This window comes from Bacillus sp. EB106-02-03-XG38, from assembly GCF_058792175.1.
Window position 1 is genome coordinate 1 of sequence record NZ_JBYTED010000002.1, and the last position, 57,671, is coordinate 57,671.

Annotated in this window: 63 protein-coding genes (1 of these 63 running past the window's edge); 21 read left to right on the top strand and 42 right to left on the bottom strand. The window is 34.2% G+C overall.

Annotated elements, in window-relative coordinates; all coding sequences use genetic code 11:
* A partial coding sequence (locus AC3WTI_RS09210) for a lyase family protein (RefSeq protein ID WP_255448404.1) occupies positions 1–383 on the bottom strand: 383 nt, incomplete at its 3' end.
* Positions 384–407: 24 nt separating this feature from the next.
* Positions 408–1,679, bottom strand: coding sequence for a cation:dicarboxylate symporter family transporter (locus AC3WTI_RS09215; protein ID WP_097841983.1), 1,272 nt, complete (start codon positions 1,677–1,679; stop codon positions 408–410).
* A gap of 374 nt (positions 1,680–2,053) precedes the next feature.
* Here AC3WTI_RS09215 and pyrH point away from each other — a divergent pair, with 374 nt between their 5' ends.
* Positions 2,054–2,797: a UMP kinase gene (gene pyrH / locus AC3WTI_RS09220; protein ID WP_048527234.1), complete on the top strand. Its 744-nt coding sequence runs from the start codon at positions 2,054–2,056 to the stop codon at positions 2,795–2,797.
* A 50-nt stretch (positions 2,798–2,847) separates the two neighbouring features.
* On the opposite strand, the gene cls is transcribed toward pyrH, so the two are convergent.
* From cls to AC3WTI_RS09250, 6 genes are all read right to left on the bottom strand, one after another.
* Complete coding sequence (cls, locus tag AC3WTI_RS09225) at positions 2,848–4,059, bottom strand: cardiolipin synthase (RefSeq protein ID WP_142286644.1); 1,212 nt, start codon at positions 4,057–4,059, stop codon at positions 2,848–2,850.
* A 111-nt stretch (positions 4,060–4,170) separates the two neighbouring features.
* Entirely contained in the window at positions 4,171–5,316 is a 1,146-nt protein-coding gene (locus AC3WTI_RS09230) for an ABC transporter permease (protein ID WP_097841982.1), read from the bottom strand.
* Position 5,317: 1 nt separating this feature from the next.
* Positions 5,318–6,427, bottom strand: a complete 1,110-nt coding sequence (locus AC3WTI_RS09235; protein ID WP_087958284.1) for an ABC transporter permease — start codon at positions 6,425–6,427, stop codon at positions 5,318–5,320.
* A gap of 37 nt (positions 6,428–6,464) precedes the next feature.
* Positions 6,465–7,403: an ABC transporter ATP-binding protein gene (locus AC3WTI_RS09240; protein ID WP_087958283.1), complete on the bottom strand. Its 939-nt coding sequence runs from the start codon at positions 7,401–7,403 to the stop codon at positions 6,465–6,467.
* 136 nt (positions 7,404–7,539) lie between these two features.
* Positions 7,540–8,640: a sensor histidine kinase gene (locus tag AC3WTI_RS09245; RefSeq protein WP_087958282.1), complete on the bottom strand. Its 1,101-nt coding sequence runs from the start codon at positions 8,638–8,640 to the stop codon at positions 7,540–7,542.
* Positions 8,641–8,644: 4 nt separating this feature from the next.
* The gene (locus AC3WTI_RS09250) at positions 8,645–9,283 is read right to left on the bottom strand and encodes a response regulator transcription factor (protein WP_087958281.1); all 639 of its coding nucleotides are present in this window, start codon (positions 9,281–9,283) and stop codon (positions 8,645–8,647) included.
* A 283-nt stretch (positions 9,284–9,566) separates the two neighbouring features.
* Between AC3WTI_RS09250 and AC3WTI_RS09255 the strand changes: the two genes are divergently transcribed.
* Genes AC3WTI_RS09255 through exsE form a run of 4 tightly spaced genes read left to right on the top strand, consistent with a single transcriptional unit; the run spans position 9,567 to position 12,505 of the window.
* Positions 9,567–10,049: an RNA polymerase sigma factor gene (locus AC3WTI_RS09255; protein ID WP_235608063.1), complete on the top strand. Its 483-nt coding sequence runs from the start codon at positions 9,567–9,569 to the stop codon at positions 10,047–10,049.
* Positions 10,046–10,489 carry a hypothetical protein gene (locus AC3WTI_RS09260; protein ID WP_087958280.1) on the top strand — a complete coding sequence of 148 codons (444 nt, stop codon included), beginning with the start codon at positions 10,046–10,048 and terminating at the stop codon, positions 10,487–10,489. The genes AC3WTI_RS09255 and AC3WTI_RS09260 overlap by 4 nt, the downstream gene beginning before the upstream one ends.
* On the top strand, positions 10,482–11,552 hold the full coding sequence (locus AC3WTI_RS09265) for a hypothetical protein (protein ID WP_087958279.1): 1,071 nt from the start codon (positions 10,482–10,484) through the stop codon (positions 11,550–11,552). The genes AC3WTI_RS09260 and AC3WTI_RS09265 overlap by 8 nt, the downstream gene beginning before the upstream one ends.
* Positions 11,549–12,505: an exosporium protein ExsE gene (exsE, locus tag AC3WTI_RS09270; protein ID WP_087958278.1), complete on the top strand. Its 957-nt coding sequence runs from the start codon at positions 11,549–11,551 to the stop codon at positions 12,503–12,505. The genes AC3WTI_RS09265 and exsE overlap by 4 nt, the downstream gene beginning before the upstream one ends.
* A gap of 30 nt (positions 12,506–12,535) precedes the next feature.
* Here the strand turns inward: exsE and AC3WTI_RS09275 are convergent, their stop codons facing one another.
* On the bottom strand, positions 12,536–13,783 hold the full coding sequence (locus AC3WTI_RS09275) for a DUF445 domain-containing protein (RefSeq protein WP_087958277.1): 1,248 nt from the start codon (positions 13,781–13,783) through the stop codon (positions 12,536–12,538).
* A 150-nt stretch (positions 13,784–13,933) separates the two neighbouring features.
* The gene (dsdA, locus tag AC3WTI_RS09280) at positions 13,934–15,268 is read right to left on the bottom strand and encodes a D-serine ammonia-lyase (protein WP_087958276.1); all 1,335 of its coding nucleotides are present in this window, start codon (positions 15,266–15,268) and stop codon (positions 13,934–13,936) included.
* Between the two features lie 150 nt (positions 15,269–15,418).
* Here dsdA and AC3WTI_RS09285 point away from each other — a divergent pair, with 150 nt between their 5' ends.
* Positions 15,419–15,964 carry a helix-turn-helix domain-containing protein gene (locus tag AC3WTI_RS09285; RefSeq protein ID WP_087958275.1) on the top strand — a complete coding sequence of 182 codons (546 nt, stop codon included), beginning with the start codon at positions 15,419–15,421 and terminating at the stop codon, positions 15,962–15,964.
* Positions 15,965–16,018: 54 nt separating this feature from the next.
* Here AC3WTI_RS09285 and AC3WTI_RS09290 read toward each other — a convergent pair whose 3' ends face one another.
* From AC3WTI_RS09290 to AC3WTI_RS09315, 6 genes are all read right to left on the bottom strand, one after another.
* Positions 16,019–16,699: a prolipoprotein diacylglyceryl transferase family protein gene (locus AC3WTI_RS09290; RefSeq protein WP_097841981.1), complete on the bottom strand. Its 681-nt coding sequence runs from the start codon at positions 16,697–16,699 to the stop codon at positions 16,019–16,021.
* 18 nt (positions 16,700–16,717) lie between these two features.
* Positions 16,718–17,272 carry a TlpA family protein disulfide reductase gene (locus AC3WTI_RS09295; protein ID WP_087958273.1) on the bottom strand — a complete coding sequence of 185 codons (555 nt, stop codon included), beginning with the start codon at positions 17,270–17,272 and terminating at the stop codon, positions 16,718–16,720.
* Positions 17,273–17,290: 18 nt separating this feature from the next.
* Entirely contained in the window at positions 17,291–18,004 is a 714-nt protein-coding gene (gene ccdA, locus AC3WTI_RS09300) for a cytochrome c-type biogenesis protein CcdA (RefSeq protein ID WP_087958272.1), read from the bottom strand.
* A gap of 53 nt (positions 18,005–18,057) precedes the next feature.
* Positions 18,058–18,870, bottom strand: a complete 813-nt coding sequence (locus tag AC3WTI_RS09305; RefSeq protein WP_097841980.1) for a M56 family metallopeptidase — start codon at positions 18,868–18,870, stop codon at positions 18,058–18,060.
* 1 nt (position 18,871) lies between these two features.
* Positions 18,872–19,288 (bottom strand): BlaI/MecI/CopY family transcriptional regulator, encoded by a 417-nt coding sequence (locus AC3WTI_RS09310; protein ID WP_087958270.1) that lies wholly within the window; start codon positions 19,286–19,288, stop codon positions 18,872–18,874.
* Between the two features lie 93 nt (positions 19,289–19,381).
* Positions 19,382–19,780, bottom strand: coding sequence for a DUF3942 family protein (locus AC3WTI_RS09315; RefSeq protein WP_087958269.1), 399 nt, complete (start codon positions 19,778–19,780; stop codon positions 19,382–19,384).
* 377 nt (positions 19,781–20,157) lie between these two features.
* Between AC3WTI_RS09315 and AC3WTI_RS09320 the strand changes: the two genes are divergently transcribed.
* The gene (locus AC3WTI_RS09320; protein ID WP_097841979.1) at positions 20,158–20,856 is read left to right on the top strand and encodes a peptidase E; all 699 of its coding nucleotides are present in this window, start codon (positions 20,158–20,160) and stop codon (positions 20,854–20,856) included.
* Positions 20,857–20,913: 57 nt separating this feature from the next.
* On the opposite strand, the gene AC3WTI_RS09325 is transcribed toward AC3WTI_RS09320, so the two are convergent.
* On the bottom strand, positions 20,914–22,323 hold the full coding sequence (locus AC3WTI_RS09325; RefSeq protein ID WP_000804154.1) for an MATE family efflux transporter: 1,410 nt from the start codon (positions 22,321–22,323) through the stop codon (positions 20,914–20,916).
* A 98-nt stretch (positions 22,324–22,421) separates the two neighbouring features.
* Positions 22,422–23,186 carry a DUF2087 domain-containing protein gene (locus AC3WTI_RS09330; RefSeq protein ID WP_087958266.1) on the bottom strand — a complete coding sequence of 255 codons (765 nt, stop codon included), beginning with the start codon at positions 23,184–23,186 and terminating at the stop codon, positions 22,422–22,424.
* A 227-nt stretch (positions 23,187–23,413) separates the two neighbouring features.
* Here AC3WTI_RS09330 and AC3WTI_RS09335 point away from each other — a divergent pair, with 227 nt between their 5' ends.
* Positions 23,414–24,199, top strand: coding sequence for an MBL fold metallo-hydrolase (locus tag AC3WTI_RS09335; RefSeq protein WP_087958309.1), 786 nt, complete (start codon positions 23,414–23,416; stop codon positions 24,197–24,199).
* A gap of 361 nt (positions 24,200–24,560) precedes the next feature.
* A complete protein-coding gene (locus AC3WTI_RS09340; RefSeq protein WP_087958264.1) occupies positions 24,561–24,983 on the top strand; it encodes a PH domain-containing protein in 423 nt (140 codons plus the stop codon).
* An 86-nt stretch (positions 24,984–25,069) separates the two neighbouring features.
* On the opposite strand, the gene fumC is transcribed toward AC3WTI_RS09340, so the two are convergent.
* Positions 25,070–26,458, bottom strand: coding sequence for a class II fumarate hydratase (gene fumC, locus AC3WTI_RS09345; protein WP_087958263.1), 1,389 nt, complete (start codon positions 26,456–26,458; stop codon positions 25,070–25,072).
* Between the two features lie 192 nt (positions 26,459–26,650).
* On the opposite strand from fumC, the gene AC3WTI_RS09350 reads away from it, so the two are divergent.
* Together AC3WTI_RS09350 and AC3WTI_RS09355 are read left to right on the top strand one after the other, a co-directional pair.
* Positions 26,651–27,361 carry an SDR family NAD(P)-dependent oxidoreductase gene (locus AC3WTI_RS09350; RefSeq protein ID WP_087958262.1) on the top strand — a complete coding sequence of 237 codons (711 nt, stop codon included), beginning with the start codon at positions 26,651–26,653 and terminating at the stop codon, positions 27,359–27,361.
* Positions 27,362–27,377: 16 nt separating this feature from the next.
* Entirely contained in the window at positions 27,378–27,758 is a 381-nt protein-coding gene (locus tag AC3WTI_RS09355; RefSeq protein ID WP_087958261.1) for a MerR family transcriptional regulator, read from the top strand.
* A 40-nt stretch (positions 27,759–27,798) separates the two neighbouring features.
* Here the strand turns inward: AC3WTI_RS09355 and nhaC are convergent, their stop codons facing one another.
* The 4 genes from nhaC to AC3WTI_RS09375 form a co-directional block, all read right to left on the bottom strand.
* Positions 27,799–29,202 carry a Na+/H+ antiporter NhaC gene (nhaC, locus tag AC3WTI_RS09360; RefSeq protein WP_048527208.1) on the bottom strand — a complete coding sequence of 468 codons (1,404 nt, stop codon included), beginning with the start codon at positions 29,200–29,202 and terminating at the stop codon, positions 27,799–27,801.
* Between the two features lie 323 nt (positions 29,203–29,525).
* Entirely contained in the window at positions 29,526–30,185 is a 660-nt protein-coding gene (locus tag AC3WTI_RS09365; protein ID WP_087958259.1) for a class I SAM-dependent methyltransferase, read from the bottom strand.
* A gap of 112 nt (positions 30,186–30,297) precedes the next feature.
* The gene (locus AC3WTI_RS09370; RefSeq protein ID WP_097841977.1) at positions 30,298–31,170 is read right to left on the bottom strand and encodes a TIGR03943 family putative permease subunit; all 873 of its coding nucleotides are present in this window, start codon (positions 31,168–31,170) and stop codon (positions 30,298–30,300) included.
* A 13-nt stretch (positions 31,171–31,183) separates the two neighbouring features.
* Positions 31,184–32,161, bottom strand: coding sequence for a permease (locus AC3WTI_RS09375; protein ID WP_087958257.1), 978 nt, complete (start codon positions 32,159–32,161; stop codon positions 31,184–31,186).
* A 184-nt stretch (positions 32,162–32,345) separates the two neighbouring features.
* Here AC3WTI_RS09375 and AC3WTI_RS09380 point away from each other — a divergent pair, with 184 nt between their 5' ends.
* From AC3WTI_RS09380 to AC3WTI_RS09390, 3 genes are all read left to right on the top strand, one after another.
* Positions 32,346–33,533, top strand: coding sequence for a GTP-binding protein (locus AC3WTI_RS09380; protein ID WP_087958256.1), 1,188 nt, complete (start codon positions 32,346–32,348; stop codon positions 33,531–33,533).
* Positions 33,534–33,719: 186 nt separating this feature from the next.
* A complete protein-coding gene (locus tag AC3WTI_RS09385) occupies positions 33,720–34,685 on the top strand; it encodes a DMT family transporter (RefSeq protein WP_142286642.1) in 966 nt (321 codons plus the stop codon).
* Positions 34,686–34,701: 16 nt separating this feature from the next.
* Positions 34,702–35,373, top strand: a complete 672-nt coding sequence (locus AC3WTI_RS09390; protein ID WP_087958308.1) for a GntR family transcriptional regulator — start codon at positions 34,702–34,704, stop codon at positions 35,371–35,373.
* 56 nt (positions 35,374–35,429) lie between these two features.
* On the opposite strand, the gene fbpA is transcribed toward AC3WTI_RS09390, so the two are convergent.
* Both fbpA and AC3WTI_RS09400 read right to left on the bottom strand, forming a co-directional pair.
* Positions 35,430–35,600: a Fur-regulated basic protein FbpA gene (gene fbpA, locus AC3WTI_RS09395; protein WP_000098301.1), complete on the bottom strand. Its 171-nt coding sequence runs from the start codon at positions 35,598–35,600 to the stop codon at positions 35,430–35,432.
* 193 nt (positions 35,601–35,793) lie between these two features.
* Positions 35,794–36,693, bottom strand: coding sequence for a cation diffusion facilitator family transporter (locus tag AC3WTI_RS09400; protein WP_087958255.1), 900 nt, complete (start codon positions 36,691–36,693; stop codon positions 35,794–35,796).
* 211 nt (positions 36,694–36,904) lie between these two features.
* Between AC3WTI_RS09400 and AC3WTI_RS09405 the strand changes: the two genes are divergently transcribed.
* Positions 36,905–37,978 (top strand): WD40/YVTN/BNR-like repeat-containing protein, encoded by a 1,074-nt coding sequence (locus tag AC3WTI_RS09405; protein ID WP_097841976.1) that lies wholly within the window; start codon positions 36,905–36,907, stop codon positions 37,976–37,978.
* Between the two features lie 39 nt (positions 37,979–38,017).
* Here the strand turns inward: AC3WTI_RS09405 and AC3WTI_RS09410 are convergent, their stop codons facing one another.
* Together AC3WTI_RS09410 and AC3WTI_RS09415 are read right to left on the bottom strand one after the other, a co-directional pair.
* On the bottom strand, positions 38,018–39,118 hold the full coding sequence (locus AC3WTI_RS09410; RefSeq protein WP_097841975.1) for a DUF4179 domain-containing protein: 1,101 nt from the start codon (positions 39,116–39,118) through the stop codon (positions 38,018–38,020).
* Positions 39,115–39,681: a sigma-70 family RNA polymerase sigma factor gene (locus AC3WTI_RS09415; protein ID WP_253621536.1), complete on the bottom strand. Its 567-nt coding sequence runs from the start codon at positions 39,679–39,681 to the stop codon at positions 39,115–39,117. Before AC3WTI_RS09415 ends, AC3WTI_RS09410 begins: the two co-directional genes overlap by 4 nt.
* Before the next feature lie 262 nt (positions 39,682–39,943).
* Here AC3WTI_RS09415 and asnB point away from each other — a divergent pair, with 262 nt between their 5' ends.
* Positions 39,944–41,767, top strand: a complete 1,824-nt coding sequence (asnB, locus tag AC3WTI_RS09420) for an asparagine synthase (glutamine-hydrolyzing) (protein ID WP_087958252.1) — start codon at positions 39,944–39,946, stop codon at positions 41,765–41,767.
* A gap of 42 nt (positions 41,768–41,809) precedes the next feature.
* Here the strand turns inward: asnB and AC3WTI_RS09425 are convergent, their stop codons facing one another.
* On the bottom strand, positions 41,810–42,637 hold the full coding sequence (locus AC3WTI_RS09425) for a PP2C family serine/threonine-protein phosphatase (RefSeq protein WP_087958251.1): 828 nt from the start codon (positions 42,635–42,637) through the stop codon (positions 41,810–41,812).
* Positions 42,638–42,761: 124 nt separating this feature from the next.
* Between AC3WTI_RS09425 and AC3WTI_RS09430 the strand changes: the two genes are divergently transcribed.
* The 3 genes from AC3WTI_RS09430 to AC3WTI_RS09440 are packed head-to-tail and all read left to right on the top strand — an operon-like array spanning position 42,762 to position 44,378.
* A complete protein-coding gene (locus AC3WTI_RS09430; protein WP_097841973.1) occupies positions 42,762–43,172 on the top strand; it encodes a MarR family winged helix-turn-helix transcriptional regulator in 411 nt (136 codons plus the stop codon).
* A complete protein-coding gene (locus AC3WTI_RS09435) occupies positions 43,156–43,485 on the top strand; it encodes a DUF3147 family protein (protein ID WP_087958249.1) in 330 nt (109 codons plus the stop codon). The genes AC3WTI_RS09430 and AC3WTI_RS09435 overlap by 17 nt, the downstream gene beginning before the upstream one ends.
* A complete protein-coding gene (locus tag AC3WTI_RS09440; RefSeq protein ID WP_142305928.1) occupies positions 43,446–44,378 on the top strand; it encodes an alpha/beta fold hydrolase in 933 nt (310 codons plus the stop codon). Before AC3WTI_RS09435 ends, AC3WTI_RS09440 begins: the two co-directional genes overlap by 40 nt.
* An 18-nt stretch (positions 44,379–44,396) precedes the next feature.
* Here AC3WTI_RS09440 and AC3WTI_RS09445 read toward each other — a convergent pair whose 3' ends face one another.
* The 7 genes from AC3WTI_RS09445 to AC3WTI_RS09475 form a co-directional block, all read right to left on the bottom strand.
* Positions 44,397–44,768, bottom strand: a complete 372-nt coding sequence (locus AC3WTI_RS09445; RefSeq protein WP_253621535.1) for a hypothetical protein — start codon at positions 44,766–44,768, stop codon at positions 44,397–44,399.
* Positions 44,769–44,857: 89 nt separating this feature from the next.
* Positions 44,858–45,433: a histidine phosphatase family protein gene (locus AC3WTI_RS09450; RefSeq protein ID WP_097841971.1), complete on the bottom strand. Its 576-nt coding sequence runs from the start codon at positions 45,431–45,433 to the stop codon at positions 44,858–44,860.
* 158 nt (positions 45,434–45,591) lie between these two features.
* Positions 45,592–46,233 carry a DUF3885 domain-containing protein gene (locus tag AC3WTI_RS09455; RefSeq protein ID WP_087958246.1) on the bottom strand — a complete coding sequence of 214 codons (642 nt, stop codon included), beginning with the start codon at positions 46,231–46,233 and terminating at the stop codon, positions 45,592–45,594.
* 50 nt (positions 46,234–46,283) lie between these two features.
* Positions 46,284–47,375: a serine hydrolase gene (locus AC3WTI_RS09460; RefSeq protein WP_097841970.1), complete on the bottom strand. Its 1,092-nt coding sequence runs from the start codon at positions 47,373–47,375 to the stop codon at positions 46,284–46,286.
* A 100-nt stretch (positions 47,376–47,475) separates the two neighbouring features.
* Positions 47,476–48,111, bottom strand: coding sequence for a cupin domain-containing protein (locus tag AC3WTI_RS09465; RefSeq protein ID WP_087958244.1), 636 nt, complete (start codon positions 48,109–48,111; stop codon positions 47,476–47,478).
* Between the two features lie 161 nt (positions 48,112–48,272).
* Entirely contained in the window at positions 48,273–48,434 is a 162-nt protein-coding gene (locus AC3WTI_RS09470; RefSeq protein ID WP_087958243.1) for a peptidase, read from the bottom strand.
* Between the two features lie 65 nt (positions 48,435–48,499).
* Positions 48,500–48,616 carry a multidrug transporter MatE gene (locus AC3WTI_RS09475; RefSeq protein WP_087958242.1) on the bottom strand — a complete coding sequence of 39 codons (117 nt, stop codon included), beginning with the start codon at positions 48,614–48,616 and terminating at the stop codon, positions 48,500–48,502.
* A 41-nt stretch (positions 48,617–48,657) separates the two neighbouring features.
* Here AC3WTI_RS09475 and AC3WTI_RS09480 point away from each other — a divergent pair, with 41 nt between their 5' ends.
* Positions 48,658–49,080 (top strand): YfmQ family protein, encoded by a 423-nt coding sequence (locus AC3WTI_RS09480; RefSeq protein ID WP_087958241.1) that lies wholly within the window; start codon positions 48,658–48,660, stop codon positions 49,078–49,080.
* 54 nt (positions 49,081–49,134) lie between these two features.
* On the opposite strand, the gene AC3WTI_RS09485 is transcribed toward AC3WTI_RS09480, so the two are convergent.
* The 5 genes from AC3WTI_RS09485 to AC3WTI_RS09505 are packed head-to-tail and all read right to left on the bottom strand — an operon-like array spanning position 49,135 to position 54,926.
* The gene (locus AC3WTI_RS09485; RefSeq protein WP_087958240.1) at positions 49,135–49,968 is read right to left on the bottom strand and encodes a hypothetical protein; all 834 of its coding nucleotides are present in this window, start codon (positions 49,966–49,968) and stop codon (positions 49,135–49,137) included.
* A 20-nt stretch (positions 49,969–49,988) separates the two neighbouring features.
* Entirely contained in the window at positions 49,989–51,251 is a 1,263-nt protein-coding gene (locus tag AC3WTI_RS09490) for an MBL fold metallo-hydrolase (RefSeq protein ID WP_142286641.1), read from the bottom strand.
* The gene (locus AC3WTI_RS09495) at positions 51,248–52,918 is read right to left on the bottom strand and encodes an ABC transporter permease (protein ID WP_492304358.1); all 1,671 of its coding nucleotides are present in this window, start codon (positions 52,916–52,918) and stop codon (positions 51,248–51,250) included. Before AC3WTI_RS09495 ends, AC3WTI_RS09490 begins: the two co-directional genes overlap by 4 nt.
* A gap of 12 nt (positions 52,919–52,930) precedes the next feature.
* Positions 52,931–53,956 carry an ABC transporter substrate-binding protein gene (locus AC3WTI_RS09500; protein ID WP_087958238.1) on the bottom strand — a complete coding sequence of 342 codons (1,026 nt, stop codon included), beginning with the start codon at positions 53,954–53,956 and terminating at the stop codon, positions 52,931–52,933.
* A complete protein-coding gene (locus AC3WTI_RS09505; RefSeq protein ID WP_087958237.1) occupies positions 53,934–54,926 on the bottom strand; it encodes an ABC transporter ATP-binding protein in 993 nt (330 codons plus the stop codon). Before AC3WTI_RS09505 ends, AC3WTI_RS09500 begins: the two co-directional genes overlap by 23 nt.
* Positions 54,927–55,088: 162 nt before the next feature.
* Between AC3WTI_RS09505 and AC3WTI_RS09510 the strand changes: the two genes are divergently transcribed.
* Positions 55,089–55,982 carry a LysR family transcriptional regulator gene (locus tag AC3WTI_RS09510; protein ID WP_097841968.1) on the top strand — a complete coding sequence of 298 codons (894 nt, stop codon included), beginning with the start codon at positions 55,089–55,091 and terminating at the stop codon, positions 55,980–55,982.
* 40 nt (positions 55,983–56,022) lie between these two features.
* Here the strand turns inward: AC3WTI_RS09510 and AC3WTI_RS09515 are convergent, their stop codons facing one another.
* Both AC3WTI_RS09515 and AC3WTI_RS09520 read right to left on the bottom strand, forming a co-directional pair.
* Positions 56,023–56,547, bottom strand: coding sequence for a DUF4398 domain-containing protein (locus AC3WTI_RS09515; RefSeq protein WP_087958235.1), 525 nt, complete (start codon positions 56,545–56,547; stop codon positions 56,023–56,025).
* Positions 56,548–56,644: 97 nt separating this feature from the next.
* A protein-coding gene (locus AC3WTI_RS09520) for an MFS transporter (protein ID WP_087958234.1) crosses the window boundary here: on the bottom strand, positions 56,645–57,671 show its 3' portion. 242 nt of this gene lie beyond the right edge of the window; only the last 1,027 of its 1,269 coding nucleotides appear in the window; the start codon falls outside the window, past its right edge — the gene reads right to left on this strand; it ends in the stop codon at positions 56,645–56,647.

Genomic DNA, 57,671 nt, shown 5'->3' on the forward strand with positions numbered 1-57,671 from the left:
TCCATTCCTAATAATTCAAGAGCACGGTTGGCAATGACTTCATTTGCATTCATGTTCATTGAAGTACCTGCTCCGCCCTGAATTGGATCTACGATGAAATGATCATGCCATTTTCCATCAAGAATTTCTTGAGCGGCTTCTGCGATCGCGCCGCCCTTATTCAATTCCAATCTTCCTACATCTGTATTAGCAAGTGCTGCAGCTTTCTTTACAATTGCGAACGCTTTAATTAAGCCTTCATGAATTTTGTATCCTGTAATTGGGAAGTTTTCAACTGCACGCATTGTTTGTACGCCGTAGTATGCATAGTTTGGTACTTCTTTTTCACCTAAAAAATCTTTTTCAATTCGAACACCATTTTTAACTTCAGTTAATGTTGCCATGATTATTCACTCCTTAACGATTTCTTATGCTGCTTTTGTTTCTTTGACTGTTTCTACATATTGTTTTGCTTTCTCATTATCGAATTCGCCTTCCCACTTCGACATAACAATGGCCGCTAATGCATTTCCTAATACATTGACAGATGAGCGAATCATATCTAAAATGCGGTCAATTCCCGCAATTAAAGCGATACCTTCTAGTGGTAACCCCATTGAACCTAACGTTGCTAATACAACAACGAACGATGCACCTGGAACTCCCGCCATACCCTTGGATGTTAACATGAGAACGAATAATAACGTTATTTGCTCTGTCAGTGACATGTGCACACCGTACATTTGTGCAACAAACAATGCCGCTAACGCTTGATAAATAGCTGATCCAGTCAAGTTAAATGTATAACCTGTCGGAATAACGAAAGAGGCAACTGCCTTTGGACAACCAAACTCTTCCATTTTTCTCATTATATTAGGTAAAACAGCTTCTGAACTTGCTGTCGTAAATGAAAGAATAAGTTCTTCTTTTAATATTTTCATTAATGTAAAAATGTTTACGCCAACCATTCGAGCATTAATACCTAATACAATCACAACGAATAGTATAACAGTTACGTATACAGCTAGCACTAGTTTTCCTAAAGGAAGTAGTGTTGCTACACCAAATTTTGCAACCGTAACCGCAATTAATGCGAATACACCAAATGGTGCAAATTTCATAACTTGATTTGTAACCCAAAACATCGCTTCGAGTACACCTTCAAAGAAGTTAAAGACAGGCTTTCCTTTGTCTCCAATTGCCGCAACTCCTAAACCGAATAATACTGAGAAGAAAATAATCGGTAATAAGTCACCTTGTGCAATCGATTCAAATACGTTTTTCGGTACAATATGAACAATTGTCTCAGCAAAACCTTGCTTCTCTGTCGCATCTGCTGTTTGTTTATAAGAAGAAATATCACTTTGCTGTAAGTTATTCATATCAACACCAGTACCTGGTTGGAATATATTTGCCGCAAGTAATCCCATTAAAATAGCAATCGTCGTAATGATTTCGAAATAAAGAATTGTCTTCCCGCCCAGTTTCCCAAGCTTCTTCATATCTCCTACACCAGCTACCGCAACAATTAATGCTGAAATAACAATCGGTACTACAATCATTTTAATTAAGTGAATAAATATATCCCCAATTGGTGTGATATAAGAAATCGCCGTTTTATTACCATAGAAGATTGCCCCTACTACAATCCCTAAAACAAGTGCAACAAAAATTTGTGTTGCCAATCCGAATTTTTTCATTTATGTTCATCCCCTTTATGCGAACGCTTTCATTTCGTATTTATAAAAGCTTACTCACACATCATATAGGCGAACCTACAAAATCATACAAAAAACTACAAGTTCGTCACAAAAAATTCGAAAATTTTTCTTTTCTTTTTCATTGACACCTTTTCATTAAAAAGAAATAAAATATACTTGATAAGTAATCAGATTGTTTCGTATAATCAAAAAGATATATACTTACAACAAATCGAAATGAAAAGGAGTGGATAGTATGAAAAATTATGTACAAAAATTCGTTCTATCTTCTTTTCTTTTTCATTTTCTTAAAAAGGAACAAAGGCATTTGCCTTTGTTCCTTTTTAATTGCGATCTATATAGGGGGAATTGTTATGAGGCCATATAAACGTGTCTTAATTAAATTAAGCGGCGGTGCACTTGCCGATCAAACAGGAAATAGCTTTAACTCCAAACGATTAGAACATATCGCAAATGAGATTTTATCCATCGTTGATTTAGGTATTGAAGTATCTATCGTCATCGGAGGCGGGAACATTTTCAGAGGTCATTTAGCTGAAGAATGGGGCATTGATCGTGTAGAAGCTGATAATATCGGTACACTAGGTACAATTATCAATAGCTTAATGCTACGCGGCGTTTTAACGAGTAAAACAAATAAAGAAGTGCGCGTTATGACTTCCATCCCGTTTAATGCTGTAGCTGAACCATACATTCGCTTACGTGCAGTACACCATTTAGATAGCGGTTATATCGTTATTTTTGGAGGCGGCAACGGGCAACCGTTCGTTACGACAGATTATCCAAGTGTTCAAAGAGCCATTGAAATGAATAGTGACGCAATATTAGTCGCAAAACAAGGAGTAGATGGCGTCTTTACTAGCGATCCAAAGCATAATAAAGCAGCAAAAATGTATAAAAAACTAAACTATAACGATATTGTTAGGCAAAACATACAAGTAATGGATCAAGCCGCTTTACTACTTGCCCGTGATTATAATTTACCTGCACACGTCTTTAACTTCGATGAGCCGGGGGTTATGAAAAGAATTTGCTTAGGGGAGCACGTAGGGACTTTGATTAATGATGATGCTTCATTGCTTGTGCATGAGAAATAATTATTCCCCATAAAAAAAGGGGCCTCTAAAAGACCCCTTTTCTTTAAACTTTATAAATAAAAATCAGCCAATCCCCCCAACTTTTCCTTACAACGCTCCCAAAACGATAACTTCTCAAAAAACTCTTTCGTCATTTCCTTTGAATCACCAAAATCTTTTGTTAATGCCTCATTCACTTCTGATACGATAGTTCCACCATGAATATACAAATTCATCTCATCATTTATATAGAAGCTACGTGCCGTTATGTTCGTTGTACCGATAACAGTTAGTTCATTATCAATCAGCGTTAACTTCCCATGAAACATCCCTTTTTTATAACCGTATACTTTAATTCCGTTATTAACAGCTTGACGAATATAAGGATACGCTGCCTCTTTAATGAGAGGAATATCTGGTTTATATGACCAAAGTATTTTCACTGTAACACCACGTTTTTGCGCTTCTATTAAAGCATTCATAAATTCTTTATTTTTCGCTATAAAATAAGGTGTTGTAATTACGATTGAATGCTTCGCTTGTTGTATTAATTCGATATATGTTTCAGCGACGTGATGTCCATTATAACTAGCCATCGTATGTAATGTATTCCCTTTACTCGCTTTATTCGTACTTCTCTTTATATGTTCTTTCGTATCTCGTTTCCAATCTAAAGCAAATTGTTCCTCTAAATCTTTGGCTCCTTCCCCTTTAAGCCTCACATGATAGTCACGCCAATATCCAAATTTCTTATCTTTCCCCAAATATTCATCCCCTATATTAAAACCACCTGTATATCCAATCTCCCCATCAATCGTCGTAATACGGCGATGATTACGATGGTGAAGTGAATAAAATCCGAATGGCAATTTAGGTTTTCTACTATATGTAAAATGTACACCACTTTCCCGCAATTCGTTTATCATCTTTCTTTCAAATGATAAATCATTAATACGATCAACGGATAAATAGACGTTTACTCCTTCTTTTGCCTTTTCTTTTAATAAGTTTAAAAAAGTATGGCTACTTTTATCATCCGACAAAATGAAGAAATACGTGTAAATGGAGCTTTTGGCTTCTCTTATATCAGTAAATAATTGTTTATAAAAAGACTTCCCTTCTATATATAATTGAAAATCACTATAATGAGGTGCATACTCTGTCGGCATATTTTTCCCGGCTTCCATTTTCCTACCTAAAGTAACATCGATATGCATCCAAATTACAATAAAAACAACAATAGCAATAATAATAGAAGTAACTCGCAATATTTTTTTAATCATTTTGATTTCCTTCCGCTCCTTTTCTTTCCACCCTTCTATTTTGTCATTCCAATTTACATTTCATGCTTCATACAAAAAAAGGGTGCAACTTAACGTCGCACCCTTTTCATATTAAACAAAGTTTCTCGCATCATTATTTCTTCCAAACTTATAAATAGCAATTAAGAAGAATGCTACCGCAAAGGCAATTAAGATTAAAATATTTAAATACAAATCTGAAATTGGAATTCCTTGTTGTAGTTTTGATACTGTGTCTAATAGCCATCTCTGCGGAAGAAAATCAGCTACTTTTTGCACTGCTTTTGGCATAATGTCGTACGGGAAATAACATCCAGCAAGTAAACATGTCGGTACAATAACCATATTTTGCATTGCGTTTGCTGATGCTGAGTTTTTCGAAAAAGCAACAAGAACTAACGATATTCCAATCGCTATTAATGCAAATAGCATGAGTACACCAATCATCACTATGAAAGGCATATTGATATTCGTATGAAATACATTCGTTAGGAATAGGGTTGTAATCAGAATTTGTACTGTTAATATCATCAGATTTACCCCGACATTAGATAATATAAACTTCTTCCCATCTATCGGCGTTGATAAGAGTCTGAAATACGTTCTATTTTCTTTTTCTTTTAAAATATAACCTGATAAGTTCGCTGCTGAAAACAGCATAAACATAATAAGATAACCCATCGTTTGATTTGTCATATCTTTATTTTTGGAAGTATCTTCTAGCGTCTCCGTCTTCATTTTAAATGCACTTTTTTGATACCCTGCGTACATAGTATTAAATGTACTTTGATCTGTTCCTGCAACTTTACTAATAGCTGCTACATTATCAATATAGCTATATAAATATGATTTTATAAATCCTGTTACTTGATCACCTTTAATGGATGCAATCTCGATATGATCTGGTTTCCCTTCTCGAACACTTTTTGAAAAACCTGAATGTAATGTTATAACTCCATCAATTTTTTTGGAAGTGAGTTTATCTTCTACTTCCGACTCCTTTACCTTACTCACTTTCACATGATTTAATCCTTCTAAAAACTTTATCGTATCATTTGCTATCGGCTCGTTTTCTTTATTTATAATCCCTATATTTAACGATCCTTGCCCTGCATTTCCGTATATCGAAAAAGAGATAAGCGTTCCGATTATTGGCAAACTAATAATAATGAATAAGCCTTTTTTATTTTTCAAAAGTACAGATAACGTTTTTTGTATGAGCCATAAAATATCTTTCATACTATAGCCCCTCCCGTCTACGTAATGCAATAATTGCAAGTAATAAAAAGAGTGTTGAAATCCCAAGATTTAAACATATTACTGGCAGTGCTGCTCCTACATCATTTGCATAAATAATTTTCATAACAGCTGTGTTTGCCCACGTTAATGGTGATAAATTCGTAACGAAATTTTCTTCTATTACGAAATATGCACCACCAAAAATAGAGGCTACTTGCACAACTACAAGAATAATCGCTCTCGATGATTCAGCTGTTTTCGTAATATATCCAATCCCTAAACCGAAGCTAATTGCTAGAAAGACCTGTGTTAATAAAATAAGAAATATGATTCCAAGGTGGTCGCCCCAATTTGCTTGAAATACAAATTTGCTAAATAACATGACAAGTAATACGCAAAGGGCATTTGCTACTAGACTACCAAGTACTTTTCCAATGAATATTTCAGCCTTACTTACAGGTGCAGCAATGAGACGATCTCCTGTTTTACGTATTCGTTCTCCTCGAATCAAAGAACTCGCTCCCATCGCAGCATATAGTGCAATCATCGTTGTCATTACAACCGCATAGTAATCCATAGAACCTGGTTTTTTCGCAGCTTGTAAAGATGTTTCTTTTATATAATCATTATGATTTCCGTTTGAAATAACTGCGCTCACCTTACTAGGATCTACTGTAGCAACCTCGGTCGCTACATTGTACTTATCAACAAATGTTGTAAGCATACCTTCCACAATACTTCCCTCAATACTACTTTTGTCACTTCCGTACAATTTTGCACCATCTTTATTTAACTCTACATAAGCAGCATATTTATTTTGCTTCACTTCTTCTTTCCCATCTATACTGCCAGAAGCTTTTTTAAAATGAATACTCGATTTATCGACTTCTTTCGTAAATGCTTCAAATGCTTGAGAAAATGTGCTACTTGCTTCATCCTTATATAGCACCTGTATATCTTTAATCGATTGACTATCACTATTAAATGCATTCGTTAACGCCGTTCCTAACACAAGCATTAGCACAATCGGAAATGCTAACATAAAAACTAAAGTTCTTACGTCCCTGAAATCTCTTTTAATATGCATAACTGCAATATTGAAGATGTTCAATTGATGAACCTCCCTTTACCTTTTCTTCATTTACCTTTTATTTATCTCGTAAGTTTCTTCCAGTTAACGTAAGGAATACTGTTTCTAAGTTTGGAGCTTGCTCCTCTAACGAGCGGATTTCAATGTCATGATTAATGAAGTGCTGAATAATTTTATTTAAATTATTTACTCCTGCATCCGAGTTTACTTTAATTACGTTCTCTTCAATTTGAACAGCTTTCACACCGTTTATCTCTTTTAACTGTTCTCCGTCTAAATTTTCTACTGATTTCACTTCAACCCAAATATCTTTCGTATCAGTAATAATCGCTTTTAACTGTTCTTTCGTGCCTTCCGCAATTACTTTACCGTGATCTACAATTGCTATTTTCGTACAAATCTCTTCTACTTCTTCCATGTAGTGGCTCGTGTAAATAATGGTACTTCCCATTTCATTTAATTTTCGAACAGACTGAAGAATATAGTTTCTTGACTGTGGATCAATTCCAACTGTCGGCTCATCCATAATAATTAACTTCGGTCTATGAGCGATTGCACAAGCGATATTCAGTCTTCGTTTCATTCCGCCAGAAAAGTTTTTCGGGTAACTTTTATGTTTATCGCTAAGCCCTACAAACTGAAGTGCTTCCTCTACTCTCGCTTTTAGTTCAGCTCCTCTTAACCCGTACAATCCAGCAAAGAATTTCACATTTTCATAGGCTGTTAACTCTTCATAAATCGCAATATCTTGTGGAACGATACCGATATTCATCTTCGCAAACCGATTATGCTTCTTTATATTTTTTCCTAATATGCTAATTTCACCTTCATTACTTCTTAGCAAGCCAGCAATCATATTTATCGTTGTACTCTTACCAGCACCATTTGATCCTAAAAAGCCAAATATCTCTCCTTCTTTAATAGATAAAGACATATTATCTACCGCGATGAAATCACCAAATTTTTTCGTTAAATTTTTAATTTCTAATGTATTCATCATTTCACCCCTATTTCGGTTTCTCTGCTTTTAGTATAAACAAAAAGAATGAACCTGCTCAGTGCAGAAGTTCATTCTTTTCACATGAGATTATTCACTTTTTTCATATGAGATGATTCATTTTCATAACCATTTCCTATATGGGCAACAACATTGTTACTGAAAAACCACTTGTTCCATCTACAATAATTTTCCCGTTTACTGATGCTGTTCGCTCCTCCATCCCCATAATCCCGAGACCTTTCTTAACGCGAGTTGCACCTTTTCCGTTATCCTTCACTTGTACCTTTACCATCTTATTAAGTACATGAATATCGATTGAAATGACTGTCGCATCAGCATATTTCATCGCATTTGTTAATGCCTCCGTAACATTTTCACCGATAATCTTCCACTGAATCGGTGAAATCATATCTAAATTCCCTTTATATACGAAAGGAATATTTATATCATGCTTACCGGCAAATTCCTCTATGAATAATTTCATACGATGAATACCAATTTGCTCAGTTGGTGGTTTCATATTTTTTAATGTAACCCGAATACTTTCAATTCCATCTTTCGAAATATGAATTGCATTTTGTAATAACTCGGCAGATTTTTCTTTATCTATCCCCATTAATCTCTTTGCTGCCTCCATTTGAATTAGCGCCCCTGTCATCGAGTGGCCAATTTTATCATGAATTTCTTGAGAGAGCCGGTTTCTCTCTTCTAACTTAAATGTGTACTCTGATTGCTTTATATACTCTTTATTTTCATGTAAGCTTTTCGTCAGCCGCTGCATATCTTTTCGCATCTTATCATTTTGTGATTCAAGCTTTAATATACGCGATGTATACCGTTCTGCCATAGTTAATACGATGAAGGCAAATGCAACAATTAATCCATATGTCATTCGGATACTTTCATTTGTAAAAATAATAGGAATCATCATTATGATAAAGATCAGCCATTTCTTCTCTATATAACGAAATATAATTTCATATAAGTTTAAAGGTAAAAACAAAATAAAAAACGGATGAACCTTCCATGTAAATAATATAACTAGACCAATTGACAGAGTAGTTAATATGCTTTTTTGCGTATCTTTTTTAAATATAGAAATGAGCACGTTTACAGAAAGATATAAAAGCAAAGTAAGTATAATCCATGGTAAATTCGCAACATTTAAATAAATGTAACTAAACACAATATATATAAAGACAATTAATTTACTTACAATTAACCAAAATTCCATATCACTAATCTACTTTCCCTGTTAAATAATAAATCGCAATTTGTGTGCGATGTTCAAGTCCAGTTTTCCCTAAAACGGATGTAATATAATTTGCAATCGTTCCTTCTGATATGAAAAGTTGCTTTGAAATTTCTTTATTGGAGAAACCTTTCGCTATTAACGCGATAATACTAAGTTCTCTTTCTGTAAAAAGGCTCTTATCTATTTTACATTCGTCCTCTTTGCTTTCCATTAAATTGCACTTAATTTTATCAAGCACTACATCTTGCATAACAGTTTGACCGTTATATACTCCTTTTATTGCATCACGAATACGCTCTGGATCATTATTTTTTAATAAATAACCTTTCGCTCCGTTTTTTACTGCATCTAAAATATATTCATCATCATCGAACGTCGTTAAAATTAGCGGTTTCGTTCTCGTCTCGTCACAAATAAATTTCGTCGCCTCTACCCCGTTCATATTTGGCATACGAACATCTAAGAGAGCGATATCAACGTCGTTCTTTTTGCAATAGTCCACTGCTTCTTTCCCATCATTTACTGTATCTACCACTTCGAACTCTTCATATGTATTTAAAATAATTTTCATGCCTTCTCTAATAAAAGAATTATCGTCTGCGATTAATATTTTAATTTTCATGTTTGTTAGTATGGACCTTCCCCTACTAACATTCACATCCTTTCTTCCCGTAACATTTCCCACTTGCTCATTATATACTCCTTTTTACCATTTTTTCACACCTTTTTTCATATAGCCTCCTTTCTAAAAATATATTATTCTTTTTTTACAACATGTGTAGGGTGACCAGTCATTTCTTACGTCTATATAATAGAATGCGTCAAAAAGGAGGGAGAGACCCATTGAGGAAAAACAATTAATTGAAAAAGCACAGCAAGGGAGCGAACATGCTTTTCGTATCCTTGTGCAAACATATCGTCACTATATTTTCCAAGTTATCTTTTCCATTTTAAGACATGAAGAAGATGCGAAAGATGTTACACAAGAAGTATTCGTAAAAATTCACGCCTCTCTCCCAAATTATCAATTTCGCGGATTAAAAACGTGGATGGCGCGTATTGCCACCAATCACGCTATTGATTATAAGAGAAAAAAAGCTAGAGAAAACGAAGAGCTCTCCTTATGTAAAGAAACTGAGGAAAATATAAAATCCTCTCAAAATATTGAGGCTTTATTATTGACGAAAGAGCAAAAATTACTCATTGCTCAAAAGCTGAGAGAACTTCCCGAAAATTACCGTGACGTCGTTCTCTCACATTACTTAGAAGAAAAAAGCTATCAAGAAATTGCTTTGCAGGAAAACATCGAAGTGAAAACAGTCGAAATGAAACTGTATCGGGCAAGAAAATGGATTAAAAAACATTGGAAGGAGGAAGAGTTTCTATGACGCATTATTCAAAAGAAGATTGGCGTAATTATACTTTAGATTTTTTAGAAAGCAATGAACGTGAATCTATGGAAGAACACCTTTATGAATGTGATCATTGTTTAGCGCTTTATATGGAAAGTATCGATGAACAACAGGAAAACCTTCCAATGATAAATGATGATTCATTTACGAATGAAGTTATGACGCAAATTGATTTTGAAACGCTGCAACCTAATGAAAATATAAAAACAAACTCACTAAAGCGAACGATTATTCACTACATAATTGCGACCGCAGCTACCATTATTTTTATGGTAAGTGGTTTATTCCAATATATTTTCACAGCGACATCAAATTTCGAGAAATCTTCAAAACATAACGAGGCTTCTATCTCACAACAAATTGTAAACAAATCGGTAGACACATCAAAAAAGGACGGAGGTTCAAAGCATGAATAAAAATCCCTTTTTAGCACTTGTATTAGGGCTAATTCCTGGGCTTGGACATTTATATTTAAAAAAGATAGGACGGTTTATTTTATATAGCGGAGGGGCTGTATTTCTATTTATCTTTGCAGCATTTTGTACAATAGCATTAGGAGCGCGTGATATTGCTTTTCTTTCTCTATTTTTACTAGTCGTGTTATGGGCGATCAATTTATTAGATTTAGTTATCACTATTATTAATCAATCGAAAAAACAAGAAGCTGGCGAATTGATAAATTCCTCTAAAGAAAGCGAACGATTTTATATCATTCTCCTATCCATCATCCCTGGACTTGGTCATTTTCAATTAGGACTTATGCAACGTGGACTTACATTTTTAGTAGCTTGCACAGGAATCGGAAGTATGATTATATTCGTTGCACTTTTAACATCGCAAGAAAGTTTTCTTATCTTCCTTATTACATTACCTGTTTTATGGATTTACAATTTCTTCGATGTTGTTCAGCAACTCCAGAAAAAAGAACGTGGCGAGCAACTAGATGATCGTACTATTTTCGAAGAGTTTGAAGAGCACCGTGAACTAGGAAAGAAAAATAAAACATTCGCTTCTATTTTAGCGATGTTCCCTGGAGCAGGACATATGTATTTAGGCTTACAACGCCGTGGCCTTCAGCTTATGGCAGCCTTTTTACTTTCAATATATTTACTCGACTTATTAAGACTTTCGGCGTTTTTATTTTTAGTACCAATCATTTGGTTCTATAGCTTCTTTGACGCTTTACAGCAAACTGCAAAGTATGGAAAAGAACGTGTAAATGACGAACCTATCATTGATTATTTTATCAATCATCAAAGATGGATCGGTATTGGGTTAATTACACTTGGTGGTTATTATTTATTAGATCAAACAGTCCTTCCTATTTTGAATAATTACTTTGCAACTATATTTAACATTCATCTTAGCGAGCTCTATTATCGCTATTTCCAAACATCTATCGTTGCACTCCTCTTAATTGGTGGCGGCTTTAAATTGTTAGTTGGAAATAAAGAAAACAAAGGTGGTACACAAGAATGAGAACATGGCGCGTTGGAACATTTTCAATGGGGCTTTCTATTATTTCATTAGGTTGCTTCTTACTATTTTCAGTTATAAAAGGTACTGAGGTATTAGATTCCTTAACAGCATGGTGGCCTGTTTTACTTATTATACTTGGCGTGGAAATTTTACTATACCTTCTATTTTCTAAGAAGGAACAATCTTTTATTAAATATGATATTTTTAGTATTTTCTTTATCGGCGTTTTAGGAAGCGTCGGAATTGCTTTTTACTGTTTATTATCAACTGGATTACTAGATGAAGTTCGTCATTCTATTCATACCACTCGCCAAACGAGTAATATTCCAAGTGGACAACTTGATATACCTGAATCTATCAAAAAAATTGTAGTGGATGCAGGACAGCACCCTCTAACAATAGAGGGAAATGATACAAATCAAATTCACCTACTTGGAACATATGAAATGACGACGAAAACTAATGAAAAACTTAATTTAAAACAAGAGGATTTCCTTTCAGTTCAAACAGCTGGGGAAACGATGTATATTACTTTAAAATCATTACCAGTTCAACATACGTTATGGAATTCAGCACCACAGGTCAAGCCGACACTCGTTCTTCCGCAAAATAAAAATGTAGAAGTTCGTGCTTCAAATAACGAACTATCCCTTTATCCAGGTCAATTGCAAAATAATTGGTTTGTACAAGAAAGTTCAAATGTATCTGTTCATTTAACGAAAGAAAGCGATGTATCTTTAATCGCCGTAACAAACAAAAAACAAGCACACGGAAACACACCTTGGGAACAAGTTGAAGATTTAACGAAAAAAGAAAATAATTCTTCAGAAGAAAATCCAGAATTCAACGAGCAAGAACATTGGTATAAAAATTCGATTAAAACAGGAAATGGGACGTACAAATTAAATATTGAGAAAGCCTATAATATAAATATGAGTGTTATCGAAAAATAAAAAACCTTCCACAATTGTGGAAGGTTTTTCTCATATAATCGCTTTAATTCCTTCTAACACTAATCCAATCATAAATCCGCAAACAGCCCCGTTTACCCGAATCCACTGCAAATCTTTACCGACGTTATTTTCAATCATTTCAATTAACGTTTTATCATCTAACTTATCAAGATTTTCTTGTACAAGTTTTCCGATTTTCGAATGATTCTTTTCCACAAGTGTGACAACTTGTTTTTGTAACCACTCTTCTATTTTTTGAACAGTCTGTTCATCTTCTTTTATTTTATTCATTTGCGTTTGTAAAAATGGAATAACATACTTATCCGCAAATTCTTCGTTTTTCACAAAAGTAATTGCCCTTTGTTGTACTTGCTCCAGCATCTCTTTAATTTTGTCAGTAGCATCCCAATTGGCAATCCATTTTTCTTTCCAATTTTCTAATTCTTGTAGTAACGCTTCATTTTCTTTTACATTTATAATTTCTTGGCGAATTTTCGATAATATAAGTTGTCTCGTGCTATTATCCGCATCTTGTAAGCTGTTAATATTGCTAATAATAAATTTCTGCAAAATGCCGCCAATTTTATCTTCATCTACAATATTCATAAACGATTTCAAAGTGAACTGTAAAAACCCATCTACTTTTATGTTTTCCATCGCCTTCATACCTAAGCTTCCGAGCTGATAACGCGCTTCATCTTGCGCTGTCCAATCTTTCACTTTTACTAAAATGTAATCAAGTGTCTTTTCATCATATTCTTGCACAACTAATTGATCAACAAGCACTTGTAAAATGTTACTTGTATTAATTGTATGCAAATACGTTTTTAATTCTTTTTCAATAATAACAGCTAACTTTTCTGTATCTATTGTAACAATCGCTTTCTCCGCGATCGTTACAATCCCCTTTTTCACAGCGTCAGACTGCATTTCTCTCTCAGCTATTTGCAGCACCATTTGTGCCAGCTGCATTTCTTTTACTTTATTCGTAATGCTTTCTTTCGTCAGCCACTCATTTTCTAATGTATGAATGAGCCCTTTCGTTACTCGTTTACGATTTTTAGGTAATAACGCTGTATGAGGAATTGGAATTCCCATCGGATGACGGAATAATGCTGTAACTGCGAACCAATCCGCGAGTCCGCCAACTAATCCAGCTTCAAATCCCCCTTGTATAATCTCTCCAGCTACCGTTCCTTGAAATGGGATAGAAGCCGCAAAACCTACTCCCATAACCCCAAGCGAAATACCCGCTATATATTTAGTCTGTAATGACATCGTATACACATCCTCTTATTATGTAAAATAAAGCTTTTTGTTATATTTATTTGATATTCGTTCTTTATATCTATACTATAATGAACTAATGCGAAAATAACAAAGAATTTTATGCACATGAAAAAAATGAGGCTGTAAAAAGCCCCATTTTTATTTTAACGTTAATTCCACACCTGTTTTATAATACCCATTCATCACGTCTTCGGGAACCATACTACCGCCTGTTCCCCACACAATATGAGTACCTTTCTTCATCTTCTCTATTAACTGTTGCTTTTGTAAATACTCATCTTCTTTACATACTTTCACCGGCCCTATCATACCGGCTAACGCAGAAGGCTCTAAATAAATATGTTCCGTATCTGCTAGTTCTTTTAATAATCTATATAACTCTTCATCACTTACTGTGTAATTTCCACTCAAAAATGGTTCCATCGTTTTACCGACAAATCCAGAAGGTCTTCCTACCGCTAGTCCATCCGCGTCTGTTACATTATCAATCCCGATATCTTGAACGGCAATTTTATCATGAAGTCCTGTCATTAAACCGAGTAACATACATGGTGAATGTGTTGGCTCTGCAAAGAAACAATGGACGTTGTCTTTATATAATAACTTTAAACCAAATGCGACTCCGCCAGGTCCGCCCCCTACTCCGCATGGTAGATAAACGAATAAAGGATGTTCTTCGTCTACTACAATCTCTAACTTGTCTAATTGTTTTTGTAAACGCGAGGCTGCGACTGCGTATCCTAAAAATAAATCATGCGAGTTTTCATCATCTACAAAATAACAGCTAGGATCAGCATCTGCTTGCCTTCTTCCTTCTTCTACAGCTTTACTATAATCAGCTTCATATTCAATAACATTTACACCTTTGCTTCTTAATAAATCTTTTTTCCATTGTTTCGCATCTGCTGACATATGAACCGTTACGTTAAAACCTAACTTCGCACTCATGATCCCAATGCTTAATCCTAAGTTTCCTGTAGAACCTACCGCGATAGAATAAGTGGCAAAAAACTCTCTACATGTATCACTATCTAAAATGGAATAATCAGCTTCTTCTGTTAACATACCATGCTGCAAAGCTAATTGTTCAGCATGCTTCAACACTTCATAAATGCCGCCTCTAGCTTTAATTGACCCTGATATTGGAAGATGACTATCACATTTTAATAATAATTCCCCTAAAATAGGTTGCTCGTAATGTTTCTCTAAAGCTTGTTTCATTGAAGGGATTTTTAGTAAGGGTGATTCAATTATGCCGTTAGTCTCTTTCGTTTCAGGAAAAACTTTCGCAATATATGGTGCAAAACGCTTTAACCTCTCTTCCGCATCTTTTACATTCTCTTCATTCAGTGGCGAATCTTTTATTGCCGTTTCATACTTTTCCATGTTCGGATTCACCCAAAACACTTCTTCTGTTGCGATTAATTTATTTAAGAGTGGATATCCCTCTTTTAAATTCTCTATTCCCTTCATTTCTCTTCCTCCTCATAACCTTGTAGCTTACGATTCAATAAATTATAATTAAATTAATTTTAATATAGTTTAACACAAATCATTCACTTTAGTTAATTTTAATTTAATTTATTTAAATATAATTTAATAATAAACAAGGAGCTTTTCATTATGGAAAATATAGATATTGGTAAAAAGATTGAAAAACAAAGAAAAGAAAAAGGGTTAACGAGTAAAGACTTAGCAAAGATGGCTGATATTACACCATCTATGTTAAGTCAAATTGAGCGCGGGTCTGCTAATCCTTCTATTCAAACATTAAAAGTACTCGCTAAAGCTTTAGAAGTTCCAACATTTAGCTTTTTACTTGAAGATACAAATACAGACGATTTAATTGTACGTTCTCATAAACGAAAAAAAATGATTATCGATAATTTATCATATGAATTGTTATCACCTGATTTCACAGGAAATTTAGCAACAGCAATTATGACCCTTCCGCCGAATACTGCTTCATCTGAAAATGTACTAGAACATAAAGGGGAAGAATTAGCATTTGTATTAGACGGAACAATTACATTGTATTTAAACGAAGAAGAGTACACTTTAGAAAAGGGTGATAGCGTAAAAATACCCGCTTATTTAAAACATAAATGGGTAAATCAGTTCGAGAAAAATGCGATTGTTTTATTTTCTGTTACTCCGCCGATTTTTTAATATAAAATAAAAAAGATAGCCACGCATGGATATACTCCATATGTAGCTATCTTTTTATTTTTTCGGCACCATCAAAATTCCTAAACTAATAATCGAGAAGCTCATTATTTGCTGTATTGATAAACCAAATAAAACCGATTGTTGTTCACTAATAAGCGAAATAATGATATGAGCCACACCCTCAACTATTAGAAAAATACTTATGTTCTTTCCATTTCCGAGTCTTTCTTTTTTCATCCATAACAAGCCCAGTATACAAAGGGAAAGGATGATCTCGTATACAAAAATGGGGTGATATAAAAATTTAGATTCGTATATTTTCACACCCCAAGGCAATGTCGTTTGTACACCTACTTTTTGGTGGAATAGAAAATAAAAAACAATACTCATACATAATCCAATAGGCAAGGCATCAAGTAAAATACGAAGTGAAAATTGCTCCTTTTTATTTTTCCAAACAATGTATACACTCGCAATTATGCATCCTGCTATCATATGCTTCATACTTCCTATAGCTAATAGTGCTTGCAATGGCGACCTAAAAGCCCATGCTGGATTTAAAAATGCCGGTGCAAATTTCCACACAAATACGATGATTAGAAAAGCATTTGTTACTGCATCCATCATTTTTTCATATGGTACGCTTTCGTTCTTCATCTTTCGTTTCATCAACATAAATCCAAATAGACTTCCAATTATAAGAGATACGGGTTGTAACCTCACGATCCACTCCATTAATACAAAATCCCCTCTTTAACTCTCAATTAATTTCTTAAATTTCTCTTCTAATTGATCTGGAGGTAATACGCCTCGTACTTGCTCTACGATAATTCCATCTTTATTAACAAAAAATGTCGTTGGTAAAGAAAATACTTTATAATCTAACCCAGCTACTCCATCCATATCTAGTAAAACCGGAAACTCAAATCCATAGCGATCCGCAAATGCACCTGCTTCTTGTACTGGGTCACTTACAGTTGCATTCACCGCAAAAATTTCAACGTCCTTTTTATATTTATCATACATACGAACTAAATCAGGTGCCTCCATTTCACATGGACCACACCATGATGCCCAAAAATTAATAAGATACGGTTTTCCTTTTGCATCATTTAAAGAATGTAACTTCCCGTCTAATCCTTTTAACGTTATGTTTGGCGCTTTAAATCCTACTTGTGGTAATACTTCTGTTTCTTGTAACTCCACTTGTTTTGCTTTTCTTTCTTTTTCTTCTTTTTTTGTATTATAAAAGTTCACTCCGGCCCAAATTAGTGCCCCGGCCAGTATAATCGCAATTAGTTTCTTCACTTTTCTTCCTCCTCATTTTTAAAAACCCGTAAATCCACCAAACAGTCGAATAAAGAATGCTGTAATTTTCGTCATTTGATTTGTATACAATAAAATACCTGTTATAATCATCATTCCGCCGCCAATTTTCATCATGACATTGGCATATGTAACAATCCATTTTACCTTCCCAATAAAGAATGCCATCACGAAAAACGGAACCGCGAACCCAAGAGTATATGCGGTAATATAAAGAAGTGCTCCTTCAGGATTCGTCGCACCAAGCATGAGTACAGCTGAGAATATCGGCCCAACACATGGCGTCCACCCCGCTGCATATGTCATACCGACTATAATAGAGCGAATATACCCAGTCGATTTACTTCTATACTGCACTTTTTTCTCTGCCATAAGCCACTTAGGTTGAAATAAGCCTGTCATAAACAATCCCATCAAAATAATAAAAATCCCACCAATTTGTTGAATCAATTTTTGGTTAGATGAAAATGTTATTCCAATCCAGCTTACAGATAACCCTAACGCATAAAATATAACCGAAAATCCAATCACAAAAAATACGGTATGCATAATCGCTGATTTTTGCATCATCCCACGATTTTCTTTTAAATCTTGAATAGACACACCTGTAATATATGATAAATAAGATGGATATAGCGGTAAAGAACATGGTGATATAAATGACAGTACCCCTGCTCCAGCTACAAGCCAAATTGTTAAATCTGCTGCATTCATATTATTCCCCCTAAAACACTACATAGAGTAGTGTTGATTCGTAAAAAAAGAGGCTATATGCACTCTCCGACAATAAGTACAACCGACATACAGAATAGACCTAATGTGACATACACCGAATTCGTATGTAACGGAATCGTAAGCTTAACAACTTTTTCATTTAACACTTGCTCGATTCGTAAATTTATTGCTGTTTTTGCAAATGAAGCTGTAACACATCGATTTTCCATCGTCTTTATTTTAATTAATTTTAATAATGCACTGCCTAACTCGAATTTAGATTTCATTTTTCGCATTGCATACTTATCTGCAGCTAACTCCTGATACACATGATAACGCTGCAATAGCCCTTTTAATATCGGGATGTATATCATTCCTTCTGCTAATAACGTAAAACAAAATAATTTTAATGGATCTCGATTCGTTTGATGATATTCTTCATGAAAAATAATCGCATCCATTTCTTCATCTGAAAATGTTTGCAGCATCCCTTCTGACATGACAACTTTCGGACGAAATAACCCAATTGTAAATGCCGCAACTTCCTCGGTCGGCAATATATATATTTGCTTTCCTTTTCGAGTGAAAGGGATAAGTACTTCTTGTAACTTTTTACTATAGAAAAATTGTCGCCAAATTCTTTTGCACACGATGAACACAGTAAGTAGTAAAAATCCAGCAATTACAATACGAATGAGCGATAATTCCTTCATATGTTGTTCAAACTGGAACAAGCAAAAATTTGAAAGAAAGAACGCCTTATTTTGAAACAGAAATGGATATGTAACATAATACACTAACATACTGAAAAAGAGGGTACTAACAATGACTGCTAACAATACGATTTTACGAATTTGCCATTTCATTTTATTGATCCTCTTTTTTCAACTGACTCAATTTGTCTTCTAATTTTTTTATTAAAATCGGATCGGCCTGTTCTAACTCATCTAGCATATGATTTACAACTAAATCTCCAAACTCCCCCATCAATTCCTGTGTCATTTTCTTCGTTTGATTGGATAAGAATTCTTCTTTTGTTTGTACAGCACGATATATGCCACTTCTTTTCACAGTCTGTTTTTCTAAGTGTAATTTCTCCACTAATCTGTTCATAACTGTCATAACAGTATTAAAATTCACAGGTGATTCTTCACTTAATTTCTGCTGCACTTCTTTAATCGTAATACCCTCGGTAGACCAAACAATCTCCATAATTTTCGCTTCAAGTGGTCCAAAAAAGTGATTTAACCCTTGCTCATTTAACTTATAGTTTTGAGTAAACATAGTATGTCTCCTTTCACACTACGAATTGTAGTATAAATTAAATGAAAGGTCAAACGCGAATGATATACACTAAAATTCACTACCCTATTCTATTCATTGTAAACCTAACTTCTCTCCAAATGTCTCAAAGAGATACTGCTCTAATATTTGTACACTAAACGTTTCATTACGCCCAAGTGCAAATAATTCCCGATCTTTTGCTACGATAGTATCTAACGGAATAACGACGTTATCCACTATTTTTATAATTTCAATGATGTTACTTTTGACATTTACCTCTGTTTTAAATTCAATATTTTCTAATACGATATGTGAACGTCTTCCTGATGTGAAAAATGTAAAGTTAGGATTTTTTACAACACCAATTTCAGCCTCTAACGCATATAAATAGTGAAAAATTATATCTCTATGTCCATCTTTTATTATTTTTTCATCCTTCTCATCATCTAAGTATTCTTTCACTTTTGCTGCAAACTCAAATCGAAAATCCACTCTTTCACGCTCCCTCTATTCATTCTATATTAAATAGATATATTGAAATAATTTTACCATATTGCGGTACAAGTTCCTATTAAAAGTAAAAAGTACTTTTCAAACCCCTATTTTTTCTAATTCTTTTTTTAGTTCCATATTAATTACTGCGTCGTTATATTAATTTAAACATATTTTTCCTATATTTTGAAACAATAGTATGAAATATTATATATCAATAAACTGTTTCTAATTCATTTTTCTATTTAGCTATCACCACCTTTACTATTCCGATATACTGAAGCTCCATTTTCTACTTATTCATTACATGAGAGAAGGAATGTAACTCTCTTCTATCGAATTTTTATATAACGAAAATGATTAGGTGGTGCTTTACTATGAAATTAGCTGTCATTGGTGGCGGTGATTTACAAGATTTAAATCACTCGCCTATTAATGAGCGACTTATAGAATTAACAAATAAACTGTATCCAAAAGTATTATTCATTCCTACAGCTAGTCATGATGATGAAGGCTATATAAAATTATTTTTAGACACGTTCGAAAAACAATTACACTGTGAAGTACAAATTTTACGTACTATAGCCGATACACTTTCTAAATATGAAATAGACGAAATGATTCAATCAGCTGATTTGATTTACCTCGGTGGCGGGAACTATATTCACATGCTTACACAATGGAAAGAACATAAACTAGATGAAAAATTATTATGTGCTTTGCAGCAAGGAACTCTCATTGCAGGCTATAGCGCTGGTGCTATGTGCTGGTTCACATCTAGCATTCGATCAAATTATGAAGACTCTGGTTATATAGAGTGCAACGGCTGGGGAATTGTGAACAAAAGATTTTGTCCGCATTATAATCAATTAAATAGAATGAACGCCTTCCATTCCTTTTTACAAAACCATCAAGGTAATATAGAAGGCATTGCACTAGAGGATAATTGTGCTCTATATATTACAGAAGAATCTTTTGAAATTATCGGTGAACCTGAAAAAGCGTGGGAGTTTTATATGAGTGATAACAAACTCATTAGACAACATTTTGATATCACTTTAAAAAGCTATTTATAAACATACATTTACAAAAAAATGTCCCTAAGTATAATAACTTAGGGACATTTGCATGATTTAGCTCACTAATCTTGTAATTCGTTTCTTCTGCCATGAAAGCTTATAATATGCATACTGTAAAATTAAGCTAACAATAAATGCTGCTGGGTATCCAATCCATATCCCTTCTATACCAAGACTTGTATGGTAAGAAAGATAATATGCTACAGGTACTTCAACAAGCCAAATTGATACGACGCCGATAACAGTTGGCCATAATACTGTACCACTTGCTCGCATTGTCGCACTAATAATTTGTGCATGACCGAAAATTAAATAACTCCATAACGTAATCATAACGAGGCTATGAGCAATTTCAATTGTAGTTTGACTCGTTAAAAATAGTGATAGAATGTCTCTTGAGAACAAGTAAATAAGAGATATTAGCACACCACCGATGACGTAGTTCATAATAATTCCGGCCTTCACAACTTTCTGCAGTCGATCGAATTGATTTGCACCAATTGATTGCGCTGCAAAAATAGAAACTGTAATACCAAGGCTAACGGCTGGCATTTGTACATAACTTGCAACTTGGTTCACGACGCCATATGCTGCTGTTGCATCCGAACCGTAACGATTTACAAACGCGATTACTGCAATTTCAGATAATGAAACTAATATCATATTAATACTCGCTGGAATTCCGAGTCGCAGCAATAGCTTTAACAACTCCCCATCCATGCGAAGATATTTTCTTACCGTACTATCTAATTGTAGTGGATGATTTTTCTTCTTTAAATACACTAACATGACAATAAACGTAATAACTGTAGATATAACAGAAGCATAGGCTGCTCCATACACATCTAATTTCGGAGCTCCTAACCATCCAAAAATAAGAATCGGTAATAAAATCATATTTAGTGCGGTACTTACAATTAAAAAGTAAAATGGCGTTTTAGAATCTCCTGTACCTCTCATAAACGTTGTGTATGCAAAATATAAAAATAAGACTGGCATCGATATAAATAAAATACGCGCGTAATGAACACTTATATCTATAATATTTTCTGGCGTTCCCATAAGGCGCATAATATCCATCGCAAAAATGCTACCTACTATCGCCAACACAACTCCAATAATAAAAGTAAATGTCAGTGTCGTACCAACGATTGCTTTTAAACGATCTTCGTTTTTAGCACCAAACGCCTGACCAATTAAAATCGAACTACCTGAACCAATACCAATTACAAATGAAACGAGTAAGAAAAATAGTGGGAAGAATGCTGAGATGGCCGCTAAATCATTCACTCCAAGCCATCTTCCTACAACTACCATACCAAATAATTGTCCAATTGATTGTAGTACATTACTTAATAGCAACGGTACTAAAAACATGGACATCGATTTCCAAATTGGTTTACTCTCACTTTCTAGCTTATGTGACTCCGCACCTTCTTTATTATTATCTGTAGGTGGTTTCAAATTTCATTTCTCCTTTTATTAAAAATCTGTTTTCAACTTCTATCTCTTTGTATAGTTGTTATAATGATGTGCTTCTATTCATTTCCTTTTCGGTATAATTATAACTTCACCCAATATTCGCTTCCATCTGCTGTTCTATCTAAAAATCCATATTCTATTAAATATCTTCTTAAAGTTACAAAATCCGGGTAAATGCTTTCTATGACAGTATTTACTTCTTTTTCAGTGTACTTTTTATTACTATCAAACTTCGTCACTAAATGGCGTAATATAATTAATTTACGCTTTTGCTTTTTCGGAAATTTAGAAAGCGGTCCATCTAATCCTTCTGTAAAATGTGCTTTTAATACTTCATCATTTTCTTCTTCCGTAATATTGTAACGATCATCTACCATCGTTGCGGTTCTATGAATCGGTACAAATTTCGTTTGTACTTTTGATTTTTCTTCCGACAGTTCCATTAACGCTAAAAACACTTTCGCTTGCTTCATTTTCTCTCGAAGTGTAAATCGATGATTACGAATAGTTGATGTACTTCCGCCATCCATCTCTTTTACAATCTCTTTATCATTCAGCCCCATATGGAAAAACTGAACCATCTTCTTTTGCAAATCAGTTAAACCAGTGTACTTCTTATCAAGATTTAATAAATAATCAAACATAGACGTATGTTCATTTTGCACATGCAATTGTACAAACTTCTCTGCTTCATACAGAACTTGATTATCTTGATAAATTACGCCCTTAATAAACGCTTCTCCACAAGCTAAACAAATATACTCCTCTGCTTCCGCTTCAAACACATACCCTTTCTTCAATTCCTCAACCGACGCATCCCAAAACTTCTCTGAAATATCACTCATACTAAACACTCCTTTAAAATGTTTATTTCAAAACAAACAAATCTCAATATCGTTTATTATCACTTCATCATCTTAACACAATTAAAATAAACATTTCAATGTTTCGTTTACCTATTTTACAAACTTTTATTGAAACGTCTATTAAATAATCCTATACCAGGACTTCAAGTAACGAAAAGCGAATGTATATAATACATAAATTACGATAGGATGTGAAACAAAACATGATGATAACTCTGCCAGATACTTGGTTTACTGTTAAACAAATCGCTCGAAATACTTATGCGATTAGTGAATATGGACATTGGGAGAAAGTACATTCCTTCTTGCTGGTAGGCGATACTGCTGCTATTCTTATCGATACAGGACTTGGTATCGATAATTTAAAACGTATAACTGATCAACTAACAAACTTACCAATTACCGTTGTTACAACCCACGTCCATTGGGATCATATCGGTAGTCACGCACAATATGAAGAAATCTATGTACATGCTTTAGAAGCAGATTGGCTCATTAACGGCATAAAAGGACTTTCTATTACTCAAATTAGGCACGACATCGCTCGTGATATTACTTTACCTACACCTAAAACATTTCAACCTGAAACATTCATTCCATTTCAAGGAACACCAACAAAATTACTACAAGATGGAGACATTATTGATATCGGAAATAGGAAAATTCAAATTATACATACCCCAGGTCACTCGCCAGGACATATTTGTATATACGATTATGAAACTGCGTTTTTATTTACGGGAGATTTACTTTATGAGGGCACAATTTTTGCATTTTATCCATCTACAAATCCTGTAGATCTAGTTCAGTCTCTAAATAAAATTACAAACGTCTTTCCTATTAAACAAATTTTTGGTTCACATCATACCCTCGGCCTTTCACCTGTTATATTGAAAGAGGTGAAATATGCTATTCAATATTTAAATGATAAAGAACTGATTAAACACGGGACTGGTATTCACTCATTCCAAAACTTCATCATTCAATTTTAAATACAAAAAGGTGTTTCCGTATAAGAAAACACCTTTTATCTTCTATAATATTCTATGTATAACCTCTACCAACACTTTACTTGCCTGTACGAATATATACTTTCGATTTCGATCTTCAACAAATGTATTAGCACAACTACCCATAATCATCATACAACTAATTATGACTAACGCTACCTTTCTATTCTTGTAAGTCACTTCATGCCACTCCACTATTACAAAACTTCTTTTGAATTTATCCCATCAAGAAATTTTACATGAATAATAAGCTGAAGGAATATGCAATTCTGCATATTTACACGTTTTATCACGATGTTATGATTTAATTTAGTTAAAGAACACGTATACCGGGGTGACTAACTTGAAATTTAAAGCGAAAAAAAATCCATTTCACGTCATTTTTATTTCATTATTTATCATAATTTTTTTCATTTCGCTATTCTTCCAAAATGAAAATTCTATTTTTTTCACTCTCATGATGCTGCTAAATGTCATAAATCTTTCTTCCTTCTATTTTTCTCACTACCATATAACTGCTTCATCTCTTATTGTAAAACACGGTTTCATATTTCATACCGAAATTCCATTTGAAGACATTCGTCACGTTAAATACTCTGGTAAAAAACTTCATTCAATGAAATGGACTAGACAGCAATTAGAAATCCATTACAATTTATTTGACTCCGTAACTGTTTTTATACCCCAAGAAGAAGAAAAGTTCATTTCAGTCTTAAAAGAAAACTGTCCGCATATGAAAGTATTGAATATGTCTGCTAACAAATAATATATTTTGGCACTTACAGTAATACAAATAGAAGAGATAAATATTAAAAAAGCCAAGATTCTAAACACAGAATCTCGGCTTTTTTATTACTCTTTCGGAGCAATCATTTTTTTCGGATCGACAATTTCATCAAATTGTTCTTCTGTTAGTAGTCCAGATTGCAGTGCTGCTTCTTTTAGCGTTAACCCTTCTTTATGAGCATGCTTCGCAATTTTCGCTGCATTTTCATATCCGATATGCGGGTTTAATGCTGTAACAAGCATTAAGGAACGATTCACATTCTCTTTAATTACTTCTTCATCTGCTTCAATACCAACTGCACAATTATCATTAAATGAAACAATTGCATCTGCTAATAAGTGAGCAGATTGTAAGAAGTTATATGCAATAACAGGTTTAAATACATTTAACTCAAAATTGCCTTGACTCGCTGCAAATCCGATTGTTGCGTCATTTCCCATTACTTGTGCTACAACCATCGTTAACGCTTCACTTTGCGTTGGATTTACTTTACCTGGCATAATAGAGCTTCCTGGCTCATTTGCTGGAATAATAATTTCTCCTAGCCCACTACGTGGACCACTTGCTAGCCAGCGCACATCGTTAGCGATTTTCATTAAATCAGCTGCTAATGCTTTTAACGCTCCATGCGTATATACAACTTCATCATGGCTCGTTAATGCATGGAACTTATTTGGTGCAGAAATAAATTGCTTACCTGTAAATTGGCTTATTTCCTCTGACACCATCTCACCAAATTTAGGATGAGCATTAATGCCTGTTCCAACTGCAGTACCACCAATTGCAAGCTCTTTCATATATGTATTGCTCTCTGCAATCATACGCTCTGTTTTTTCAAGCATACGGTGCCATCCACTAATTTCTTGTCCTAATGTTAACGGTGTCGCATCTTGTAAATGTGTACGACCAATTTTTATAATATGTTCAAATGCAGTTACTTTTTCTGCTAACGTTTCTTTTAATTTCGTAATTGCTGGTAATACGTGATTTTCTACTGCAATTACACATGCTACATGAAGCGCAGTTGGGAAAGTATCATTTGAACTTTGAGACATGTTCACATCATCATTCGGATGAATATGTACGTCAGATCCTTTCTCGTTCAAAATTTGATTCCCACGATTTGCAATTACTTCATTCACATTCATATTTGACTGCGTACCACTACCCGTTTGCCATACGACAAGCGGAAAATGTTCATTCCATTTCCCTGCAATTACTTCGTCAGCTGCTGCCACAATTGCTTCTGCTTTTTCTTCTGATAGCTTTCCTAATTTTTGATTACTAAGTGCTGCACTCTTTTTCAAAATGGCAAATGCTTTGACAATTTCAAGCGGCATTTGCTCTGTTCCAATCGGAAAGTTTTCTTTACTACGTTGCGTTTGTGCTGCCCATAATTTATCAGCTGGAACTTTTATTTCTCCTATTGTATCTCTTTCAATTCTGTACTCCATTTTTTCATCCCCTTGAAAATAAAATACCTACATCTTTTATAATAACAGACTTCCCCTTAAATGATAAGAATTCTCACTCATATATGTAAATATTCTATATTTATTTTTAAAAAATTCCTCTTGACCTAAACTTAAGTTTAGGCTGTATCCTTTCCTTTGTAACCTACTATAACACTACTGGAGGAATTCAATATGAAAAAATATGCTTTCATAACAGGTGCAAATAAAGGAATTGGATATGAACTTGTTCGTCAATTAGCAGAAAAAGATTATCACGTATTTTTAGGCGCTCGTAATAAACGACTTGGACAACAAGCTGTAGAATCTTTACATGTATCAAACGTTTCCTATATTCAAATAGATATTTCAAGTTCACAATCCATTCAAGAAGCAATCAAGAAAATCCATGAAACGACTGACCACTTAGATTTATTAATTAATAACGCAGGCATAGCACTAGACTTCCATACGCTACCTAGTGAATTAAATATTGAAACTTTACGTCAAGGATTTGAAGTTAACTTTTTTGGAACATTCCAAATGGTGCAAGCCTTTTTACCATTATTAAAGAAATCCAGCAACAGTAAAATCATCAATATAACAACTGACATGGCTTCCTTAACAATGTTTGCTAATGGTGAAACACATCCAATTAATGCGTTAGGGTACAATTCTTCCAAAACAGCTATTAATGCTTTAACATTAGCTTTTAGTAAAGAATTTAATACTAATGGTCCAGAAATTTTCGGAGTAACTCCAGGTTTTACAACTACTGACCTTAATGGTAATTCCCCAGGTGGCCATACGACTAATGAAAGTGCTAAAATTATTATTAAATATGCATTAAGTGAAACAAACTATAATGGTAAAATACTAAATAAAGATGGCATTATAACTTGGTAGTAAAAGGATGAATTCTATGTATTATACGATCGGTCAAGTCGCTAAAATGCAACACTTAACTATTTCTCAAATACGTTATTACGATAAACAAGGATTGTTCCCTTTTCTTCAAAGAAATGAAAAAGGTGATCGAGTTTTTGACGAAGAAGCACTGAAATATTTAGAAATGATTTTATGCTTAAAAAACACCGGTATGCCCATTCAAAAAATAAAACAATTTATCGACTGGTCAATGGAGGGAGAATCTACAATCCTTCGGCGGTTGGAATTAATGAAACAACAAGAGACCAATGTCTTACAAATCATTCAAGACACTGAAAAAAACTTAAAAAAGATACAACAAAAAATCGCTAAATATGAGGACGAAATAACTTCTTCAACTCCTATTACAAAATAAAAAATCACCTTCTACATAATGTAGAAGGTGATTTTTTATTTTATGATGCTTGCTTTCCTTTATCGGCATCATCTACATACCAAATGAATTTGCCTGTATATCCGTAAATAACTGCTAAAATTAACGATACGAAGCTTAACCACATAAATGGAACGTATGAGAACGTTGCTACACCTAAAATACCAGCCATAAAAATACCATTGTCAGACCACGGAACCATACCTGAAGTTAACGTACCACCTACTTCTGAGTTACGTGCTAATACACGTCGGTCGATTTTTAATTTATCATAGCTATCTTCCATAATTTTCGGTGTTAAAATTAGTGATACGTACATCGCACAACCAAATATATTCGCTAAGAATGCCACGATTAATGTAGACAATGTTACATTACCTGCAGAATTTAATTTCTTCTCAAATTTTGATACGATTACTTTTAAAACACCTAGTTTTTCAAGTAATCCACCAAATCCTAAACCGAAAATAATAACGGCTACTGATCCAAGCATACCGTTAATTCCACCACGGTTTAATAACTTGTCCACAAATTCAACACCAGATTGAATTGAGAATCCATTATACGCTGTTCCAATCGCCTCTCCAAAGTTCATTCCTTGGAAAAGAGTTGCCCAAATTGCACCAATTAAAGCTCCCATTGCAATTGTTGGCATAGACGGTTTCTTCATCGCTAATAGGGCAATAACAATGACCGCCGGAACAAGCATCCAAATTTTAATATCAAATTGCTTTAATAAAGCTTCTTTTAAAAACTCTACCCGATTTAAATCTACATTATCGCCGCCATACATCCAACCCGCTACTGTAAACATAATGCTAGTAATAATATAAGCCGGAACATCTAATACGAGCATAGCTCGAACGTGAGCAATAACATCTACTTTTGCCATAGAAGCTGCGAGAACTGTACTATCAGAAAGTGGTGATAATTTGTCACCGAAATAAGCTCCTGAAAGAACTGCACCAGCAACAAGCGGAAGTGGTAAACCAAGTCCTTCACCAATTGCCATCATAGCAATACCTGCTGTTCCTACTGTTCCCCATGATGTCCCTGTCGCGATAGAAGTGATCGAACAAATAATTAATGTTGCCAGTAGGAATATGCTAGGGTGAATAAACTCTAATCCATAATAGATTAATGTTGGTACTACGCCACCAGCAATCCAAGTTCCAATTAAAGCACCTACTGCAACTAAAATCAGTATTGCTTCTAATCCGTTAGAAATCCCTTTCGTAATTGCATCTTGCAATTCTTGATAACGAAATCCTAATCTTAATCCAAGCGCAATTACTAAAAACCATGAAATAAATAGCGCTAATTGAATTGGGAGATCAAAAATCGTTTGGAAGGAAAAGACAACAGCAAGAAATAGTAATAAAAGAACTATGATTTCTAGCATCGATGGTAATCTTACACTTTTCATTTTTTTCTCTCCTTACAAGTCGATAACATGACGTGTGTCGTCTTACATGTATGTGATATACAATTAGCGAAGACAAAACAAAATTTTCATATTATTTCGATTTATTTTTCCAGTATAATATAACACCTTTTCTATTGTAAAAGTAGATGTTACTTTTCGCAATGGAAAATATAAAAAATGTTACATTTTTATATAGAACCATCCAAGAATAACTTTTTTTATATTTGCCATAACAAAACTTTTTACTATTATCCTCACCTTTTAAACACTTACTTTTTTTTATAAAAAAAGCACACATCATTAAAATGATGCATGCTCCACTTTTATTTATACATATTTTGTATTTCTTCTTTATTTTTAAGTATTTCCACAAACTGATCACTACAACCTTTCGGAAATAATACTCCGAGTCCATATGAATGTTCAAACTGAAAATGAGGGTACTTCGCCTTGACCTCATCCCAAAATTTATACACGCCGAAGTTTCGATTTTTCACCTCAATATCATGAAATAACACGATACCGTTATTCGCAAGTTTCGGTAACCACGTTTTATAATCATGAGAAACTGCTTCATACGTATGATAACCATCAATATGCAACAAATTTATCGTTCCATCTTGAAACTGATCAACGGCCTCGTCAAAAGTAGACCGAATTAAATTCCCTATTTGAGGATAACTCGTGTTCACGAATTTACTCACTATTTGAAAAACACCTTCTCCGTATGGACCTGTATGCTCATCTCCTGCCCAAGTATCTACAGCAAAGCATTTTGTAGATAATCCTCCATCTTTTACCCCTTGGCAAAAACTGAAAAAAGAAGCTCCTAAATGTGTACCTAACTCAACTAATATTTCTGGCTTTTCAAATCGTACTAAATCATAAGCGAAGTTTAAATGTCCCACCCACGCAGAGTTCATACGAATATATGGACTATATTGATCAAATTCAAATGTTGGTTTATGAGTAACCCAGCTCATCACATTTCTCCTTCTACACATATTTTTAACAAACCAAATTACTCTTATCTTTATTTTTTTATCATTGTAATTATGATTTTATTTCACAAAAAAATGAAGAACTAACTCTTTCTCATTGTGATAAAGCATCGTATACATATGGGTCTGTAGGCGTATTGATTTTCTCTACTTTACTTACTTTTACAAGTGGAAATAGTGTTCCTTTATATGTCGTTTCATCCAGCAAACCTGCTATTTTCACCCACGTTTCCGGTGGTAGCTTTTTTACGTTTTCCCCTGCAACAATCATCCCCCAGACTGATGCATCTGCAATACAACAAGTTATGCCGTATCGCGCCACTACCGCTTTATCACCCGTCACATCCTTATCATCATATATAAACCCTGAGAATGTAATTTCTTTCCCTTTAAACCCCTTTACATCTTGGCCAATTATACTCATTGTTTGAACATAATCCTTATCCTCTACTTGTATTTTTCGTTGTCCTAACATACTTTTTTCTAATTGCTCTTCCACTTGATCTGTCACTTTTAAATTCGAGGTTTCATCTTGTTTTTGCCAATCAGGATTTACCTGTATTTCCTCTTTTTCGTTCTTTTCTATACTTCTCGCCTGTACACTTTGATTCATACCCCTTTTTCCGGCTAAACTTCCGTCAATTGTTACACCACCAAATAGAAAAGCACTAATAATTGGAACAACAAATAAAACATATACAAAGAAACTTTTCATCCCTGATTTTAATGCTGTACGATGCTTACAACAATTACAATCATCCTGTTTTTCTCTCCCATCTCTCCAAACTTGTAACGAACCAAGAAGTAAAATTACTACAAAAGCGATATACGTAAATTTAATCATTTTTGGAGCGATAAAATTATAAATATTACCTGTTACAAGTAGTTTAAATAAGAGCATTGCTAAACCAATTAAAATAATGCCACGAATATAGCGATGATAGGCCTTCTGTTCCTTTTTCTCCACTGTTTCTCACCTCCTATAACGTTGTAATTTGCACGATTGTGTACACCGATAAAATAATAATTCCAATCAAAAAGAATACAAATTTCTTTTGAAAATACGCAAATAGCATTAACGTATTTTTCATATCAAGCATAGGTCCAAATACAAGAAATGCGAGAAGTGCTTTTACAGAGAAAACATGTCCAAAAGATGCCGCTATAAATGCATCGGCTGCTGAGCAAATTGATAAAACATAACCCAATCCCATCATAATTATTGGGGAAATCACTTCATTATGCGCCACTGTATCAAGTACATTTCGATCAAAAAATGTTTGAGATACACTCGCAAAAAAAGCACCAATCAACAAATATTTACCCGTATCAAAAAACTCATCTACAGTGTGATTCACAACATTCCCCCAGCCTTTTTTTTCTTTTTTTTGAGCCGAATCCTCTATATCTTTTAAAATATTTTTCCCGCGATAGAAATAATACACAATTAGCCCTACTAATAACGCCACACAAATTGTTATCCCAAAGCGTGCATATACAACTACATCATTTTTTTGAAATGCATATACAGTAGATAAAAGAACAATCGGATTCATAATAGGTGCACTCAATAAAATTACAATTCCTACATGAAGAGGGAGTCCTTTTTGAATAAGTCTTCTTACGATTGGAATAATGACACATTCACACATCGGAAAAATGATTCCGACAAATACCGCTGGAATCATTGCAACAATCTGTGATTTCGGCATTACTTTTTGAATCATATCTTCCGTCACAAACACTTGAATGAGAGAAGAAACAATTACCCCTAATAAAATAAAAGGTATTGCTTCAAATATAATACTTAAGAACACCGTATTCACATTCAACCATTCTTTTGGCATACTTTTATGCAAATTTGCTAAACTTGTAAAATCTACGAAAAATAATAAAAAAAGAAAAATAGCAATAAGGGCTATTCCTATTAATTCTTTTGAAGCTCTATTAAAAACCAATATGATCCCCTCACTTTATTCATATTAGACCGTATACTTGTCCAAATTCCCTACACTACTACAGCACAAATTTGATAGTTTATTCTATTCTTAAATCGTAATCATTATGATTTATTATTGATTTTTTCTTTTTTATCATTTAATATAAAACGTAATCATTACGATTTAAAGGAGTGATCATTTTATGAAAAAAGTACCTATCACTGTATTAAGTGGTTTTCTAGGAGCTGGAAAAACCACTCTACTACATCATATTTTGGCTAATAAGAGCAACTTAAAAGTGGCTGTTATCGTTAATGATATGAGTGAACTAAACATTGATGCGTCGCTTATAAAAAAAGGTGGGTTTTCACGTACGGAAGAGAAATTAGTAGAAATTCAAAATGGTTGTATCTGCTGTACACTACGAGAAGATTTAATGATAGAAGTGAGTCGGCTTGTTGAAAACGATGATATTGACTATATAGTTATTGAATCTTCAGGTATAAGTGAGCCGATTCCAGTTGCCCAAACATTTACTTATACTGACGAAGTACTTCATATCGATTTAACGAAAAATTGTCGCCTCGATACGATGGTTACAGTTGTAGATGCAAATAAATTTTGGGATGACTTTGCAGATGGTGAAAGTTTATTAGACCGTAAACAGGCTATCGATGAAAATGATACTCGAGAAGTTATTGATTTACTAATTGACCAAATTGAATTTGCGAATGTCATTATTCTCAATAAAATTGATTTAATAGTAAAAGAAGATAGGATAGAACTTCATCATTTATTACAAAAATTAAATCCCGGTGCAAAAATTATTGAAGCTTCATTTAGCAACGTACCATTGCAAGAAATTTTAAATACAAATTTATTCAATTATGAGGAAGCCAGTCAATCGGCGGGCTGGATGCGAGAACTAAATAGTGAACATCATACACCCGAAACTGAAGAATATAGTATCAATTCCTTTGTGTACCGTCGTAAATCCCCTTTCCATCCTGAGCGCCTTATGAATTGGCTAAAAAAATGGCCTGTAGATGTTGTAAGAGCGAAAGGCTTTTTCTGGCTCGCATCTCGCAATAATATGATAGGGCTTCTATCTCAAGCGGGTTCCTCTATTACAATTCAAGGAGCCGGTGAATGGATAGCGGCATTACCTGACACTGAAAGAAATCAAATTATTTCAGAAGAACCCGAAGTATTGAAAAACTGGGACGAGCGATATGGAGATCGAATAACTGAGCTCGTATTTATCGGTATTGATATGAATCGTTCTGTGATTGAACAATCATTAGATGATTGTCTATTAACAGAAAAGGAAATGGAACAAAACTGGAATACATTTGTTGACCCTATTCCGGCTTTTACTTACACTTCATAATCTAAAATAAAAAGGCTTCCGTCAACAGAAGCCTTTTTATTTTATCGTTCTCTTAATTAACAAACTTTCTTTAATTTAAATAACAACTTTACATTAAGAAAGAAATTTCAGTTTATTTTTTATACACTACGTGATATATTGCATATTGTATCCAATATATTTTTTTGGAAGGAGACTATATACATTATGGATCCAAATCGTTTAAAAGGAATCATTATGGTTGTAATTGGTGCTTGTTTATGGGGTTTGTCCGGAACAGCTGCACAACAACTTTTTCAATATGAGCAAGTTTCTACTGAATGGTTAGTTACAATTCGATTGCTTATATCGGGTGTTATCTTACTCTTTATTTCATCATTTGGAACGAACAAAAAAGAAATATTCGGCATATGGAAACAAAGATCTGATGCTACTAAAATGATATTGTTTGGCCTATTCGGTATGCTTGCTGTACAGTACACGTACTTTGCTTCTATTAATGAAGGAAATGCCGCCGTCGCAACATTATTGCAATATTTAGCACCTATATTTATTACTGTATACTTACTTTTCAAATGGAACGTTCGTCCATCAAAAATTGATTTCATTTCAATTGCCCTTTCATTAGTAGGCACTTTTCTCTTACTAACAAACGGGTCGGTTCATAACTTAGCTGTTTCTACACCAGCTATTATTTGGGGTATTTTATCTGGATTATCTCTTGCTTTTTATAGTTTATATTCAAAGGGATTACTAGAAAGATGGTCTTCCTCTGTTATCGTTGGATGGGGCATGATTATTGGAGGTATTGGTGTAACGATTGTACACTTTATTTCTACGAAAGAATTCATTTTATTATCAACTATGAAGTATGTAAAACTAAGTACCCTACCGCTCATCACATTTGTCGTCATTTTCGGGACACTTATTGCATTTTATTTATACTTAGACAGCATACGATACTTGACACCGAAAGAAACGACATTATTCGGTTGTACTGAACCACTTGCAGCTATTATTTCTTCCGTACTTATATTACATGTACCGTTTCAATCTTTTCAGTTATTAGGGGCTTTTTGTGTCATTGTAATGGTGCTCATCTTAAGCCAAAAACCGGATGAAGGGAAACCAAAATTAAAGCTTGTTCATGAGAAAAAGGAAAATATACAATGAAAGGATTGAATTCACTATGCCTATCCCTCAAAATTATAAAAAACAAGGAAGAGTTTCGGCGAAATCACTCGTTTTAAATCAACTACAAGATTGGATTATTGAAGGTGTACTGAAGCCTAATGAAAAAGTTAATGATGGGGAATTGGCTGAAGCACTAGGAGTAAGCAGAACACCTGTAAGAGAAGCACTACAAATATTAGAGCTTTCTGGATTGGTGGAAATGGTACCTGGGCAAAAAACAAAAATTGCTCCTATTAAGTTAGACGACATCCCTATCATTTATGAAACGATGGCTGGTCTGCACTCTATTATAGGAAAGCAAGCACTTCAAAACATTACAGCCGCTGATCTGAAACTACTTTCTGAAATAAATGATGATTTTCAGCGCTCTATAGAGAAGAAAAACGCAAAACAAGCTTTACAACTAGATATACAATTTCACAATACAATTTCTTCTATTGCTAAAAACCAATATATTGAACCCTTTCTAGACAATATGCAACTTCACGTTTTACGCCTTGAATATTTGTTTTTCCAAAATTTTGTTCCAGCAAGACAATCTATTGAAGAACATAACACTATCATTCAAGCACTTCATAAGCAGGACGAAAAACAACTGGAACAAATGATGTCTCAAAACTGGCTCCGTCCAATGAAAGAAATACAGAAAATAATTTCTATGAAATAAGAATAGAGCTGGTTACAGAAAATCGTAACCAGCTCACCTTTTACTAATCTATATAGCTATGCCTGAATATCTGCATAATCTTCCATATCTTCGTACTCTTTTTCCAATTCCTCTAAAGACAGCTCGTATAATTGTCGATCGCGAATTTTAAACACACCTGCTCCAATTAACTCATCGATTAAATGCCTCTTACGATTTTCAACAGCAAAACGGAGTTGACTACTCATCTTTTAAAAAACTCCTTTCTACGATCATTGAAAATGATAATCTCTATCAATTACCACTTTTGATTATAAAAGATGACTCTTTATAAGTAAAGTAATTTCATGAAATATTTACCTTGCAAAGTATTTGTGGCCACATTATATATATGTATGCCGTGCGAAAAATGTTATGACACATTTTCTTATCCTTTTTCTTTCATACTTTGCAAGTTGTCTCACTATGATTAAATTCACCATCTATCTCTACTTGAATGGTGACATGTTCTACATGAAACTTCTCTTTTAATACGTCCGTAGCCTCTTTTAGTACACTTTGCGTTCCATTTCCTTTAATAATCAAATGGCAAGTTGATACTTGAAAATCAGATGTGACAGACCATATATGCAAATCATGAACTTCTTTTACAACCGTAATATTTAATAATGTACTTTTTACCTCTTCAACATTTATGTGCTGCGGTGCACCTTCCATTAATATATGGACCGTATCACGTGTTACACGCCATCCACTAATAATGACTAAAATAGACACAAGAATACTAGCAATCGCATCTGCAGCAGTCCATCCGAAAAATTTAATACATAGCGCTGCAATAATTGCTCCGACTGATCCTAATAGATCACCTAATACGTGTAAGAAAGCACTTCTTAAATTCAAATTACCTTTCACATCTCCGCCTCTCATTAATATCCAAGCTGATAAAATATTAATAAGCAGACCAAGTACAGCAATAATGAGCATCCCATTACTAGCAATCTCAACCGGTTCTGTAAAACGGCGAATTGCTTCAATAAAAATGTATACTGAAATGACTATAAGAACGACGCCGTTGCATAATGCTGCTAACATTTCGACTCTCTTATACCCGTATGTTTTCGCAGCTGTTGCTGTTTTTTCTCCAAGCTTAAACGCAAGTAAACTTAACGCTAACGATACCGCATCACTTAACATATGCCCCGCGTCAGATAGGAGTGCTAAACTATTTGTTACGAATCCCCCAATTACTTCAGCAATCATAAAACTTGTCGTTAATACGAAAGCAATTAGCAACGCCTTTTTATTGTTAGAATGACCGTGATCATGTGAATGTCCCATACGAATACTCCTTTAAGTGCAATATCTGTATGTTAGTATGAAACAAATTCCCCTACTTTATCCCGAATTAACGCTCATAAACGTCCGCTTCCTCTATCTATACACTTCGCTTTTTTTCAAGCAAGTCCTTTTTCTCAACAAAAAATAAGACTACTTCTTTTTCAGCTTCATATTGTTTATTAATGAAAGAAATTTGAAGGAGGTTATGGAATTGAAACGACTATTTCTCTGTATGGAACGTGAACTTATTGTTGTAAAAGAACGATACGGTAACTATGAAATCTCATATCACTTACAAAATATGCAGCCTACTTGTATCGCAGTTGATCCATTCCAAAAGAATCGCGTATATTGCGGAACATTTGGACGAGGTTTATGGTTAAGCGACGATGGTGGTGATTCGTGGAGACCGATTGGAGATTCATATCGTTACTTTGATTTCCCTAAAGAAGATGGTATTTTACATTCTTCTATTACTTCTATAACGATAAGCTCAAATGAACAAGTTAACGGATATGGCGTCGTTTATGTCGGCACAGAACCGAGCGCTTTATTCCGTTCGGAAAATGGCGGTGAAACGTGGACGGAACTAAAAAATATGAAATCATTATTATCTTCTTATACGTGGGCTTTCCCGCCTAGACCTTTTACTCATCACGTGCGCTGGATTACAGTTGATCCAAACAATCCTAATACAATCCACGTTTCAATCGAAGCTGGTGCTGTTATTCAAAGTAATGATAAAGGGCATACATGGATGGATAAAAAATTCGGTGCTCCTATCGATGCTCATCAATTGCTTATGCACCCTGACGCTCCAAATCGCCTTTATGCATCATGTGGTGACGGATTTATGGGCGGACCTGATCGTGCATACCTTGAAAGCTATAACAGTGGAAATAGCTGGATATCATGCAGCGAAGGGCTTGAACACCATTATTTATACAGCATGGCTATTGATCCGGCTGATTGCGATACAATTCTCATTTCTGCCGCACCAAGTGCTGACCTCGCTCATCACCGTATTCCTTATGAATCTTATATTTATCGTAAAACGAAAGATACTCCTTTCGAGCAAGTACAGCAAGGTCTACCATCTGCAATCGGTACAGTCATTTCGATGTTTGCGACAAACCCAGCAGAACCACATACATTTTACACTTTAAATAACAATGGCTTGTTTCAATCCAATGATAGCGGCGAATCGTGGGATCAACTAAATATTCCTTGGAAAGATGAGTATAAAACGCAACATCCGCATGCTTTACTCGTAACTAGTTCTTAACGAAAAGCGACTGCCTAATGGTTTTAGGCAGTCGCTCTTCTATTTCTTTAAATCAATTACGATATCATCTAGAACAATATCTTTACTCTTCGCTTCTTTTTTCGGAACTTCAATTTTCTTCTCTTTTCCATTCACATACTCCACTCCACCATGATTTTCAGGTGTATGAACTCGCAAGTGTACGCGAGGTGTCACGATAAGCTTTGTTGCATTTTCGTTTAGTTTTTGGAATGTGGAACTCCATCGAATATTGTAAGGATCGTTGCCACTTCCTCCATTTCCTTCACCCGAATAATTATTCCCTAAATCATCCTTAACCGTCAATTCAACATCTACACTATCCCATTCTTTCCTCGCATTCTTAGAAACTTCTTGATTGTAATAAAGAATAAATGAAACTGGCGATATTGCGACTTTTTCCATATTTACTTTTATACCTTCTTTTTCCGAACTCCCACCAATTGTTCTCTCTTTACTATCTACTGATTTTACAATTAACGCGAAATTCCAATTACCTTGTATTGATTTTTTCCTATCTGGCATCTCTATTCCCTCTATATTCCATCTAAAGTTTACTTTATCCTTTTTATTACTATCATGGTGCGTCGTTGTTACCATACCTACATACTTTTTTTCAGTAACTTTAGTCATTTTTCCACTTCCTGAACTACCATGAGCGTCCATTATATCCAATCCGCCTAATATGATAGGATCATCCCCTAAGTCCTGCTCACTTTCCAGTGAATACGTTATAGATACTGTTCTGCCATCAGAAATTACATCATTAATTGTAATCTTAACCCCATTACTCTCCCTCGTCATATTCAATTCAGTCGAAAACTCTTTATAATTTTCATACAGACCTGTTCTACCATTATCTAAAAATCGGAATATATCACCTACAATTGGCAATCCCCCGGCATATGTAGGAAATCCGATACCAAGCGTTGCAACTGATAATCCTACTAAAATAGATGCAGCAGCAACACCTTTTTTCCAATTTCCCATCTTTTTCTTCGTACGTATCGATTGTTTTACATTGCGCTTCACTTTTTCTTTTTCAATTTCAGAAGCCTCAATTTCCTCAAGTTCTTTTTCATCTATATCAATATCATTTAATAATTCATAAATGTCTTTCATATGGCTCTACCTCCAAAACTAATATTCGTAGCATTTTGTTGTAGTTTCTTTTTCCCACGGTACACACGATTATCGATCGCTGCCCGAGTTAATCCTAACTTGTCTCCTATTTCTTCTGTTTTCATGCCGAGAAGATATTTCATAATGAACACTTTTTGATCTAGCGGTTCTAATTGATTAATAAGCTTTAATAATTCTTCCCTATCTTCCATAACGATTAATTCATCTTCAGCTGACTTTTCCGTACTAATATGAAACTCATCTGAAATAATTTCTACTTTTCTAGTTGCTTTTCGGTAATAATCAATCGCTTTAAATTTCGCAATCGCCGCAATCCATTTTTTAAAGTCACTTGGCTCCCCATGAAATTTATTTGCGTTATTCCAAATGGAAAGAAATATATCATTTACACATTCCTCTATTAATCCATCATTTTGAACAGGAAGAAGAACTTTGTGTGTGATCCCTTTTATAAGTGGTAAGTATGTATCGACAACGAACTCTAGCGCATCTTCTTTTTGCCGTTGTAATCTTTTTATAAAATTTTTCTCATTTGATTTCATGTAGCGAGTCCCCTTATTTTTTTGTAAAAGCTTTTACACCCTATATAACGTCTTACAAAAAATTTTCTCTCATCTTTTTTATTTTTTGTATGTTATGGAATACTTTCCCTAAGCCATTGTCTCACATAACTACGCATTCAAAGAAAATTTTCTCAAGTCTGCAATTTAATTCATGTAGTACACTATTTATATAGTCATTCTTTAACTTAGTGTATATTTTATTTCGTTAATCTACTATTTTAAATTAGGAGATGAGATGTGTATGTGTGGAATTACAGGTTGGGTAGATTGGAAGAAAGATCTTTCAAATGAACATGTTATTTTGGAAAAGATGGCAAATCGTATTCAACATCGTGGTCCTGATGCTGAAGGATTTTGGTTTTCACCTCGTGCTGCCTTTGCACACCGACGTTTAATTGTTATTGATCCAGAAGGCGGGACGCAGCCGAAGACATTTCGTGCTGGTGATTATACGTATGCTCTTACTTATAATGGAGAAATTTATAATTTCCGTGAGCTTAGAGAACAACTTAGGATATGTGGTCATGCATTTGAAACGCATTCAGATACAGAAGTATTACTACATGCTTATTTAGAATGGAAAGAAGATTGCGTGCAACATTTAAACGGAATTTTCGCTTTCGCTTTATGGGATGATCAGAAGCAACAACTGTTTTTAGCACGTGATCATTTAGGCGTAAAGCCACTCTTTTATACAGAAAGAAATGACAGTATTATTTTCGGATCTGAAATTAAAGCATTATTAGCGCATCCATCTGTCCCCGCTGAAATTGATGCGGATGGTATAAATGAAATATTTGGATTAGGCTTATTTCGAACTCCAGGATGTGGCGTCTTTAAACATATTCAAGAAGTACGTGCCGGACATTCTATAACATTTACACGTGATAAAAAAGTAGTTCAAAAGTATTGGAATTTAGAAAGTAAAGTTCATACAGACAGTACTGAAGATACATCATCACATATTTTATCTATTTTACAAGATACAGTAAAAAGACAATTAATTGCCGATGTTCCTCTCGTCTGTATGTTATCAGGGGGATTAGATTCTAGCGGTATTACTGCACTAGCGGGGAAAGAATTTGCTGCTGAAAATAAAACACTTCATACGTATTCCGTTGACTTTGTAAATAGCGCAAAAGATTTCGAGCTGACATTTGCTCGCACTGGTTTAGACGCTCCTTGGGTTAAACGCGTTTCCGAACATGTAGGGACATCTCATCATGACATTATTTTGAATGCTGAAGAATTAGCAAATCACTTATTCGTTCCCCTCCGTGCAAAAGATTTACCGAGTGCTGGTGAAATGGAAACTTCACTATATTTACTATTTTGCGAAATGAAAAAAGATGCAACTGTAGCTTTATCTGGAGAATCTGCTGATGAAGTATTCGGGGGATATCCTTGGTTTCACCAAGAAGAATTACTGTATGTAGATAAGTTTCCGTGGCTCACAAATTGGAAAAATACATCTCCTCTTCTACTAAATGAAGTAAATAACGAATGTAACTTAGAAAACTATATTGATACACGATTCCAAGAAGCGATACTTGAAGTACCTACTCTTGAAGGTGAAAGTAAAAAATCCGCGAAGCAACGTCAAATGTTTTATTTATTTTTAACGAGATTTCTTCCGTTCTTACTTGACCGGAAAGACCGTATGAGTATGGCTGTAGGATTTGAAGTTCGCGTACCATTTTGCGATTATCGATTAGTTGAATATTTATGGAACGTTCCTTTCAACATAAAAAGCATTGATAATATTGAAAAAGGCATTTTACGTAGAGCACTACAACCTGCTTTACCCGACGATGTACGTAATAGAAGAAAAAGCGCTTATCCAACTTCACAAGACCCACATTATCTGCAAACAATCCGTCATTTATCACTCGACATGTGCAGCAATAAAAACAATCCTATTTTCTCACTTATTAATCATTCCATATTACTTGCCATTGCCGATCAAAGTAATAAAGACATTAACAATTTTGAAGCAAGAAGTGCTATGGAATACATGCTTCAAGTAAATGAATGGTTGAAAACATATCAAATCCATATTGCTTAACAAAAAGGAGTTCAAGGATAAAAACCTTGAACTCCTTTTATGTTAATTAGCGCATCTTTTATTTTCAGTATCAATGGACCATCCAATAATAGTGGCACAATCTCTACCTTTCCACTGTAGTACATTTGTTAATACTGGCTCAATCTGTAAGCTATTTCCGTCGTGCAATATTTCTACTAAAGATTGATCATCATCAAACCTTCGTTTATCACACTCTAAAATACCGTCCGTTGCCATTACAATGTGATTCATTCCTTTTTCTAATCCTCTTACACCTGACGTAAAGCAAGGTGTATTTGCTGCGAAAATATTTTTTCTACCAATATATTCGTAATTTTTCCGTTTATTTAATCGCCCTTTACTATTCTTCGTTTTCTCAGAATGGAATAAATATGCGAAACAATCACCAACTGATAGCCAATATAAAAATTCGCCTTTTCGTAAACAAATTAAGCATGCAAGTTCCTCATCATCTTGATCACATTTTTCAATAAACAACTCATCTGTAAATAACGCTAATAAGTACATATGTGTATGATGAAAAGCTAAATGTATCGGGTAGGAAAATAACTCTTTTAATTTCTCTTTTCTTTCTGAAATTGCTTCTATTATATAATTTATATTTTTTGTTTTGTGGTGTGTATCAAAAATCATAACAAATTCAAATTGTAATTCAGGATCCCACCAAGCAAGCACCGCATCTCCTCGTTCATATGCATCACTTTCTTGATTTCCCCCATATACGCCGACTGAAAGAGGACCACATTTTTCAACATGTATTTCATCTACATACATCTGTTCATGACTCATCCATTTGAATGTATTCACAGCTATCATCCTCTCTCTTGCTAAATGTATACCTTTACACATAGATTACCTTATATTTCAATAAAAATAAACTTTTTCAACATTTTTTATCCAAATAAAAGGATTTTACTTCTACCCTCACGAATATATCTTACTATACGATATAAAAACAGGGGGATTTATCATTATGAAAGACATCAATCAGCATTGGGAGAGCATTTATTATCATTTACGATATGAGTATGAGGACAACCTTTCTCACCAAGCCATTCGTATTCTACAACTCATTTCTCGTGAGAAAGATATAACAATTGGAAAAGTGGCTACTGAGCTTAGTCTATCCCATAACACAGCGTCTGAACACGTAAAGCGCCTTATTCAAAAAGGATTTATCATGAAAGAAAGAAACAAACAAGATGAAAGAGTTGTGAACCTTACATTAACGAAAGAAGGCATTGAAGTATTAGAAAAGCATATTTTACTAGATAAAGAAAAGATAAAAATATTAGAATCTCAGTTATCAAAAGAAGAACAACAATTAATCGAAAAAGCCCTTTCGTTATTAGCGAAGGAGGCAAAATATGCATTTCCTCGTTAAAGTAATTGTTTCCGCACTTATTATCGGCGTTATCACTGAAGTCGCCAAATATTATAGTACGATAGGCGGCTTTATTGCTGCCCTTCCACTCATTAGTTTACTAAGCCTATTTTGGATTTCTTTCGAAGGTGGTAACAAACAAGAATTAAGTCAATTTGCTTTAGGGGTATTATATGGATTCCCTGCATCCGCACTACTATTATTTATCGTCTATATTGGTTTGAAAAATTCATTTACACTTAGTACATCTGTCCTACTCGGTATAGGTGTTTGGTGTATCGTTTTTGTTTGTCAAAAATTATTTCAAGCTTAGGAGGAATTAACATTCATAAATTTGTAGAAATAATGGGGCAAAATATAGAAGTATATATAAAAGGAAGTGGTAAACAAACTGTAGTCATTCAAACCGGAATGACTTGCTCATTTTATGATTGGCTTCCTATTATAAAAAAGCTTTCACAGCACTTTACAGTCGTTTCATACCATCGCCCAGGTTACGGAAAAAGCGAACTAGGAAATCATTTACGTACTACAAAACAAGTAACAAAAGAACTTCATATGTTACTACAAAAACTAGATATTCACGACCCAATCATTCTAATCGGTCATTCCTACGGAGGCCTATGCGCACAACATTTTGCGATGTTACATGAAGATATGCTGCGAGCACTTATTTTAGTTGATTCTACTTCTATGAACTTACACCGACTAGATGAACTTTATTTACCAATTTCTGATCAAACAGATTCTGATGATATATGGCTTCAAAAATATAATACATATTCAAGAATGGATGTACACATGCTTTATAATGAACTAAAACCTATACTCGCTAACCAATCAAGACAGTACATTAAATTTTCTACCTCTCCTCTATTATATAAAGCGACAGCTTCCGAACTATGTGAGTGGAAAAATTGTGCTCGCTCAATAAAAGAGCTATATAAAACATTAGAAACACCTTTAATCGTTATCGGTAGAGACCCTCAATTTTCTATTACCCAGTTGATTGAAAGCGGCATGCCAAAAGAGGAAGCAACACAACTTGAATCAATGTGGCAAGAACTGATTCATGACCAATTACAACTCTCCGTACTTAGCCAATATATACTTGCCGAACATGCTGGTCACGGAATCGAAAATGATCGACCTGATATTATTATTGAAGCAATTCAATCTCTATCAATAAAAAAAGGAAGCAACTAAAGCTGCTTCCTTACTTATCTATTCATAATCTTCTTCATCATCGATTTCTTCGTAATACGCATTCCCATTACTTACATAAATAGGACCGTTCGCAACATCAATACGTAATACCCATGCCCATGGCACAGCTAAACGCTTATGTATTGCTCGCCAAAAACTCATTGATTTTCTTTCGTACTCCTGGAACTCCTGAAGTAACTCTTTATAGGAGGAACCGTCTAACTGAATATTTGCTTCTAACAAACGAGAATGGGCATAGTACTGCAGCTCTAGTTCAGCAGCAATTTCCATTTCTTCTTCCGTTGCCATACCAATAATTGTTCCATCTGCTGGTACAATTTCATATACGTTGTGAACTTCAATAAGCCCTTCTTTCTCTTTCTCAAACATGTAAACAGCCTCCTTTAACATATAATTTTTATGTTACAAAGTCATACTTCTACAATAACTTCTCTCTTTCCTCTTTTTTTGATAAACTTTTACAAATTATTTATCTGATAATCTGTAAACGGTATTCTTTCAGCTAAACTGAAACGATTATTATCAAAAGTTAATTTATACACATCAGGCATATAAAGGGTTTTCCAGAACTGAAAATCATATTTCGAATCAAAATAATTCATTAGTAATACCATAATATTTCCATGCGTACCTATTACAATATTCTTACCTTTATATTTTCTTAATATACTTTGCATACATATTACAGCGCGCCTTTGTGCTACATCATTTGATTCTCCGCCTTCGTATGCATAATTCCAATCTCCCCACACTTTCTCCATAGCACCATTAAAATCCTGTACCGGCTCTGTACTTAATAATCTTTCACGTAAATCTTCTTCTATTTGTACCGATATATTATATGTATTCGCAATTCCTTGTACAGTTTGAATTGCCCTTTTGTACGGGCTAGAGATTACAACATCTATATGTTTATCTTTTAATAAGCGTGTTACATTCTTTGCATCTAAGTGCCCTATTTCAGATAAAGGCCGTTCCCGTTCTTCTTTTGTATATGTAGAATGGGCATGGCGAACGAAATATATTGTGGTCATTTATTCATCCCCCTTTTCTGTTTCTATCCAAATTCAATACATTACCATCAAATCCCTTTACCTTTATAATAAGTGCTTTCAAATTTAAATGTTGATTTTCATATTAATAAAAGGGAAACACCCCATATGGTGTTTCCCTCATTTAAAATAGACTACATTCAATTAAATACTTTATCAATTTTATTTCTGTCGTATTCTAATATCCAATCACTATATGTATGATAAATATCTCTAATTGTATTAGGAGACGTAGCTAATACATCGCAACCTCTATCATCATAAACGTGAAATATAGTATTCTTGTTAATATTTATGAAATACACCCTATGAAAAATACGCGGTTTTATTCCCATATCTTGATTACAAATTGCTTTTAGCATAGGAATGTATTTCAAGTCTGAAACTTTACATTTCAAAGTATATCTATGCGTTTTATATACCCCGTCTTCATCGTCTTCTGGAAAAATATAAGGAATTGTATTTTTCTGTAACTTAAACAAATCGGACTTCTCTTTTACATACTTAGAAAAGATATTCAATTTGTGTTTGAAAGTTTCACCGTCTGCATAGTCATTTACATCCACTACGATATAAATATCATCTTCTGTTGCATGTAAAGACTGAAATAAAGTAATCGCTCTATTATAAACGCCTTCTAAATATGGGCAGTTTTCATAAATGTTATTGCAATCATAGTTCACACCTAATCTAAAGCGAATACCAATATCCCCATTATAAAATAGAGGTGGTCTAAGTTCTAAATTTGGAAACGTTTCAAGCATATACTCATTCAACCTCATCTCAACACCTACCTTTAATAGCATCTTGTTTACATAATAAAATTATTCTATTATAATTTATTTTTGAATTCCTCACTTATTATAATGTCTCGAATAAAATAATCTACATTTTTTCTCAGCTTTTGGTATGCAACTTGATCTTCTATACCGTTAAACATAATAACAACTTCTACCTTATTACCTTTTTTATCTGTAGTATACAAACTTTTTGTCAATACGAATGCAGTAGAACCACCTTTTTGACCAGCATATTCGAACTTACTATTACTAACTGTTCCTTTGAAAATGTTCTCGATTTCTTCTTGCATTGGTTTTGGAAAATACTTTCTACTATTTATTTTTTCCATTATACTCATATAATCTTTAGCGTTTGCACCCACTAATCGATCTGACCAAATTCGCTGAAATTCCATATCTACCTTTAATGGAATATCCCGTTTTTTCCATTCTTCTTCGTCTTTCATCCATTCCTGTATTTGTAACACATGTTTATTATATTCATCTTTTGACATGTTACGTAACGTTTTTAATGACTGATTTTCTGGCACATGAAGTTCTTTTTCTACATACCCTCTCATATATAGCGAAGCAGTATATGAAGTGAACTTGTCATGACTAGTAAGTTCTAATTCTTTTAAACTGTCATTTACCCTTTCTATTCCAAGCTTATCTAGCAAATATGTTGTATTTGCATTAGAACTATAATGTATCATTCCTTTAGCGACTTCTTCTAAAGTAATTTGTCCATTTTTCACTAATTCTCTCGTTTTGACATCTTCTAACCAGTCAGGGTGCGCTCCACCATCAGTGTTTTTAACGTAATATTTATCTAGCTCCTGCAATGAAATTTGTTCATCACGACTTATTTTCCCTTCCGACACTTGCTTAGCAAATTCAACTGCTATTACGATTTTTGCCATACTCGCTAATGGCAATTTTTTATTTTTATTTATAGAAGTTAATACTTCTCCATTTCTTTTAATAAATAATGAACATGTTTCATCGTCTTTATGTTCTTTTATGTACTTTAATACGTAATTCGGATCTTCTTTTGACAAATAGTACTTCATAATAGCAAAGAAAGCTATAACAGCTACTATAATGACTCCTGCAACAATTCCTATAATCTTTAATATGTTCACAATATGCCACCTCTAATATATTCCCATCTATATCATCATTATAACGAACCCTATTACAAAATTATACAAAACAGAGTAACTCTTCCTAAAAAAGAAAGAGTTACTCTATTTCACATGACGTTATTTGTCCATTTAACGTAACGATTATATTTGAATCGTCACTTTGTTTACTATCTGTTAGTCGATTGGAGTTAGGAGGACCAATTACAACTGACTCTTTAATTGGCGAAAGGTCCTTTCCTAATTTTTCCGCATTTACACCGTATGCCGCTTGAAATACTTCTGGCGGTGTTAATCTAAGTATGTCTGATCCTTCTGCTGTTTCAAACTGATCGTTATTGAAGAACAAATGTAATTGTACTTCTTCTGTTACCGCCGTGATCCAATGCCACCATCCCATTGGAATAAAGACAGTTTGCCCCGCCTTTACATGATAATTTTGCAATTGATTCGTTTCCGGGTTTAAAATGGATGTAACTGCTTCTCCTGATACTACAACATCTAATTCCCATGCATTCGGATGCCAATGCGGTTCCCGCATATGCCCTTTCGTCATAAACAAATCAACAAACGCTCCTCCTATCATCGCTGGTAACTGCGTTGACGTAACTTCATATGCAACGTTTTTCTCATCCCTTTTAAAAAAGATGTTTTTTCTCGAATCAAAGAAAAGATTTGGAGTTCCTGAACTTTTCTTTAAATTTTTATTATCTGGAACATAACCTGAACTACTCATTTTATCCCTCTTTTCCACTCCGAACATTTCTAGTTTCACACTGTATCGTATGGAAAAAATGTATGAATGTGCCTAATCATTCACACAACAAAAAAACATGCCTTCATGATGAGAGCATGTTTTGTGATATTCTTCACATTGTTTAGTTAAAAAATAATCTTTTATTTACCATGATGTAACATTAAATCACTAAGTTCTTCTTCAATGTGATTTAATTTCGCAACGCATTCTTTCCATTTATGAATATATCGTGAAACCCCGACAATAAATAAAACGATAATTGTAGAAAGGATAATACCATACACGATTGCTACAGTACTCATAGTTACACTTCCTTATAATTAGTAATGTTGTTATTAGTTATATTTTTATTATAAACCTTTTTCTTTTAAAATACTTCGATTTCAACTTTTTGTAACAAAATTGATTTTTCTAATATTTCTTTCGTAAAAACAGCATATTTTTCACAAATTATACAAAACTTCACCATATGTACTATTACCATATGAGTTATATTATTTAATAGGAAAAAGGGGATGATATACTATGACGACTTGGTTTATTGTTATGTTAGTTGTATTTGGGGCATTTAAAATTATCGTTTCGAGCCTTCCTAACACTGTTATTGAATCCATTATTAGCAAGTACGAAACACATCCACAACTGGAAGAAGAGAATTCGACAGTTACAATCAATGGAAATAACTTAGAAGGAGAACAAAAATCTAAAATTATTCATGATTTTAACGAAGGTTTATTTTTAGATCGCTATTATGCACCACCACACAATGAGGGCACGCCTTTAATTATCAATGCAAAACGTGGCAAAAAAGATTTTATCTTTTACATTTATAGTCATGAAGAGCATGTTGATGTTGTAAAGCAATATAAAAAGAAGGTAGTTGCTTATAGCTTACGCTCTAAAAACCTTCAAAATAATGATATGTTCGTGTCAGCTGATTTAGCTTAATACTCATATATTAGAAAAAGGAATCCATATATGTATGGATTCCTTTTTCACTATTCACTGAAAAATAAGCTCTGTTTTCAAACTATCTTTCGGTAACAACCATCCTTTTTGGTCTAAACTCTTCATTAATAATTCTCTTTGTTCTTTTGCAATACTTTCCTCATTTGTTTTAAAAGACACTTCTATTACGAAATCATCTTCTATTTTCCCTGTATTACTTAGTGGCCAAACTTCAATATTCGTTTTACTATTTTCAAACTCCCCTGCATACCTTTTCATTAATACAGGACCGTAAATACGGGAATCCCTTAACATCTCTTCCCCCCAATTCGTATACAACCATTTGTTCATTTTCCCCGGTAACTTTTCTACTAACATGTTTTGAGCAGCTTTTTCGTTTGGTAAATCAAGTACTCCATATCCTTTCGCACTGTAGCTTTTCTTATTTGAAATACTTAACGTTTTCTTCTCAAATCCCCAATCTATTTCCGCCTCATAGTTATCGGTTTTACTATCAAATCCATCATTTTTAGCCACTTCTAGTGCATCTTGAATTACACCATTTTGAATAGGATACCTTTTTTTATATGTTAGCTCAAAATCTTTACTAAATTCTTTCTTTCGAATTCTCGCAAACCAACCTTCATTACTTAAATTTTTATTTGTCGTATCTAAAAATTGCACTTGTATTCTTTCATAATTTGTACCAGCCTGGAAATATTCTAGTACCTCTTGGTTTATCTCTTTGTTATATCCTAATACTTGTTCTGGTTTTAATAATAACTTCACTTCAAAACTAGGTGTCATTGGACTGGCAGCAAACCCTTCCTTAACGTTATACAGGAAACAACAAAAGAAAATGCTTACGAATACAAATACCTTTTTCATATACCCATCCCCTTTATATTTTAAATGACTTCTATACGTTCCATAGTAAGTGAATATACATTTTCATACCCTGCCATACTCAGCTTTCTCTGTAATCGATCCGTATCCTCTTTCAAAGCGTGTACTAACACCGTATGTTCTGGTAATAATGTATTTAACATCTCTTTCACGTCTCTTATACTTTGGTGAACTTTATATGGGACTCTCTTCACCTTACATTCTTTATCTACATGTTCTTTCAAAACTTTTTCTGCAAAACTCCCTTTCGTAATATGTCCAGTAAATATAATGGAATTTCGTTCTTCATGCCGGAGTTGTTCATAATATAACTGTGCTCGTTTCGTTTGCATATTCGCATCACTCATTACAACTATTCCATAACTATTTTGCGTACAGCTATCATGATCCATAACGATTATGTTTCTTTTTAAACTCTCCATAAACCCTTCAAGTTCTTCATTATTCTTGATCCAATCTTTATATAGGAACATCTCTTGGAATCCATCCAAAATTTCTTGATCTACTATAATGGGAAGTTCTTTATATTTTTCATACAAATACAATACGATATCTTGCGCTCTACCAAGCGGTGGCAATGGTAGTAATGCTATTCCTTTCTTTTGTGCAACTCGCTCAATTTCTGTACATAGTTCGTTTACTCGTTCATATTGCGAAACATCATCAGTATGATAAGCGGCATCAACAATTGCGACTTTTATATCACCGCGCAAATTCTCAGGTAAATTAGCTCGTAGTATGTTAGACTCTGCTGAATAATCTCCAGAGTAAAACACATATGTATGACTCATATCCACTAAAAACCAAACAGCTCCTAATACATGCCCACTATACCCCCATTGAAATCGCAATGTAGGAGTAATCTGTATCCATTCATTCGGATTACTAATCTCATCAATACATACATAATTTAAATCTTTAACATTTTGGTCGTTATAAGGTAAATGCCATCCTTGCGCTAAATTGTAGTTTCTCCATTTTTCATAATAAGCGGGAAGTTGCTCCTTCGTATAACGAGTCGTCCAAATTTTTTTCTTATATCCATACTTCGCTAATAATGGTAAACCCATTGTATGATCTTCATGAATATGTGATAAAAATACTGCATCTAAAAACGGTACAACTTCCCTATCTATTTTTGGATAACTATCCTCATATGATCGATTAATACCACAATCAAACAATATTTTTGTTTCTTTATTTTTTACGAAGTAGCAGGAACGACCATATTCCCCCGCTCCTCCCCATACTTCTATCCTCATCATGCTACCCCTTTTCGTTTTTGCTCTATATGTTGCAGAAGTAATAAACATATTGTTGTAAGTCCAACTGAAACGACAGCCATCGCCATTCCAATAGATACTTCTCCTTGTTCAAATTGAGCAAAAATAAATGTTGCTGACGTTTCTACTGATGGAGGTAGTACAAGAAGCGATGCTACTAACTCTCTAATCGAGATTGTAAATGTCATCGCCCAACCAGCGAGAATACCTGGAATAATAAGAGGTAATATGATTTCCCTAAAAATATAAATATAATTTCCAGAAAACATACTTCCTGCCTGCACGAGAGAATCATCAATTTGTCCGAACGACGCTTTTACATACTGCACCGTATAAGGTAAAAAAAGAACAACGTACGTTACGATAACCATGATTGGTGTATTGTAAATTGACAGGGGCATATAGGGTGAATTCCAAAACAAAATAAGCCCTACAACCATCACGATTCCTGGTACCATATTCGGTAACATACCGCACATATCAAGCCATTTTTCAAAGGACTTTTTCCCCTTTCGAATCATAAGCGCCAAAAAGACTCCAATTATAGCGGCCATAACCGCCGTTATAATTGAAAAGAGAAAACTGTTCCATAAAGCTTCTAATCCTGGGGATCCAATTGTAAACAATGCTTCATAATGACTTGTTGTAAAGTTATTTACATGTAAGCCGCCGCCTCTTAATTTTGATAATGAAGCAATAAGTATAGAAAAATACGGGATTCCAATTGATACAATTAATAAACCAATTACATAAACCCATGCTACAATGCGCGTAAAGATAGATAATGTATATCTTTTAGATTTCACACCTTTTCCACTAACCATTGCATAGGAGTACATTCGGTTCAATACGTTTTGCATATACCAAATGAGCATACACGCACTAAGTAATAATGAAGATAATGCGGTTGCACTACTAAAATCAATCGGCCAACTCGAAATAAATTTATGAATCTCTGATGTTAACACATGAAATCCTATTCTTCGTCCGAATGTAGCTGGTGTTCCAAATTCAGCAATCGTCTTTACGAAAATAAGTAAAGCACCCATTACATAACTTGATACTAATAGCGGCAATATTATTTTTCTTAAACGATAGAAAAATCTCCCACCATGGACTGCTGCAGCTTCTTCTTTACTACTCCCTATTTGAAGTAAAGTGTTCTTTAACATGAAGTAGAGGAATGGGAATAAATGAAGACTCATTATTAAAACCATACCACCTAAACTAAAAAACGAAGATGATATTGTCTTTAGCATCGGGAAAAACTGTTCGAAATAGCCGTTCGGTTGCATGAACAAAATCCAGCCCATCGATCCAATATACGGCGGCGTCATAAATGGAATCATAAAAACAATATCCAACTTACTATACTTTCCAACATCTGTTTTGCTCATAATGAACGCTAATGGAAATGCAAATATGGTTGCTCCTATTACTACGAGTACACCTAAAAGCATCGAGTTTAGAAAAATTCCAGCTAATCCACCACTCTGCATCACTTCAAAAGGCTTTAAAAAATTCCAACTACTATTTTCATATACACTAGAAAATAAAATGAGGAAAAGCGGAATGACGATTAACATCGCCACAAGTAATAACGCTAACGTCATTCCAACTTGTCTTACTGATATGAATCGATTTACCATGTAATCACCATCTTATTGAAATACTTTCTTAAATTGTTTTCCGATTTCATCTTGTTCTTTCTCAACTGTTTTCCAATCAATATTTAATACTGGAATCTCTTCTACATTCGGTCTATTTTCTGCTTTTATATCTGTTCTACCCGGTAATAAGTACGCTTTAGAAACTTGTTTTTGCACATCATCTGATAATAAATAATCAATAAACTCTTTTGCACCTTCTACATTTTTACTATCCTTCATAATCCCTGCTGCACGTGGGCTAATAACTGTTCCGCTTTTTGGATAAGCAATATCAACCGGTTCACCCTTTGCTTTTGCACTGTACGTCATATAATCAACACCAGCAATGACCATGTCTTTCGCACCTGTTACTACTGGATCTAACGCTTCTTGATTTGCCCCTGCTACTGTAACTTCATTTTTCTTAAGCTGTTCAAATAAATTCCAACCATCTTTTCCATTCTTTTTCACATATCCTGTTACAAAGTCTAAAGCTGAACCTGAAAGTGCTGGATCTGGAAGATTCACTTTTCCTTTCCATTCCCCTTTCGTTATATCACCCCAATCTTCAGGCTCTGTCTTCACATTTTTTGTGTTATACACAATTCCTAACGCTGACGCACTATATCCAAAATAATGTCCTTTATCGTCCGACCATTCAGAACGAAGCTTATCAGCTTGTTTCGCTTCTTTATAAGCTAACGTTTGTCCATCCTTTTTTAATCCTTCCATCGCTGGTAACGATGCAAGTACGACTACATCCACGACTGGATTTTTCTTTTCAGCTTCCATTCTCGCTAAAATCTTACCTGTTGTTCCTTGAAACATTTCTACTTTTATACCTGTTTTCTTTTCAAAGTCCTTTTGAATTTTTTCTGCTAATCCTTTTGGTCCTGCGCTATATACAACAATTTTCTTTTCATTCGTCGTTTTGCTTTTTGCATCTGCATTGCCTGTCTTTGAACTACACCCTGTTACTACAGCCGAAAATAATAAAGTACATACAAATAAAGACTTAAGCGAACTGAACTTCTTCATACGATTCTCCCCCTATATGATGAATACATTTTTTTGGCACATATAACGATACTGGTTTACCGATGCTTAATTTACTATTGTGATAAGCTGTCCATATTCCAAGTGCACCCATGTTTACTTTCATTTCATACCGTTCTCCTACATATGTAACGTGCCGAATTTCACCCGTAAACATTTCGCACACTTCATTTTTCGTCCAGCTTACATGCTCTGGACGAACCATTTGTTTCCCCTCTACAAGCCAATTTGCTTTACCAACAAATTTTGCAACAAATTCATGAGATGGCTTCACATAAATATCTTCTGGTGTTCCTTTTTGTAATACTTCTCCTTGTTTCATGACAATAATCTGGTCTGACATTGACATCGCTTCTGTTTGATCGTGCGTGACATACAATGCCGTTAAACCAATCGAATGAACGATATCCATAAGCTCTAATCGCATTTCTTCTCGCAAAATTGCATCGAGTGCACTCAGCGGTTCATCAAACAAAATAAAATGCGGTCTCGTTACAATCGCTCTAGCAAATGCGACACGTTGCTGCTGTCCACCTGAAAGTTCATGCGGATATCTTTTCTCCATCCCTTGCAGGCGAACTCTCTTTATTGCATCTTCGACTTTTTCCCTTAATTGATTCGTTTGCTTTGTAGCTCTTAAACCAAATGCAACATTTTCAAACACTGTCATATGCGGCCATAGAGCAAAATCTTGAAATACCATGCCGATATTACGTTCATGAGGAGATGTTTTAATTCTTTTAGTAGAAGAATACATGCACTTATCCCCAAAATATATTTCACCTTTATCTGGCTCTTCAAGCCCTGCAATCATTCTAAGTAAAGTTGTTTTCCCGCATCCAGAAGGTCCTAAAAGTGTAGTAAATTCACCTTGTTTCATAACAATTTGTAACGGTTTTAACGCCTGCGTTTTTCCAAACGTCTTTTCTAATCCATGAATTTTAATATCCATCGTATCACCTCTCTCCCCTCACTCTTAACTTGCTTTCATTCTATATGGAAGATTTATACTGAATGTTAATGTACTGTAAAGATTAAATTAAAAAACTTCTAATAAACTATTTATTTCTATAGATTTTTTCTATAGTTAAAATAAAAAAGGCGGCAACTCATAATGAATCTCTTAAAATTAGAAATTGTAGTGCTTATTAAGAAATATAAAAAACTTACGATTGTTGCAGAAAAACTTGGTGTGAAACAACCTACTATTACATTCCATATAAAAAGCCTAGAAGAGGAACTCGGTGTACCTTTATTTGAATTACGTTCTGGAAGATATTTCTTAACAGAAGCTGGTGAGGCACTTCATCATTATGCTTGTAAAATAGATGCACTTATGAAAGAAGCTAGACGGGTCACCCAAGAGTTTAAAGATTTCCATAAAGGCGCTATAACAATTGGAGCTAGTTACGTACCAGCGACTTATCTTTTACCAGAAATGATTCACCAATTTCAATGCGAATTTCCAAATATAAAAATAACACTTATGGTAAAAACAGCTCCTGAAATTCGAACAATGCTACAAAATCATGAAATTGATCTCGGGGTAATTTCTGCAGCACCGTTTGATGAATCACTTTTAAAAGAGACAAAAATAATGCCTGATACACTTGTTCTTGCTTTCTCAAAAGAACATCATTTTTCCAAAAAAGAAAATGTTTCATTACAAGATATTGAAAAGGAACGTATATTATTGCATCGTAATCCATCTACAACGAGAGATTTGCTTACAAAATGGATGTTAGAACATAACATTACGTTCCAATCTGAAATTGAATTAGATTCATTAGAAACGATGAAACAAATTTTAAAATATGGTAATGGTGTTGCTTTTATTTCCAAACTCGCTATCGAACAAGAAGTACACCAAAATGAACTATGTTATATACCCATCCCTGGATTTGAATTTCAACGTAACATTTATACGATTCATCATGAGGACAGATGGAATTCTAAAATTATTTCTTTTTTACTACATAGCATCACTTCTTATGCAGCCAAAAATTAAAAGGCTGTCGTTATGCACGACAGCCTTTTAAACTATTACTCTATTTATTTTTCTTCGCTTCAATTTTTGCTTGTGCCTCTTCAGCCTTATCTAATGCTTCTGAAACTTTTTTCTCTTTTTCTTTCACATCATCTATACTATCGACAGCTTTAATAAGTTTATCGATTCCTTGTTCTTCTACTTTTCTCCGCTTTGCTACTCTTTCATTCACTTTCTCTTCTACATCTTTTGCTTTTTGAAGCATATCCTCTGCATTTGATGTTACAGCTTTTTCAAGCGCATCGTCTTTTTTCATTTGCAACACTTCATTTGCAATGTCTTTTGCTTCTAAATACTTACCATCTTTTAATGCTGTAGCTCCACGATCCATTTTCTCGGCCATTTCTTTATATGATTTCGCTTCATTTCCTGACTTTTCTTTTTCCGCTTTTTCAAACCACATCGTTGCATCACTATATTTTTCATCTTTCAATGATTGCATACCTGTATCAATATACGTGCCATAATTACTACATCCAGCCATTACGACTAACAGAAAAAGCATAACAAAACTTAATTTTTTCATGATGTTTTCTCCTTTTCTTTGTCTGCTCACTATACTGTAACACACATGAAAAAGAGTTTCAAAAACTAAAATACTAATTTGGTCATTTTTATTATTTTCAAATCGACACATCTACTTGTTTTTTCGCCATATGTTGCTTTACCCCTACTAAAACAACTAACAATAAACCTCCGCCTATTGTCATCACAACAATGCTAGTTGGCAACATGTCTAATAATAATCCATATACAATCATACCGAGTGGTGCGATTGCAGTAGCAATTGTTTCAAGTAGGCCAAACACACGCCCTAAGTAGCTCGGATCTGTCGTTTTTTGCATATGTACTTGCATCGGAATATTTACAATCATAATTGCTATACCCGTTAACATCATAAAAGCAATATAGTAAATAAAACTTGCCACTTTTGGAATGGTAACTAACAATGGGAATACTGTACATAAACTTAAACCAGCAAACAAAAACAGTCCCGTATAAATAGAACGAAACGGATTATTCACTTCTTTACGCACTGATAAAGTAATCGCACCCATTAACATCCCGACCGCTAACATTCCCTCTACAGTACCGAGTTGCCTTGAAGATAAATGCAATGTATGGACGATAATATACGGAAGTGCAACGGTTAGCCCACACGCAAAAAAGTTTACCCACAGTGCTATTTTCATTAAACCATATATTTCATGTTGTCGTTTTACATATGAAAACCCTTCTTTTATACTCGTCAAGAAATGCTCTTTACTCTCAGCCACTTCTTTTTTGTATAAATCAAATACGATAAATAATTGCAAAACAACCGCTAAAAAGAACGTAATACTATTTAATAAAAAGAACGATTGAATGGAAAAGAATCCAAATACAACTCCGCCAATAATCGGCCCTAATATATTTGATAAAGAAGCAGCTGTTTGATTTAAAGCACTCGCTTTTTGAATACGTTCCTCATTTACTAAACTCGGAATAGACGAAGTTAATGCGACAGAATAAAAACTTGCACAAATTGATAATAATGCTGCTGAAACATAAATAAAAAGAAGTGATGGTCCAAACATAGTAGCAAGAATAAACATAATAAGCATCGTTAAACTACTTAATAAATCAGTGCCAATGACAAGCCATTTTCGA

Bases quoted from the DNA above. Each gene is read 5' to 3' on its own strand.
- AC3WTI_RS09510 (WP_097841968.1), top strand. From the start codon at position 55,089: ATGAATCTCTTAAAATTAGAAATTGTAGTGCTTATTAAGAAATATAAA.
- AC3WTI_RS09495 (WP_492304358.1), bottom strand. From the start codon at position 52,918: ATGGTAAATCGATTCATATCAGTAAGACAAGTTGGAATGACGTTAGCG.
- AC3WTI_RS09455 (WP_087958246.1), bottom strand. From the start codon at position 46,233: ATGAGGTTGAATGAGTATATGCTTGAAACGTTTCCAAATTTAGAACTT.
- fbpA (WP_000098301.1), bottom strand. From the start codon at position 35,600: ATGAGTAGTCAACTCCGTTTTGCTGTTGAAAATCGTAAGAGGCATTTA.
- AC3WTI_RS09260 (WP_087958280.1), top strand. From the start codon at position 10,046: ATGACGCATTATTCAAAAGAAGATTGGCGTAATTATACTTTAGATTTT.
- nhaC (WP_048527208.1), bottom strand. From the start codon at position 29,202: ATGAAAAGTGTAAGATTACCATCGATGCTAGAAATCATAGTTCTTTTA.
- AC3WTI_RS09505 (WP_087958237.1), bottom strand. From the start codon at position 54,926: ATGGATATTAAAATTCATGGATTAGAAAAGACGTTTGGAAAAACGCAG.
- exsE (WP_087958278.1), top strand. From the start codon at position 11,549: ATGAGAACATGGCGCGTTGGAACATTTTCAATGGGGCTTTCTATTATT.
- dsdA (WP_087958276.1), bottom strand. From the start codon at position 15,268: ATGAAGGGAATAGAGAATTTAAAAGAGGGATATCCACTCTTAAATAAA.
- AC3WTI_RS09215 (WP_097841983.1), bottom strand. From the start codon at position 1,679: ATGAAAAAATTCGGATTGGCAACACAAATTTTTGTTGCACTTGTTTTA.
- AC3WTI_RS09465 (WP_087958244.1), bottom strand. From the start codon at position 48,111: ATGAGTAGTTCAGGTTATGTTCCAGATAATAAAAATTTAAAGAAAAGT.
- cls (WP_142286644.1), bottom strand. From the start codon at position 4,059: ATGATTAAAAAAATATTGCGAGTTACTTCTATTATTATTGCTATTGTT.
- AC3WTI_RS09305 (WP_097841980.1), bottom strand. From the start codon at position 18,870: ATGAAATGGCAAATTCGTAAAATCGTATTGTTAGCAGTCATTGTTAGT.
- AC3WTI_RS09290 (WP_097841981.1), bottom strand. From the start codon at position 16,699: ATGGAGTGGATCGTGAGGTTACAACCCGTATCTCTTATAATTGGAAGT.
- AC3WTI_RS09350 (WP_087958262.1), top strand. From the start codon at position 26,651: ATGAAAAAATATGCTTTCATAACAGGTGCAAATAAAGGAATTGGATAT.
- AC3WTI_RS09485 (WP_087958240.1), bottom strand. From the start codon at position 49,968: ATGAAAAAGGTATTTGTATTCGTAAGCATTTTCTTTTGTTGTTTCCTG.
- AC3WTI_RS09450 (WP_097841971.1), bottom strand. From the start codon at position 45,433: ATGACCACAATATATTTCGTTCGCCATGCCCATTCTACATATACAAAA.
- AC3WTI_RS09500 (WP_087958238.1), bottom strand. From the start codon at position 53,956: ATGAAGAAGTTCAGTTCGCTTAAGTCTTTATTTGTATGTACTTTATTA.
- AC3WTI_RS09475 (WP_087958242.1), bottom strand. From the start codon at position 48,616: ATGGTAATAGTACATATGGTGAAGTTTTGTATAATTTGTGAAAAATAT.
- AC3WTI_RS09285 (WP_087958275.1), top strand. From the start codon at position 15,419: ATGGAAAATATAGATATTGGTAAAAAGATTGAAAAACAAAGAAAAGAA.
- AC3WTI_RS09275 (WP_087958277.1), bottom strand. From the start codon at position 13,783: ATGTCATTACAGACTAAATATATAGCGGGTATTTCGCTTGGGGTTATG.
- AC3WTI_RS09515 (WP_087958235.1), bottom strand. From the start codon at position 56,547: ATGAAAAAATTAAGTTTTGTTATGCTTTTTCTGTTAGTCGTAATGGCT.
- AC3WTI_RS09470 (WP_087958243.1), bottom strand. From the start codon at position 48,434: ATGAGTACTGTAGCAATCGTGTATGGTATTATCCTTTCTACAATTATC.
- pyrH (WP_048527234.1), top strand. From the start codon at position 2,054: ATGAGGCCATATAAACGTGTCTTAATTAAATTAAGCGGCGGTGCACTT.
- AC3WTI_RS09390 (WP_087958308.1), top strand. From the start codon at position 34,702: ATGCCTATCCCTCAAAATTATAAAAAACAAGGAAGAGTTTCGGCGAAA.
- ccdA (WP_087958272.1), bottom strand. From the start codon at position 18,004: ATGAATGCAGCAGATTTAACAATTTGGCTTGTAGCTGGAGCAGGGGTA.
- AC3WTI_RS09335 (WP_087958309.1), top strand. From the start codon at position 23,414: ATGATAACTCTGCCAGATACTTGGTTTACTGTTAAACAAATCGCTCGA.
- AC3WTI_RS09490 (WP_142286641.1), bottom strand. From the start codon at position 51,251: ATGATGAGGATAGAAGTATGGGGAGGAGCGGGGGAATATGGTCGTTCC.
- AC3WTI_RS09355 (WP_087958261.1), top strand. From the start codon at position 27,378: ATGTATTATACGATCGGTCAAGTCGCTAAAATGCAACACTTAACTATT.
- AC3WTI_RS09425 (WP_087958251.1), bottom strand. From the start codon at position 42,637: ATGTGTAAAGGTATACATTTAGCAAGAGAGAGGATGATAGCTGTGAAT.
- fumC (WP_087958263.1), bottom strand. From the start codon at position 26,458: ATGGAGTACAGAATTGAAAGAGATACAATAGGAGAAATAAAAGTTCCA.
- AC3WTI_RS09250 (WP_087958281.1), bottom strand. From the start codon at position 9,283: ATGAAAATTAAAATATTAATCGCAGACGATAATTCTTTTATTAGAGAA.
- AC3WTI_RS09240 (WP_087958283.1), bottom strand. From the start codon at position 7,403: ATGAATACATTAGAAATTAAAAATTTAACGAAAAAATTTGGTGATTTC.
- asnB (WP_087958252.1), top strand. From the start codon at position 39,944: ATGTGTGGAATTACAGGTTGGGTAGATTGGAAGAAAGATCTTTCAAAT.
- AC3WTI_RS09480 (WP_087958241.1), top strand. From the start codon at position 48,658: ATGACGACTTGGTTTATTGTTATGTTAGTTGTATTTGGGGCATTTAAA.
- AC3WTI_RS09385 (WP_142286642.1), top strand. From the start codon at position 33,720: ATGGATCCAAATCGTTTAAAAGGAATCATTATGGTTGTAATTGGTGCT.
- AC3WTI_RS09330 (WP_087958266.1), bottom strand. From the start codon at position 23,186: ATGAGTGATATTTCAGAGAAGTTTTGGGATGCGTCGGTTGAGGAATTG.
- AC3WTI_RS09380 (WP_087958256.1), top strand. From the start codon at position 32,346: ATGAAAAAAGTACCTATCACTGTATTAAGTGGTTTTCTAGGAGCTGGA.
- AC3WTI_RS09430 (WP_097841973.1), top strand. From the start codon at position 42,762: ATGAAAGACATCAATCAGCATTGGGAGAGCATTTATTATCATTTACGA.
- AC3WTI_RS09310 (WP_087958270.1), bottom strand. From the start codon at position 19,288: ATGTTTACTCAAAACTATAAGTTAAATGAGCAAGGGTTAAATCACTTT.
- AC3WTI_RS09445 (WP_253621535.1), bottom strand. From the start codon at position 44,768: ATGTTTGAGAAAGAGAAAGAAGGGCTTATTGAAGTTCACAACGTATAT.
- AC3WTI_RS09265 (WP_087958279.1), top strand. From the start codon at position 10,482: ATGAATAAAAATCCCTTTTTAGCACTTGTATTAGGGCTAATTCCTGGG.
- AC3WTI_RS09320 (WP_097841979.1), top strand. From the start codon at position 20,158: ATGAAATTAGCTGTCATTGGTGGCGGTGATTTACAAGATTTAAATCAC.
- AC3WTI_RS09400 (WP_087958255.1), bottom strand. From the start codon at position 36,693: ATGGGACATTCACATGATCACGGTCATTCTAACAATAAAAAGGCGTTG.
- AC3WTI_RS09435 (WP_087958249.1), top strand. From the start codon at position 43,156: ATGCATTTCCTCGTTAAAGTAATTGTTTCCGCACTTATTATCGGCGTT.
- AC3WTI_RS09415 (WP_253621536.1), bottom strand. From the start codon at position 39,681: ATGAAATCAAATGAGAAAAATTTTATAAAAAGATTACAACGGCAAAAA.
- AC3WTI_RS09245 (WP_087958282.1), bottom strand. From the start codon at position 8,640: ATGGAATTTTGGTTAATTGTAAGTAAATTAATTGTCTTTATATATATT.
- AC3WTI_RS09230 (WP_097841982.1), bottom strand. From the start codon at position 5,316: ATGAAAGATATTTTATGGCTCATACAAAAAACGTTATCTGTACTTTTG.
- AC3WTI_RS09410 (WP_097841975.1), bottom strand. From the start codon at position 39,118: ATGAAAGACATTTATGAATTATTAAATGATATTGATATAGATGAAAAA.
- AC3WTI_RS09365 (WP_087958259.1), bottom strand. From the start codon at position 30,185: ATGAGCTGGGTTACTCATAAACCAACATTTGAATTTGATCAATATAGT.